Source organism: Campylobacter concisus (genome assembly GCF_003049735.1).
Taxonomy (GTDB): domain Bacteria; phylum Campylobacterota; class Campylobacteria; order Campylobacterales; family Campylobacteraceae; genus Campylobacter_A; species Campylobacter_A concisus_AN.
In genome coordinates this window covers 1-57,671 of sequence record NZ_PIRM01000004.1, presented here as the reverse complement: position 1 = coordinate 57,671, position 57,671 = coordinate 1, and the positions used below count along the sequence as shown (strand labels likewise).

Here is a 57,671-nt window from a genome sequence, read left to right as displayed (position 1 = left end):
CGTTTTCACCAAATAAGCTTAATTTTAATGGATAACTAAAATTTTCTCCAAGCATTTCGACTCTAAGATAAGGCTTGACGCTTTGCATTACGTTTGAGCTTTGCAGAGCTCTAAGATGCATAACGCCCTCTTCGCCAAAATACCTTGTAAGCGCAGCTCCGATGAAGATAATGATAAAAGCAAGATGTATCAAAAATGCGCCAATTTTTTTATACATCTTGGTTTTTACGATACTAATGGCTAAACAAATAGTGCAAGCAAACATAACACACTCGTACCAAAGCGCTTCGTAAACAAGCACTCTGGCCGTTTGTGTGTCATAAAAATTTTCTAAAAAGGTCGCAAGTCCTGCACCAAAAGCAAGGATAAATAATAATATCAAAGACAAGCGGTAGATATTTAAAATTCTCATCGCTCGCCTCTACCTTAAATGCTATAAGTTTGTCCCGCATAAAGTATAAACACCCTAAGCAGTAAAACACCGATAACAGCCGCTAATGAACTGATATAAAAGCTAAATTTTAGACTAGCTACTTTTTTGCCAAATGCAAAATTTAAAACAAAAGGCACAATAAAACCAACTAGCACAACACCAAGCCAAAAGAAATTTGCCCAAACACCGCTATAAAAAGCAACAGCTGCATTTTGCTGATAACTTGAACCAAGTAAAAGCGATACAAAAAGCATTAAAATGAGTAAAATTTCAGCTCCCAAAACGCTAAATTCTACGCTGTGAAGCGAATGAAGGTCGCTTGAATGTGGATCTTCTTTAAATAAAGCTGCTGCGACCAAGCTACTGCCACTTATGCCAGCACTTAGTCCTGAAGCTATAAATAAAGCTGGAAGCACAGCTGTGTTTAAGAGTGGAAATCTAATCAAAACTGAGATCAAAAATCCAGTATAAGCACAAATTATTACAGCAAAAATAAGACAAATACGACTTAAAAATGGATAAAGCGGTATTAAAATTTTCATTATTAATGCAAAAAGAGCGCTAAAGGATTTTAAACTTTTGGCTAAGAAATTTGAAATCTCATCATTAAATGCATAAAGGCACATCAAAAAGCTAAGCGGTATAAATACACAAAGTCCAGCAACACCGATAGACATAACTGATGTGAAATTATAATTAATCAAAATTTTCCAAAATAAAAGCGGCTTTTCAAGATCAGCTATCAAGCAAACCATACCAAGCATGATGCTAACAAATGCTAAAAGCGAAGCAGCCTTGAAAAATGAGCTAAAGCTCTCTTGCTTTTTATAGTGTTTTAAGAGTATGGCAGCGATTAGCGCTCCACCACTCATACCAGCTAGCAAAAGATAAACAGCGATCGGCCAGCCCCACTCTACTCCATGCGAAAATGTTGCAGTAAAATTTAATGCACCATCCATCTTACACCCCCATTTTTACTTTAGGAATATATCTAAGGCTTGGTTTTGTGCCAAGCTCTGCTCTTAGCCTTATGCTATCTTTTACGGCTAGTAGCTTACTGATGTGCGAATTTTCATCGTTAAGATCACCAAAGACGATCGCCTCATATCTACAAGCTTCTACGCAAGCTGGCTCTTTTTCGTCCTTTAAATTTGTATCTATGCAAAAGTTACAGCTTTGAGCTGAGTGCGTAACCTTATCGATATATCTCACATCATATGGACAGGCTACGATGCAGTATTTACAGGCGATACAATCATCTATATTTGTAGTTTGTATGCCAGTTTTTTCGTCTTTATGACAAGCCTTGGTCGGACAAACAGCTACACAAGGCGCATCGACGCACTGCTGACAAGACACTCTTACAAATCTTTTATCTAATAAATTTTTAGGATTAGTCTTATCTTCTATAAAAAGTCTCATCTGTCCTTTCGGGACTAAATTTACCTTTCTGCAAGCTATCTCGCAGTCTGTACAGCCAACACATTTATTTTGGTCAAATATCATACCAAAGTGTGGTTTTTTTACACTTTCTTCACTCTTAAAAGCAAAACCACTACTTGCCGCACCAGCACCAGCAGCCACAACTACCATGCTTTTTAAAAAGGCTCTTCTATTTTTTTGATTTTGCATTTTTAACTCCATTTTTTATCTTAATGAGGCTTTTTGATGCCCTCATTTAGTTCTTTTTCGTGAATTTTCTTTGCAGCCTCGGCTAACTCACCTGGCTTTAAGACCTTAACAAGCTCTATCTCAAAAACGATAGTCTCGCCTCCAGGTATGCCCTCCATGCCGCTATCGCCATACGCAAGTTCTGGCGGGATAACAAATTTAAACTTATCGCCCTCTTTCATGAGCATTAAGCCCTCTTCAAGACCTGGGATCAAATTTAGCATAGAAAGATGAGCTGGAGCCTCTTTTGTCTCATCAAAGACCTTACCATCGATAAAGCTAGCTTTGTAGTTTGCTATGATGATACTCTCTTGTTTTGGAGTCGCTCCCTTTTTGCTTGATTTTAAAATTTCATATTGCAATTTTGATTTTGTCGTTTTTACATTTTTATTTTTTGCATTTTTATCCATAAAAGCCTTGCCCTGCTTTAAATTCTCTTTAAGTACGGCAGCTTCTTTTTCTTTTACTATCTTGTCTAAATTTTCAGCTCTTTTGTTTAGTAGCTTTGCTATCTCATCATCGCTTAGTTTTAGCTCTCCTTTTAGTGCATCACTAAAACCTTTGATAACGGCCTCAGCATCGTAGCTAATGCCTATTTGTTTTTGTTCAATTAACCCTTTTAAAACATATCCACCACTTGTTGCTCCCATGGCATAAGACTCATTTAAATCTACATTTGCAAGCAAACCAGAAGCACTTAAACTAAGAAGTAGTGTAAATTTTAAAACCTTATTTTTCATATCAAACCCTTAAGATTAAAGGGGCTAAAACTAGCCCCTAAATGCTATAAATTTTTATTCAAAATTCTTTGAGCTTCTTTTATATACTCTTTTGATGCATCGAGTTTTTGTTTAGTAAATTTAAATCCGTGCATACCCCACGAACCATCTTTTTCAACCATATCGATGATCTCTTGAGCATTTTGGATAAGCTCATAAACTCTTACTTTATCACTTGCATCAAGTTTTTTAGTCTCAAGTAGTGAGTAAAGTCCTTCAATACCAATCTTAACTTCAGAGAATTCATTCTTAACTGGAGTTTGCCATCCCATGACTTCATCATAAACTTGTTTTTGGTTTTTGAAGTGAAGTGTTGGTTTTAGCTCAGATAGTACTGGGCTGTGGCAGCCTTTGGTATCTTTCATATCTTTATCAGCCCAAGATGTTCTAGCGCATGCCCACATTAAGTCAACGTAGTTGTGACCATTTTTATCTCTCTCAAAGTGCCAATCTTTAGTATCTCTTGGACCTTTAGCAGCATCGCCTGGTACTAGAGATTTCTCTTTTGGATCAACCATGATCTTCCAGATGTGAGATCTTCTTTGAGTATCAAAGCCAGCGTTGTCTTGGAACTGAACAGCGTAGAAATTCTCACAACTCATCATAAATGGCATGTGGCAAGATGCACAAGTGTTGTCTTTGTGAGTATCTGCTTTAGATGCGATATATGCTTGAGTCTCGTGGCAATCTTTACACTCTTTTCTAATTTTTGGTTTAGTATAGAATGAGCTTAGATAACCTTGTTCTGAGTTATAGTTCATACCAGTTACGCTCTTATCGCCTACAACTGGGCCTGTGTTATCGTGTGGATCGTGGCAAGTAACACATCTCATACCTTTATCATAGTGAGCCGTAAAGTATGATTGTGAACCCTCAGATCCGCATCCTGGTCCCATTGATTTAAATTTAGAGCTTAAAGAAAGATCAAGCTTGCCGTTGTTAAGCGGATTAGCTCGCATTAAATCTGGGCTAAAGTTAAATCTTTGGTGGCAGCGTTCGCAGTTTGATGTTCTAAAATTTGTAGCTCCATCAAGGTGACCGCCAGCTCCGTGGCACTCCTCACAGCTTACGCCTTTTGAGATAGTGTGTTTTTGAAGCTCTTTAGCATTACCAAGTGCTGCGTAAAATTCTGCTTTTGATTTGAAATCAAATTTAACTGGGTGACAAACTTCACAATATGATGAGTTTGCTTGGAAGAACATTGACTTTTTGTGTTTTGCAGCGTATGAAGCTAGACCTCTGACATATCCGCCATTGTCGCCGTACTCTTCAAGAGTGCCAGGAAATTCTGGAACAAGCTCTTTGATTTTCTTAACAGTTGCGTCGTCTAAATTTAACGCCCATGTTCTTTGCCATTGGTTACCACCAGCTACGATCTGACCTGTACCATCTCTTAGCAAACCACCCTCAACATAGTAAGTACCACGAAGTAGCCACGCATCAACGTAGCCCATTTTGGTTCTTAAGTGACCAACAGTTGCGTAGATAACATCTGGAGTGATACCTTTTGGAAGGATAGAAGCCGTATCTTTGTCAAATACTGGCTCAGTTAGGTTGTTATTAACCTCTGGGTGTTCGCCAGGGAAACGCATAGTAGTTGCGTGGCGAGATCTGCTCCACACTTCATACTGAGCTGGGTGACACTCACCGCACTTTTCTGGTCCTACAAATTTATTAGGAAACTGAAGCGATGAAGTGGCTGGAATTCTATACATCATAGAGCTATAGCCCTTACCGCCATCTCTTTTACTAAGCTTTGACATATCAAAGCCATGTCCCTCGGCAAGCCACTCTAAGCCACGATCGTGAACGACCATTTTACCGACGGTTTTACCACCATACTTTGTAAAAATAGGGTGGTTTTTAAATAACCAGTTATACATCTCTTGCTCTTCTACAACGTAGTCTTGCAAGGAGATAACACCTCTACTTTGCAGCGTGCCTTTAGGATTTGCGATAACATCACGTGCTTTATCGGACATCTGCATATTATGCTCTTCGCAACAGGCTTGTGAAGCGAAGATGCTAACACCCATGAGCAAACCAGCTAAGGCTTTTTGTAGATTTCTCATGTGCCCTCCTTTAAATTTTTATCCTAAAATCAAAATGATTTCATACTGATAATACTAACACCAAAAAAGGGTAGAAAAGGGGGAATTTTAATAAATTATAAATTTTCGAAACTAATTGTAAATGTAATACTATTTTCATCTACATTTCTAGCAAAGATTAGAGCGTTATTTTTACTAGCGATTAACCGGCTCATATATAAACCAAGCCCGCTGCCAGACTCTTTTGTGCTAAAGTGTGGCTCAAAGATAACTTTTAAAAACGAAGCTTTTATCGCTCCTGCATTATTTTGAACGCATAAATTTTTACGATTATCTTTTATGAAAGTATAAATTTTTATTACTCTTGGCTTTACATAGCTTTGTTTAAATGCATCTTTTGCGTTATTTATAATATTTATTAAAATTTGGATTATTTCATTAAAATTTGCAAAAATCGTAAAATTTTCTCTTATATCGATCTCTATTTCGATTTGATATTTTTTAAGTGAGGCGTTTAGAATTTTTATAGTCTGATTTACTACTTCCTCTACGCTAAACTCTCTTTTTAAAGTATTTGGCTTAAAAAAGTTTTTAAAATCATCAACCGTTTCAGACATAAAATTTATCTGTTTGCTAGTCTCTTCTATAAACTCATAAATTTTTGCTTCATCAAGCTTTTTTCGCTCCTGATAGAGTTCTAAATTTATTAAAGCTGAGCTGATTTGAGCTAAAGGTTGCTTCCACTGATGTGAGATATTGCCTATCATCTCGCCCATTGAGGCTAGGCGGCTTTGATGTATCATTAGCTGTTCGGTCTGTCTTTTGCTCTCTTCGCCACGCCTATGCATCTTATAAACAAGTAGCAAAAATATCCCAAATACAAAGGCTATCGCGCTCATTATAATTACAACTTCTTTTAAATGGTAAGAAAAAATAGCACGTAGTGGGATTTTAAAAGATAGCATTGCTACCATTTCACTTGCCTCAGGAATTTGCCCACTTGGCATTTCGTAACGCTTCAACATCTGTTTTGGAGCATTTTCACTATTGTGGCAAACTAGGCAAGACGCATTTTGATTTTTTATAGGCAGTCCTACAAAAAGCTGCGAGCCATTTTCATCTTTTATAATCCTTGAAAATTCGGTAAATTGATTCTCTTTAAAGCCTCTTAATACCTGCGCTTCAAATTCGTTTGGCTCATGGGCTTTATTTAAAGGTGCTATTGCGACTAGTTTATAGTCAAAGTCAAGATTGTATTTTTTCTTTTGGATATTATAAATTTCACGGCTTATATATGAAGATGAAAGCAATCTCTCGTCAAAAAAATCCTCTTTTATAATGCCATCATGCTTTAGCTGCTCTATTAGCGGACGCTGAACGCCTGCTATATATTCTCTTACAGAATTTATACTCTCAAGGACATAGTACGCCTCTCTTTTAGCATCTTTCATTGCAAGATTATTATAAAAATTTAAAACAAGTGCGGATATTAAGAGATAAACAAAGATAAAAACACTAACGATTAGCTGAAATTTATATTTCACAAAGATAACCTACACCGTATAAATTTTTAATCACATCTTTGCCAAGCTTCCTTCTAAGCTCTTTTACGATCGTCTTTATCGCCTCTTTGCTTGGCTGCTCATACTCCCAAATATAATCAAAAATTTGTTCATAAGTTATAGTTTGATTTTTGTTGTTTAAAAAATACTCTAAAAGTCTACTTTCACTCTTACTTAGATGAGAAATTTCACCATTTATATAAAGTACTTTTTTGCCAAAATCGTATTCTAATTCATCATTTAGCCTAAGAGTCGGCTTGTGTCCAACAAGCTCTAAAGCAACGTCTTCTAGGGCTTTTATAAATGACTTTTTATCATATGGCTTTACAAGATACCTTGTGATCTTTAGCTCAACTGCTCTCCACAAATACTCTTGCTCGACGTGGCTTGATAAGATCACGATAGGAATTTTTTGATTTATGGTTCTTACTTTTTTAGCGATCTCTAGACCATCGATATTTGGCACGCTTATATCAAGCACCAAAACATCATAAGCATCGCTCATCGCTAGCTCAAGTGCATCATAGCCATCTGTTACGCCATTTACTTCGGCAAAAAATAGTTCCAAAGAAGCACAAATATTTTTTAAAATCGCCTCTTCATCTTCAAGGCAAAGGACCTTTTTGTTTGATAAAACGTCTAAAATATCATATTCTTGCATAGCTTCATCTCGCTTTTTGAGCAGATATTATCACTTGGTAGCTTAAAAAATAAGATTATATAAAAAATAATTCATACCAATATAAAAGACAGATTACTTTTAAAAATTAAACTATAAATTTTTGTTGAAGTGATTTGAAGTCTTGATTAAAATTTTTCTATAAGTACTATTTTGGATTTTTCTAAAAATTTTAGCTATCGATCAATTTTAAAAAAGAAAGATAGCTATATTTATAGTATAAATTTTAGTTGCCTCTGCTTCCAGGCTTGATCGCTTTGCTTCCATTTTTACAAAGTGGGCAATGCTCAGGCTCATAAATTTCAAACTCAAAATTTCCTAAAGCAAAAAATGGCTTATCGCTTGGCAGTTTAGCATTTGGCTTAGCTTCATTGTCTAAATTTGTAACCTTACAAAAGCCACGGTTTGCAAGCGCTGCAAAGCCAACTACCTCGCCGCCAAGGCTCTCTATTACGTGCGCTGCTTCAAGTGCCGAGCCGCCAGTCGTGATGATATCTTCACAAACGATAAATTTCTCGCCTTTTTTCACCTCAAAACCGCGCCTAAGACTCATTACCTTTTCAACTCGCTCTGTAAATATAAAACGCTTATTTGCCGCGCGAGCTAGCTCATAGCCAGCTAAAATTCCTCCAAGTGCGGGCGAGCAAACGCTATCAAATTTAATGCCAAATTTCTCTATCACACGGCCAAGCTCATCAGCTAGCTTTCCAGCCAAAGCTGGGTCTTCAAGCACCTTTGCACTTTGAAGATAAAACTGCGAGTGATTGCCACTGCTTAGTAAAAAATGCCCCTCTAAATATGCCCCAGCCTCTTTATAAATTTTCTCTAAATCCATCGTTTTTTCCTTTTAAAATTTACTCAAAATCTTAACACAAGCCCACTTAAGCCACTCTTTTTAAAATTTAATAAGCCACACATTTGTATAATCTCTCAACACTCACAAAAAGGACGCTCATGCTTATATTTAACCCTGTTGTTTTTAGCATTTTGGTAATGACGATACTTTGTCTATTGCGTTTTAACATTTTGCTTTCTATCCTTATCTCTGCTCTTGTTGCGGGAGTAATGTATAAGCATGGATTTAGTGGATTTGAAAGTGGCATTGCAGGTGGGATCGATAGCCTCTTTACAGCCCTAAAAGAGACTACACAAAGCCTCATAAGCGGTATGCAAGGCAATCTTGAGACATCACTTAGTTATATTTTACTTGGTGCTCTAGCAGCTGCCATCGCAAATACAAATTTAACTGCTATCTTGATAAATGCTTTGAGTAAATTCCTTAGCTCAAATAAAGTGATTTTTATACTAACTATTGCATTTATAGCGTGCTTATCTCAAAATTTAATCCCAGTTCACATAGCTTTTATACCTATTTTGATCCCGCCACTTCTTGCTATTATGAACAAAATGGGGATAGATAGACGTGCCGTAGCTTGTGCTTTGACGTTTGGTCTTCAAGCACCTTATGTAAGCCTTAGCGTTGGCTTTGGTCTGCTTTTTCACAATATCTTAAAAAAAGAGCTAGCAAATAACGGCATAACCACATCTATTTCTGATATATCTTCTGTTATGTGGATAGGCGGCGCTTCGATGCTTATTGGACTTATCCTTGCCATACTTTTTTACGGTAAAAAAAGAGTTTATAAAACTTCAAAATTTGAAAAAGAAGAGCTTGATGAGATCGAGCGCGCAAAAAGCCTTGAGATGACTAAAAAAGAGTGGGCGGTTTTAGCTGGTGCAGTTGTGGCTTTTGGTGTGCAAATTTATACTGAGCTGCTACCTCTTGGCGCACTACTTGGACTTTTGGTTATGGTCGTTTTTGGCGGCATCGAATACAAAAAAGTAGATAAGATCATGGATAACGGCCTTGCTATGATGGGATTTATCGCTTTTATCATGCTTGTTGCTGCAGGTTATGGCACTATCTTAAGAGAGAGTGGCGGTATCGATGAGCTTGTAAAATACGCTAGCTTGGTATCTGGCGGCAAGATAGGCGGAGCATTTTTGATGCTTCTTATTGGTTTACTTGTAACAATGGGCATAGGCACTAGCTTTGGTACGATTCCTATCTTAGCTTCTATCTATGTTCCACTATGCGTTAGCCTTGGTTTTGGCGTACCAGCCATCATCTTGTTAGTTGGCATAGCTGCAGCTCTAGGAGATGCTGGAAGCCCAGCAAGCGATAGCACACTTGGACCGACAAGCGGTCTAAATGCTGATAATGAGCACAATCACATATATGATACTTGTGTGCCTACATTTGTATTTTTCAATATCCCACTTATCATCGGTGGCATCGTAGGTGCAATGATACTTGGATAAATTTTGGCGTTAATTACGCCAAAATTCTTTTTATTTCTTCTACTTTTTATCAATATAAATTTTGGAACATCTTTTGCTTTTAAAAAAATATAAAAATTTAAAATGCAAAAAGGATAAGTCAATGATGAGATCACTTTGGTCTGGTGTTTCAGGCCTACAAGCCCACCAGATAGCCATGGACGTAGAAGGCAACAATATCGCAAACGTTAATACTTATGGTTATAAATACAACCGTGCAAATTTTGCTGATATACTAAGCCAAACTCCAAGAGTCGCTACAGCTCCACAAGGTCAGCTAGGCGGTCAAAATGCTATGCAAATAGGTCTAGGAACGACTATAAACTCAACTACGAGAATTTTCTCACAAGGCACACTAACATCTACTGATAAGCAAACAGACCTTGCACTTCAAGGAAATGGTTTCTTCGTCGTATCTCCAGATGGTGGAACTACAAGATACTATACAAGAAATGGTGACTTTGTCCGTGATAAAGCTGGAAATTTTGTAAACAATAGTGGCTATATCGTTCAAGGCTGGACAAGAGATGAAGAGACTGGCACTATCGACTCAACTGGACCGATAAAAAATATTGTGATAAAAGAGGGTCTTACCACTCCAGCAAGAGCGACAACAGAAGTAAAGATAAAAGGCAACCTTGACTCAGGCAACACCATAGGACAAAGAAGTACGCCTATTTATTCACTAGACTCTGTTGCTGGTGGACGTGACTATAACAATGACGGAATTTTAGATCCAAACGAAGTCCATAACGAAAATGATGTAAATAATGATCAGTTTTATACAAACTCAAGAAAAGAGCAAAGCTTAACAGAGCGTGGCGTCGATCTTGGCGTTACATTTGACGAGCTTGGAAATGGCCTTGCTTTAAGAGATGGACAAGGTATCTGGGTGAGCTATGCAAATGCTAAAACCGAAAAATTTACAGTAGGAAGTGGATTGCCACAAAGTATCGGACAGATAAACCCAGCAGCAACACTTGATATCACGATCAATGGCACAAACATCAAATCTCAAGCTAACACAATAACAAGCATCAGTGATGTTGCAGCTGCTATTAACGCTCAATACAATAAAACTGGCGTTAGAGCTGAAATTTCAGAAGGTAATAAACTAACGCTTATAAATAGAAATAACTCAGGCACTACTGAAGAAACAAAAAATATCCATCTAAAAGTAAATGGTGGAAATACGGTTACTGGTTTAGCTGATAAAGATATCATCACAGCTTATCAATATGTCTATACAAGCTCACAAACAACAGCTGTTCACCCAAATAACGATAAAATCGCAAGACAAATAACAACAACAGAAGATCTTCGCGCTGCTATGCAAGAAGATGCTAGAAACCACGTTGACTATAACGGCGACGGCCAAATAAACGCAAACTCAGATGCACTAGATGCTGCAAAACTAGCAACCGCAGCACATAGAATAGCACCTGGAACTGGTGGAGCAGCCATAACTAACACTGCATATCAAACAGCTTATAATACAGCATATGCCGCTGCAGCTGGTACTCCAGATCAAAAACACGCAGCTGGTATCACAGCACTTCAAGCACTTGCAGGCGATGATACAAACGATGGTGTAAAGATCACTGTAAATAAACTAGGTCAATTTCAACTAGAAAATCCATCAAATGAAGTAGCTGATCATGCACTTTACATGACAACAACTGGTCTTACAAAGCCAGCTCAAGGTACAAATAATTCAGCTATAAATGAAAACGTTAGGCTTACAACTATTATGAAAGCACTTGATGGTGCACTAAGCCCTGGCCAAGCTTTAAGAGCAAGTGGAAAGATGATGATGTCAAGCCACGGCTCAACGGCAGAAATTTTTGACTCACTTGGCTCAAAACACACAGTTAGTATCAAATGGACAAAGACAGGTACTACAACAGATGGCGGAACTGAGTGGAGCATGGTTATACAAGTGCCAGAGCCAGCTAAGATAAACTATACAGGTGAAGGCCCAGATAACGTTATAACTGGAACAGCTAGATTTAACGCAAATGGCTCACTTGCAAGTTTCCACCCAGCAACGATAACATTTTCAGCTAACAACGGCTCACAAAGTGGCCAAAACATTAGTCTAAATTTTGGTCTTGGAACTGACTTTAACGGCTTAACAAGCTTTGATAAAGACTCATCAACCGAGTCAATCTCACAAGATGGCTACACAGGTGGCACATTAAACGGCATAAAAATAGATGAGACTGGAACGATAATAGGCTCATTTTCAAATGGTCAAAGCTTTGGCCTAGCTAAAGTAGCACTTGCTACCTTTACAAATAACGAAGGTCTTCAAAGCGAGGGCGGAAATGTCTTTTCACAAACCGCAAACTCAGGTGAAGCAGTCATCGGTGCAGCTGGTACAGGCGATAAGGGAACGATCGCAGCTTCAAAACTTGAAGCTAGTAACGTCGATCTAAGCCGTGCGCTAACAGATCTTATCGTTATTCAAAGAGGTTTCCAAGCAAACTCAAAAACGATTACAACAAGTGATGAGATGTTAAATACACTTCTTCAATTAAAACAATAATAACTAAGACTTTTACAAAAGGGAGCGTTTGTCTCCCTTTGAAATTTATGCTTTAAATTTACAAATAAAATCAGCCTTCTTTTTGTAAAATGTTAAAAAATTTTACAAAAGAGAAAAAATGCAAGTAACACTACTAAATCACACTCCACTAAATATCTGCTCTCACGCGATCCGCACATGCTGGCAAAGCTTTGATAAAGGCGATAACGGTGGCGAAAAAGATGTTGAGCTAATAGATAGAGTAGGCAATAAATTTAAACACGCTTCAACGCTAGAGCACCTATACTATAACTTCTACATCCAAGGTATCTCTCGTGCGCTACTTCAAGAGCTAGCTCGTCACCGCTTGGCAAGTCTAAGCGTCAAATCAACTCGCTACACACTAAAAGAGCTAAAAAAAGAGGAGAAATTTGAAGTAGGGCAGTTTGAGCGTGCGGCAAAATTTATCGTACTAACAAATGACGAACTAGTCGATAACGCAAGTATAAAAGCACTTGAAAATTTGCGTGAAATTTTAGCCTCAACTACAAAAAGCCTTGATATAGTTAAATACTGCTTACCAGAGTGCTATAAAACTGAGCTTACATGGAGCATAAATGCTAGAAGCTTACAAAATTTCATCTCACTTCGTAGCTCAAAATCAGCCCTTTGGGAGATAAGAAATTTAGTAAATGCTATCTACGACGCCCTGCCCAAAGAGCATAAATTTATCTTTGAGAAGTGCCTGCCTGAGAATGAGGCTTAAAGCCTTAAATTTACTTTTGTAAAACGTAGAGAAGCTCGTCTACATGGATGTTTCTAGCTTTTAAATTTCTGCTGCCACGGTAGGCATTGTATTTTTGACGAAGCAGATGAACCTTGCCCATCTGCTTTAAATTTTTATCAAATTCATCTTGATTGATAAAGCCCTCTGAGTTAAACGAAATGAGTACAAATTTTGCCTTTAAATTTTCTATCAACTCGAAAAATGTCTCGCTTGCTGATGATTTTTTATTAAAAACTGATCTGTTCCAGTCCTTTGCGATGCCTGAAACTTTTGAAATTTTACTTGGTTCCTCGTAGCTTGCGATGAGATTTAGCATGAAGTAGTTTGAGCCGTATGGGTGCTGGTTATAGGGCGGATCAAGATAGACTAGATCAAGACTACTAAGCTCTTTTGCCAGCAAATTTGCATCCTTTTGATAGACCTCAAATGGCACACTAAAATTTGAAAAAATTGGCTTAGTCAAATTTATATCAGAAGTGATCCTTGAGATGGCATTTTGCCCCCTGCCACCAAACTGACCGATACCATCTTTATTTTTATGAAAACCTTTAAAAATTCCACTTGTATTTGCATGTACACTTGCATTATAAAGAAGTGGGGCTATGAAAAATTTTCTCATCTCAGCCGGCATTAGCTCATCTATGAGCCTTCTTGCAGTGTCGATGAAGATAGCATTTTTTCTTGTGTAAAAGACCCGCTCACCAAAAGCGATATTTTCATCATCTTTTGGAGCGTAAAGTTTTGTTATAAAGCCTTCAGAAAGATTATCTTCTATCTCTTTTTCAAGTCTTTTTTGCCAGAAATTTATCTCATTTTTTAGTTCATTTGTGGCGTTTTGCAGGTAGCATGAGTTTGTGATGAAGCTGTAAAGCTCTAAGTCGTTTGCGACTAGAAATTCACTATTTTGCTTTAAAAACCTAGCCACCACACCACTTCCACTAAAGAGGTCGCAGCAGCTAAGCTTTTCTTTTTTAAGCTCGTCTTTTGCGTATTTTACGCCTAGATCTATAAAGCCTAAAAGAGAGCGTTTATTGCCAAGATAGGTTAAAATTTGCTCTTTTAGATAGGCTTGATTTTCTTGTTTAGCTGGCTTCAAATCAGTGCTTTTTTAGTCCCATAGCATCAACATCAAGCTTGATCTCATCGTTATTTATGATGACTAAGCCAAGATCAAGAATTTTCTTTGCTATGGCGTGTGCTTCATCAAGTGAGTGCATCTTGTAAGTACCGCATTGAAATTTATTTAGCTCTGGGATTTTATCTTGATCTTTGACTTCTAAGATATCTTTCATAGAGGCAAGCCATGCCTTTTTTACAGCTTCTTCGCTAGGTGTGCCGATCACACTCATATAAAAGCCAGTTCTACAGCCCATCGGCGAGATGTCGATGATCTCTACGCCGTTGCCGTTTAGATGGTTTCTCATAAAGCCAGCAAATAAATGTTCTAAAGTGTGAGTACCTTTCTCTGGTAAAATTTCTTCATTTGGCTTGCAAAATCTCAAGTCAAAAACGCTGATATCATCGCCTTTTGGGGTCTTCATACTTTTTGCTAGTCTTACTCCTGGGGCTTTCATCTTCACATGATCTACACAAAAACTATCAAGTAATGGCATATCTTCTCCTTTAAATTTTTGGTAATTCTAGCGTAAAAAATGTTTAAAATTTAAAGGCTCATGCAAAATTTCACATAAGCCTTGTAATATCTGAATGTTTGTGGGTATTAAAATAATAAAAATTTTACTTACTATTATAAATTTCTCATATATTCTGTGCTATAAATACCTTGAATACGTCTTTCCATGTCACTATACCAACTTTTTGGAAGAGTAGTAAGAGAGTTAAATTTCTCTAGTAAATTTAAATTTTTATTTGGAGCGTAAAAAAGTCTATTTACTTCTAAAATGCTCATATGAACTGGATCTTTTTCTATAACTTCTATCACGTCGCCCACTTTGCACGATCCTGGTGTTATGACGCGGTAATACCAGCCAGTAAGGCCAGTTTCAAAGATGTGAGTAGCCATATTTTCATTGCCCCATCTTTTTGAGAGCTTAAAGCATGGCTTTCTAGGCTGCGATACTTGAAGCACAAGCGAGCTAATCTTATGGATATCGCCCACATAAACGCAGCTCTCATCAAGCCCATCAACACATAAATTCTCTCCCATCGCACCATAAGCCATATTTTTCAATCCTAAAAAACTCTCCCAATCGGCGTAATTTGCAAATGAATTTGCAAAAACTGCCTTTTCAAGGCCGCCATGGTGCTTTGTATCAGCGACACTATCACCCACAAAGCCAAGTTCATTTGCGAAAATTTCGCCATTTTGAGCTACTTTAAATATAGCTGAACTCCATGGTAAATTTAGCTTATCAGTAGCACTTTGTGAGCCATAATTTTTTACCTCACCAATTAGTAAAGCTTTTAATGTTGCCATCTTTTTCCTATCAAAATTTAGCTTATTCTTAAATTATTTGCGTGAGTTAGCGCGATTGCGATTGCATCGGTGATATCAAGCGGTTTTATCTCTTTATTTATACCTAAAATTTTCTTCACCATAAATGCCACTTGCTCTTTGTCAGCTTTAGCCTTGCCAGTGACAGTTTTTTTCACCTGAAGTGGTGTGTATTCAGCAAAATCACCATGAAGCTGTAAAATTTTAAGGCTAAGTGCTCCGCGAAACTGAGCGAGTTTTAAAACCGTTTTTGGGTTGTAAGCGAAAAATATATCTTCAATCGCGACCTCGTCAAATTTATGGTTTTTAAAGATGAGATCAAGCCCCTCGCAAAGCTCGGTAATCTGATATTGAAGTGTGTTTGGTTTTATTTTTATGAGTCCTGCTTCAAGAAGAATAGTTTTCAATTTATTTTTTTCAAGTATTGCATAACCACAATTCTTCGTACCTGGGTCGATTCCTAAAATTTTCATCACTATCTTTTCAATACTTTTTCACGACTTTTTCACGATGTGAAAAAGTTTGTCGGAGTTTAACAAAGGTTTTATTAAAATTAAGATAGTATCACTATAAAAATTCTCGAAATTTAAGGCATAAAAATTTGATAGCAGACGAAATTTTAGAAAATCTTTCAACACAAATTTCACCTGAAGAATACCAAAGTTATATCAAGCAATTAAAATTTAACGAAAAGGCTTCAGACGATCATATTATCGTATTTACTGCACCAAATGAGTTGATGGCTAAATTTATAAATACAAGATATGCTGATAAAATCGCTCATCTATATGAAGTTAGAACAGGCATAAAACCAAATATAGAAATTTCATCTACTAAAAGTAGCAAGATATCAAAACAAAATCAAATAAATGTTAAGCAGATAAAAACACAAAGTAGCATTTTAAATCCAAGCTACACATTTGAAAATTTTGTCTGTGGTGCTTCAAATCAATACGCATTTTTAAGTGCAAAAGCAGCCGCTGAAAAACCTGGCGTACTTTATAATCCACTTTTTATATATGGCACGACGGGACTTGGCAAGACTCACTTACTCCAGTCAGTCGGAAATCACTGCCTAAATAAAGGAAAAACCGTTATTTGTGTAACTAGCGAACAATTTATGATAGATTTTACCAGTCACATAAATAACCACTCAATGCCAAAATTTCGTGAAAAATATAGAAACTGCGATGTTTTACTAATAGACGATGTGCAGTTTCTTGGTAAAACTGATAAAATCCAAGAGGAATTTTTCAACACATATAATGAGCTTTTAGCAAAAAATGGTCAAATAGTTATGACTTCAGATCGACCTCCAAAGACACTAAAAGGCTTTGAGGATAGGATGATTTCAAGATTTGATAAGGCTTTTATGGCTGATATTACGCCACCTGAACTTGATACAAAGATAGCCATCATCATCAAAAAATGCGAGTTTGATAAAATCGATCTAAATAAAGAGGTTATAAACTACATAGCTACAAACATGGGGGATAATATCCGTGAGATCGAGGGAGCTATCATAAATTTAAACGTATTTAAAACTCTTATGAAAGAAGAGATCACACTCGATCTTGCAAAAAGTATATTAAAAGATCTGATCAAAGAAAAACGTGAAAATATAAATTTCGATACTATCGTTGAAATAGTTAGTAAAGAGCTAAACATCAAACAAAGTGATATAAAAAGCAAATCAAGAGTTACAAATATCGTAGAAGCAAGACGAATCATCATATATCTTGCAAAGATGCTTACAACAAACTCAATGCCACAAATTGCAAACTATTTTGGTATGAAAGATCACAGTGCTGTTAGTCATAATATTAAAAAGATAAATGAGCTAATACAAACTAATGAAATTTTTAGTCTAAAAGTTACTGAATTAAAAAACAAAATTTTGACAAAAGGATAAAATACAATATGAAATTTGTGAATAAATGTGAAAAAGAAAATATAATTTTTCACATTTCAAATAGCTGTATTTCGGTGTTTAAAAGCACTTTTCACTTTTTAACATCACCTACTAAAACAAAAAAATTAAATTTAAAAATAGAAGGAAGTTTTTAATGAAGGTTTTAATAAACAAAAATATGCTTGAAAGCATAGTAACAAATACAAATCCATATCTTGAAAAAAGAGATCTTAGTGCTATAACTTCTCACATTTATATCTCAGCAAAAGATGGTGTTTTAAATATAAAAGCAACTGATCATGAAATAGGTCTAGCATATAAACTAAGTAATGTAAAAATCGTTGATGAAGGTTATGCAACTGCAAATGGTAAAAAACTACTTGACATTATAAAAAGTCTAAAAGACGAAGAAGTGATGTTAGAAACTGTAAATAACTATCTTTATATAAAACAAAAAAACTCAAAATATAAACTTCCAATGTATAAATTTGAAGATTTTCCAGAATTTCCAACAATTGAGGGTAAATCAAAATTTGATGTCGATGCTGTTATGTTAGGAAGAAGTTTAAAGAAAATTTTACCAAGTATTGATAGTAATAACCCAAAATTTGAACTAAATGGTGCTTTCCTTGATATTAAACAAGACTTTATAAACATCGTTGGTACTGATACTAGAAGACTTAGTGTATTTAAATTTCAAACACCAACTGAAAAAGAATTTTCACTTATAATCCCTAAAAAAGCTATCAATGAAATACAAAAACTATTTTTTGACAAGATAGAAATTTACTATGATGAAAATATATTAATCGCTCAAAGCCAAAATTTTGAGTTTTTCACAAAACTTATAAATGGTAAATTTCCAGACTATGAGCGTGTCATACCAAAAGAGGTCAGAAAAAGACTTCAGCTAAGTAGAGATAAGATGATAGAGGGTATAAAAACTATCTCAATGCTAAGTGATACAATGAAAATAACTTTTTCAAAAGACAATATAACATTTGAAAGTGTTATAGAAGATAACTCTGAAGCAAAAACTATGATTGATTATCAAACTGGCTTAGAGCTTGGAGATGAATTTTTCATAGGTATAAAAAATAGATATCTACTTGACTTTTTAAGTAGCATAGAGGATGAAAATTTTGAGCTTGGATTTAATGAAAGCTCACTAGCATTTGTTGTAAATTCAAAAGAATTAACAACAGTAATAATGCCGATAAATTTATAAGATAAGGCAAGATTATGGAAAATAATTATGGCGCAGAAAATATTAAAGTACTAAAAGGTCTTGAGGCGGTTAGAAAGCGCCCAGGCATGTATATAGGCGATACTAACATAAGCGGTCTTCACCATATGATCTACGAAGTCGTTGATAACTCTATCGACGAGGCGATGGCAGGATACTGTGATACGATAGATGTTGAGCTTACACGTGAGGGCTCAGCGATCATCAGCGATAATGGCCGTGGTATCCCAGTGGATATGCACCCAACTGAGAAAATTTCAGCTGCGACTGTTGTTCTAACTGTACTTCACGCTGGTGGTAAATTTGACAAGGATACTTATAAGGTCTCAGGCGGTCTTCACGGTGTTGGTGTATCTGTTGTAAATGCTCTTTCTAAAAAGCTGGTCGTAAATATCAAACGTGATGGTAAGCTTCACAGACAAGAATTTGCAAAAGGCATCCCACAAAGCGATCTTGAAGTGATAAAAACTACAAACCGCACAGGCACACAAGTCGAGTTTTGGCCAGATGATAGCATATTTGAAGTGACTGAATTTGACGATGAAATTTTAGTAAAGAGATTTCGCGAGCTAGCTTATCTAAACCCAAAGATAACTATAAATTTCAAAGATCAAAGAAATGGCAGAAGCGAGAGCTTTCATTTTGAGGGTGGGTTAGAGAGCTTTGTAACTGATATGAACAAGGCAAATGCTGTCAGTAAAGCAGTATCATTTAGTGGCGGCGAAGATGACGTGCTTGTTGATTTTGCACTACTTTACAACGACACTTATAGTGAAAATTTACTAAGCTTTGTAAATAACATCAAAACTCCAGATGGTGGTACGCATGAGGCTGGATTTAGAGCAGGCCTTACAAGAGTTATCACAAACTACGTTCAAGCAAATGCTGCTGCACGTGAAAAAGATACAAAGATAACTGGCGAAGATATCCGCGAGGGACTTATCGCAGTTGTTAGTGTAAAAGTGCCAGAGCCGCAGTTTGAGGGACAAACAAAGGGTAAACTAGGATCAAGCTACGTAAAACCGATCGTTCAAAAGATGGTTTTTGACGTGCTTACAAAGTATTTTGAAGAAAATCCTATCGAAGCAAGAGCGATAATGGAAAAAGCCCTAATGGCAGCTCGTGGTCGCGAAGCTGCTAAAAAAGCAAGGGATCTAACTCGTAAAAAAGAGAGCATGAGCGTAGGCACACTCCCTGGTAAGCTAGCTGATTGTCAGAGTAAAGACCCAGTAATTAGCGAGCTATACCTAGTGGAGGGCGACTCTGCGGGCGGTTCTGCAAAGCAAGGACGTGATAGAGTTTTTCAAGCGATATTGCCGCTTAAGGGTAAAATTCTAAACGTTGAAAAGGCAAGACTAGATAAAATTTTAAAGTCTGATGAGATAAAAAATATGATAACAGCGCTAGGCTGCGGTATCGGAGATGAATTCGACGCTGAGAAGCTTAGATATCATAAGATCATCATCATGACCGACGCCGACGTCGATGGTAGTCACATCCAGACGCTACTTTTAACATTTTTCTTTAGATTTTTAAATAAAGTTGTTGAAAATGGCCACATCTATCTAGCTCAGCCGCCACTTTACCGCTATAAAAAAGGTAAGAAAGAAATTTATCTAAAAGATGAAAAGGCATTAAACGAATTTCTTATCGAAACTGGCATCGAGGGCGTTGATATAGAGGGCATTGGCAGTGCGGATTTGATTGATTTTTTAAAGATCGTTGCAGCTTATAGAAGCGTCTTAAAAGAGCTTGAAAAACGCTTTAACGTCCTTTCAGCGATCCGCTATATGATAGAAAATCCAGACATCGTCTCAAAAAGCTACAATGAAATTTTTGAAATTTTAAGAGACTTCTTAAAAGCTGAGGGTCACAACATCTTAAACCACTACGTTAGCGATGATGAGGTTAGAATTTATGTCCAAACTGAAAGTGGCCTAGAAGAGCTTGTGGTAAATGAAAATTTATTCACAAATCCACTCTATGAAGAGGCGCTTTACATCAGCCAAAAGATAAAAGAGCGCGGCCTAGACTTACATAGTGACGTTATAGACGTGCTTGATGAAGTAGAGAAAAATGCGAAAAAAGGTGCATATATTCAGCGCTACAAAGGTCTTGGTGAGATGAACCCTGAGCAACTTTGGGAAACTACGATGAACCCTGAGAACAGAAGACTTTTAAAGATAGATATAAACGACGCTATAAGCGCTTCTGATACGTTTAATCTCTTTATGGGCGATGAGGTCGAGCCAAGAAGAAACTACATCCAAGACCACGCAAAAGACGTTAAACACTTGGATATTTAAAAGAAAAAGGATAAAAGATGAGCGAAGAGCTAGATATGAAATATGGCGAAAAAATTTTGAAAGAATTTGACGTAGAGAGTGACCTTGAGGTCTGGGAAAATAAGCAAACAAGGGACTATGTCATAAAGATCACACTGCCTGAGTTTTGCTGCCTTTGCCCTCGCTCTGGTTATCCTGATTTTGCTACGATATATCTTGAGTACATACCAAACAAGCTTGTAGTCGAGCTAAAAGCGATAAAGCTTTATATAAATAGCTTTATGAACCGCAACATCAGCCACGAAGATAGTATAAATGAAATTTACTCTGTTTTAGAAAAAAAACTTGAGCCTAAATTTATGAAGATAGTTGGTGACTTTAACCCACGTGGAAATGTCCATACGGTTATCGAGATCAGCTCTGATCTAGTCGTAAAAAAGCCAGCTGAAGAGAAAGAATTTACTCCAAGAAGTAGAGAAAGAAGCTTTAGCGACAAGCCACGCGAGAGACGAAGTACAAGCGATCGTGGCAGCAGCAGGGGCAGCAGAGATGATAAATTTAAAAAAGATGACAAACCAAGAAGAAGCTCAAACAAAGAGGGCTTTAGAAAGATAAGCTATGCCGATGATAAGAAGCCAAAAGTAGTCAAAAAGGATAAATAATGATAAGTGCTAAGCTTATAGAACATATCTTTAAAGCAGCATCTATATCACGTTGGAACGACTATCCAAAGATGACAAATTTAGTCGAGCTTGATAAGCAGGCTCATAAATTTATCATCGCTTATTTCATAGCAAAACAAGAGCAAGACGCCGATATGAACTATATCATTGAGGCTGGAATTTTTGAGTTTTTAAGTAGGGTCGTGGTCACTGACATACGTCCAGACGTCTTTCACCATATCCAAAAGACAAAAAAAGAGCAGATAAATAGCTGGGTTTTAAGTAATCTTGATAGCCTTATTTCAGATATTGAAGATGGCGAGTTTTTAGAGAGATTTAAAAGTTATTTTAAAAGTGATAAAAAGCATGAAAAAGAACGCCTTATCCTAAAAGCAGCTAGCTATCTTGCCACTAGGTGGGAATTTTCTATCGTCTATCAAACGAGCCAGTTTTTAAGCGATATAGAAGAGCTTAAAGCCAAGGTCGAGGAGGAGATGGAGGATTATTACGAGTTAATTGGCGTTAGAAAGATCGCTATGAATCAAAAATTAGCCCGCCTTGTAGATCTAAGTGGCAGGCTAAGGTTTCAAAAGCGCTGGGCACAAACGCCTCGCATCCCTGAAACTGCGGTCTTAGGGCATATGCTAGTTGTTGCGATACTTAGCTATTTTTACTCGCTAAAAGCAAAAGCTTGCAAAAAACGGCTAGAAAATAACTTCTTTTGTGCGCTATTTCACGACCTACCAGAGAGTCTTACAAGGGACATCATAAGCCCTGTAAAATACGGTGTAAAAGGGCTAAATGAGATAATCAGTGAGTATGAAATGAGGCTTATTGATGAGAGGATTTTGCCATTTGTGCCTGAAAAGATCAAAGATGAGTTTAGCTACATCCTTGGCATCAGAAAAGATGGTGAAAAATTTATAAAAGATGAGTTTGAAAATAGAACTTACGAGCGTAAAATCATATGCCACGAAGGGACTATGGAAAACGTAAATGAGGATAAATTTAACCCAATCGATGGCAAAGCACTAAAATACTGCGACAAGCTCTCAGCCTACATTGAAGCTGGAATTTCTATAAGCTACGGCGTCAAATCAAAAGAGTTAACTGACGGCTTTAATAATATGTATAAATTTTTTAGCGAAAAACCTAAGATCGATGGAGTGGATTTTTTAGAAATTTGTGATGATTTTAATGAGCATTTTGGTTTAGAAAGACCCCCTCTCAGATAACTGCGGCACACACTTAATACAAGTGCTCTGCTGTGTTCCCACCCTGAAGCGGTGCTCATAAAAAGCATTGCACAGGTCTAAGAAGGAGCTTCGCAATCATACAAAAACTATACTTAAATTTTGTTTTATAGTTACATTTTTAAAAATTTAGCTTTAAAAGTATATAATCAGCCCAAATTTCATAAAAAGTAGAGTAATGTCTGGAAAGTTTAAACTTCGTTTTTTATCAGCTTTTAGAGATTTTTTTATCTATCATCACAAATCTTTAGAGTTTCGTGCAAAAATTTTTGCCGCTATGATCTCTGCTAAATTTGACCCAGACGAAGATGATTTTTTTGTTTTAAATGACATTACAAATGAAATTTATGAAAATGACCAAACCAGAAAAGACTTTTTGATCCAAACTGTTAAAGAGTATGTAGCAAGAGTTAAAAGAAACGATAGGATAACGCTTGATGCACTACTTTTAAGCATTGATAAAGACCTGAAAGATCACAAAAGATACGCCAAAAAGATAGATTTTTCTCACCTTCGTCGCTTGATGAGTGGCTGTGAGGAAGAAATTTTAGTCCAGCAAAGAGTTTATGAGTTTTTAATAAACGAAGTTAAACTCTATTCTTAAAATTATCATTCATTTTAAATTTTTAATCATCAACTAGCATAAAAATTATTTCTTCATCTGAATAGCAGTCTGGATCATCTCATCACTTGTTGTGATACTTTTTGCACTAGCCTCATAAGCCTTTTGCGTGACTATAACCTCACTTAGCGCTTGACCAAGATCGACGTTACTCATTTCAAGTTTATTTGCAAGAATTTGTGAGCCATAAATGGTCTCACCAGCTTTATTTTTATAAAAAAATGCTTCACCTGAATTTGGAGTTGCCTCATAGAGATTATCACCCACTTTTGATACGCCCTGTTCATTTTGGAAGTGATATAGAGCTATTTTTGCAACTATAAATGAGCGAGAATTGTCAAAATTTGCCATGATATTACCACGGTCATCTACGCTATATTTTGTGAGATTTCCCTCGGCATAGCCATCTGCTTTTATGACAAAGTCTTTTTTTGAATTGGCCGAGCTTGTTATGCCATTATAGACATTCGCATCTCCATCGCCAAGAAAATTTAAAGCTACGTTTCCAACGCTTGTTAATGTATTTGTAACAAGTCTACCGCTACCATCAAAAGTAAGTGTTCCCATAGCTGTATTTTGTACAACACCATTAGCATCAGTTATCGTAGCTGTAGCATTCCAGGTAGTTTGATTGCCACCTTGAGGGATTTGCTTTGTAAAATTTATAGTTACTAAGCTCTTCGTACCATCGCTGTTATATATCTCTGAACTTAGTTTTTCTTTATTAGCTACTTCAACTAGTGATGTAACTTCGGCTTTTACATCTAAGCTAGCAAAATTCATAAATTTTAGGCTTTTATTATTTATATGCCAGCTACCATCGCTCTCTAGTGTGGTTGAAAACTCACTAATTTTACCATCACCGTCTTTTACTTTTACCACTACGCTATCACCTGCTTTTGCGCCAAATCTTGTCTGACTTAGCGGAATTTGCCCATTTAGTGAGATAGTTTTGTTTGTATTATCAAGTGTATAATTAAAATTTGCCGCATCAATGGCTGTTGTTCGCTTATCTGTTATAAGGCTTGAGTCTAGGTTGCCTTTTAAATTTATATTTTTTGTTTGCTTGGCTGGCATATATAAAAAATGAGGTAAATTTATACTTTTTTGTGAGCCAGTATCGCCTAGTTTTAGATCCTCTTCTTTTGCTGTAAATGCCTGCGTGGTACCTTTTGTTTGACCATATTTTCTAAGAGCATTAGCACTTGGAGTGACTGGAGTAAAACTTGTTAACGTACCAAGAAGCAAGTTGCCTTTATTATCTACTAAATTTCCAGCCCCATCTATATCAAAGCTACCTGTTCTTGTGTAGTAGTTTTTACCATTTTTATCAACGACACCAAAAAATCCTTTACCGCCTATGGCTAGGTCGAAGTTATTATCAGTATTTTGAAAACTACCATTTGTCATCTTTAAAGCTGTCGTTTGTTTTGTAGCTCCAAGACCTACTTGATTGTTAGTTGGACCACTTCCAGCGGAAGCCATATGTTGATTGATTAAATTTTTAAACTCAGGGATTGAAGCTTTAAAACCTACGTTGTTGATATTTGAGATATTATTTGCCCAAACATCCATGCCAAAGCTTTGTGTTTTAATGCCACTAATTCCGTTGTAAAAACCTCTCATCATGGCTTTTATCCTTCGTAAAATTCAGATATTTTATCCATTGGGACATATTCGCCTGCGATTTTTATCATGGCTTTGCCATCTACAAATTTTACTGCCTCAACTGGATAGCTACCTACTTGAGTCTTGTATGAATTACCATCTTTTCCAGTGTAATTAACAGATACTGTATATGCGCCGTTTGGTAATTGTTTTCCAGAATCATCTTTGCCATCCCAAGATATTCTGCGAACTCCTGACTTTAGATCTTTTATATCGATTGAACGAACGACCTCTCCATTTGCATTTTTAATTTCGAGCTTACCATTTGCAAGATCTGATTTAAAATAAAGTGCAAAATTTACAGTTTTTTGCTCATCTGTTAGTAAAACTGAGTTTGAACCAGTTGAGACCATTTTGCCAAGAGCTGATATGGCGTAGGCATTTGCATTTGATTTTAATTGATTTACAAGCTCTTTCATAGCTGAGTTTGTATTTTGTTGCATCTCTAGTGATGCCAGTTGGCTAGTTTGCGTAAGCATCTTTTCAGTATCCATAGGACTTGTTGGGTCTTGATACTGAAGCTCTGTTAAAAGTAGCTTCATAAATGCATCTTTATCTAGCTGCGCATTTGGGTTAGTTCCTGTGCCAGCTGCTGCATCTTGCTTTGCTTTTGCCTTTTTCTCGGCATTTTTTTGTTGTGTTGTTTGTGTAGTTATATCTGAAACTGAAGCCATGATCTCTCCTAAATATATCTTGGTATTACTAGCTCAAGCAAGCTTTGTTCCGCTTGAGTGTTTTCGCTCTCATCGCTTTGATTTGAGCTGTATTTATTCTTTGCTTGTTCTTTTTTATCTTGTCTTTGGTTTTGGTCTGAGAAATTCATCTCAAGCTCGGTAAATCCCATATTTACAAGGCTGTTTTTAAACTCAGCCTGGTTTTGTAAAAAGAGATTCATCGTAGCCGTGGTTGAGTTAAAATTTACATGTAAGTTATTGCCGCGATTTACCATCGTGATCTCAACTTCGCCTAAATTTAGTGGATTAAGCGTGATGTTAAAACGAGTGATTGGAGCTTTGTAGTTTTGAACCTGCTCTTTTAGTGTAGAAGAGAAGTTACTAAGCGTCTCTTTTATCTCAGCCTTTGTTTGAAGCTGGTGTTTGGCGCTACTAGCGATATCTTTTACCATTTGATTTAGTTCTGATTTATTATCGCTGTTAAATGTCTCTTTGCTCTCTAAATTCTCATTTTTCTGTTGTTCTCTTTCAGGGAAGAGTAGCGACTCGAGAGTTGGAGCTTTTTGCGCCTTTTGCTCGTGTAAATTTACCTTTACTTTAGGCTGCTCGTCTGGCTCAACATCCACTATCTCATCATCAAGCTTTACCTCGCTATCTAGCTTTTTAGGCTCTTCTTTTACTAAATTTTTAGTTTCATTAGTTGGATTTGCTACTACCTCTTTTAACAAAGTATCAAGCTTTAAGACCTCTTTTGGTTCGTTTTTGATGATGGTTTGCTCGACCTCGTTTTTTAGCTCTTTTAGGTAAAAAGGCTTCTCTTCGGTCTTTATCGGTGTGAAAAATTCTTTCTTGCCTAAATTTTTAAACATCTCATTTAGTTTTGGCACGTCTTCATTTGAAATTTCTATATTTTCAAGGCCAAGGTCAAATTTCTTAGCAAGGTCGATAAGATCGCTAACGCTTTTAACGTTGCTAAGCTCTTCGACGTTTTCAGGCACACTTAAGAAATTTGCTATTTTGTCGCTGAAATTTGGAAATTTACTTACTTTTTCATTGCCATTTAGTATTTCTAAAACTTGCAAAAGCTGCATGAAATTTGCATTTTCATAAAGCTCATTTTTTGTATTTTCGTCTAAATTTTCTTCAAGTGCAGTTGAAATTTTTGCCACGCTTTCGCTTTGTGCTTTTTGCAGTGTCTCTTTTTGAGTGGTAACCGTTTTTACTATCTCTTTGACATCTTTTTCAGTGATTTTTTGGCCGCTATTTGCCTTGCTCGCAGCTGCATCTAAAACCATCGACAAAAATTCGCCGTTGTTTTGAGATTTTTTAGAAACAGAGGGCTTTTTACCTCCAGTAGGAGCTAGCAAATCTACGTTATTTTTCGCTGTATAAGCTTGCATTTAAACCTTTCAAATTTTTAAACTTAATGCCAAGCATGCAAAATCTATTCCAAAAATTAATTTCTTGATATCAGCTTAAAATTTATAAAAATTTGGCTATAATCTGCCCCTATTTTAAAACTGACAAACGAAAAATAGCAAACTAATAAACGGAGAAAAATTTGGAAAAGATACGAAATATAGCCGTTATCGCACACGTCGACCACGGTAAAACAACAATGGTTGATGAGCTTTTGAAACAGTCAGGAACATTTAACGAGCATCAAAACCTTGGCGAGCGTGTAATGGATAGCAACGACATCGAAAGAGAGCGTGGCATCACGATTCTTTCTAAAAATACTGCCATTCGCTACAAAGATACAAAGATCAACATCATCGACACCCCAGGCCACGCCGACTTTGGTGGAGAGGTTGAGCGTGTTCTTAAGATGGTTGATGGCGTTTTGCTACTTGTCGATGCGCAAGAAGGCGTTATGCCACAGACTAAATTTGTCGTCAAAAAGGCGCTCTCACTAGGACTTCGTCCAATCGTCGTCGTAAATAAGATAGACAAACCTGCAGGCGATCCAGACCGCGTTATAAATGAAATTTTTGACCTTTTTGTTGCACTTGATGCAAATGACGAGCAGTTAGAATTTCCAGTCGTTTATGCTGCTGCTAAAAATGGCTATGCAAAGCTAAAACTAAGCGATGAAAATGTAAATATGCAGCCACTTTTTGAGACTATCTTGGCTCACGTACCAGCTCCAAGTGGTAGCGATGAAAACCCGCTTCAGCTTCAAGTGTTTACTCTTGATTATGATAACTACGTCGGCAAGATCGGCATCGCGAGAATTTTTAACGGCAAGATATCTAAAAACCAAAATGTTATGCTTGCAAAGGCTGATGGTACAAAGACAACTGGTAGAATTTCAAAGTTAATTGGTTTTATGGGTCTTGAAAGAACCGATATTAACGAAGCTGGTACTGGCGACATCGTAGCGATCGCTGGTTTTGATGCGCTTGACGTTGGCGATAGCGTCGTTGATCCAAACAACCCTCATCCGCTTGATCCACTCCATATCGAAGAGCCAACACTTAGCGTTGTATTTTCTGTAAATGATGGCCCATTAGCAGGTACTGAGGGCAAACACGTCACATCAAATAAGATCGATGAGCGCCTTGCAAACGAGATGAAGACAAATATCGCGATGAAATACGAAAACATCGGCGAGGGCAAATTTAAAGTAAGTGGCCGTGGTGAGCTTCAGATTACTATTTTGGCTGAAAATATGCGCCGCGAGGGGTATGAGTTTTTACTTGGCAGACCTGAGGTCATCGTAAAAGAGATAAACGGCGTAAAATGCGAGCCATACGAGCTTTTAGTTATCGATGCACCTGATGATACGACAGGCACAGTCATAGAAAAACTAGGTAAAAGAAAAGCGGAAATGGTCTCTATGAACCCAACAGGCGATGGCCAAACAAGGATCGAGTTTGAGATCCCAGCGCGTGGGCTTATCGGCTTTAGAAGCCAGTTTTTGACTGATACAAAAGGCGAGGGTGTTATGAACCACAGCTTTTTGGAGTTTAGACCACTTAGTGGAACCGTCGAGCACAGAACAAATGGCGCACTAGTTTCTATGGAAAACGGCGTAACGCTTGCCTATTCGCTATTTAACTTACAAGATCGTGGCGTGCTTTTCCTTGATCCACAAGCAAAAGTCTATGTGGGTATGATCATCGGTGAGCACAGCCGTCCAAACGATCTTGATGTAAATCCTATCAAGGGTAAAAACCTAACAAACGTGCGTGCTAGCGGTAGTGACGATGCAATCAAGCTTGTGCCACCTAGAAAGCTAAGCCTTGAACGCGCACTAGAGTGGATAGAAGATGACGAGCTAGTCGAGGTTACACCTATAAATATCCGCGTTCGCAAGCGCTATTTAGACCCAACAGAGCGCAAAAGAAAAGCGAAACTTTAATCAAATTTTATCATTTTAGCCCCTTTGTAAAGGGGCTAATAATTGAACTCTAAAAACAGCAAATAAATTTCTATAAATTTCTCATATTTTTTTGCATTATTTATTTAAGTTGGCTTTGTTCAAGACGAAATAGAGCCATTCTCTCTCATCTAAAATTTATCAACCTTAAAACTATTTATGCTTTAAAATACCATACTTACTTTTCTATTTTTGCTTTTAATGTAATCAATACAAAAATGCTTAGTTTATGCTAGAATCGGCGAAAATTTAAAGGGAACCGATGAAAAAACTAAAATTTATCTTTGCTCTCGCCGCCGCGTTTATTTTTGGCGGCTGCTACGAGACGACGCTACTTACGCGCGTGCCGATCTCCGCGCTTATTTCGGATAAAAGCTCGGACGTGAAATCCACGATCGTGCTAACGGATATAACGCCGCAGACGTACGTTACGAAAACGGTAACGGACAACGTGCGGGTTTTCGTCCCGGACGCTAAATTTAAGGACTTCCCGACTGGAGAAACCGCCTATGAGATGAGCGTTAGCGCCGGCAAGGGCGAAAAGGGCGGCAAAAACTCGGATAAGCGCGCCGTGCGGATATATCTAAGCCAAGACGGCGACGTCTACGGCAAGCTTAGTAAAAACATACTCGAGCAGTACGCGGGTGCGGCGAAGCAGAAAATGGACCCGACGCTAAAAGCGGCGATCAAATTTGAAAACGACACAAAGGATGTCTATGAGCTGGTCGTGGGCAACGAGTTTAAGGCGAGCGACGAGGCGCAGACGGGCGGCGTTTATACCTTGGCGCCGGGACAGGTTACGGGGGCTATCTGGGCGGATAGCATGGCGATAAATGCGGCGATCGCGGGCAAAGCGGTCAAAATTGGCACTCTAAAAAAAGCGGCGAAATGAAAAGCGTAAAAATCGGTTTCATCGGCGGCGGAAATATGGGCGGCGCGATGATAGAGGTGCTTTGGCGCACTCAGTGCAGTGAGGCTAACTCGGGACGAAGCTCGGCTGAGGACGAGCGAAAATCCAGCGGCGGCAGCGAGGTGCGCGGGGCGGAAAATCTGTCACAAACGAGCGATACGGCGAGCCCGCGCGAATGTGAAAAAAAGACGAAATTTGAAATCATAGCCTGCGCCAGAAGCAAAAACGAAGCTTTGTGGCAAAGATTCGGCATAAAAATAACCGCGAGCGAAACGGATCTAGTGCGCGAAGCGGACGCGGTCGTGCTGGCTACCAAGCCCGCTAGCTACGAGGTTATCTTGCGCCTGATCGCACCCGAGCTTGCGGGCAAAATTTTGCTTCTTTTGGCGCCGAGTTTTGACATAAAGCGCGCTAGGCAAATCGTAGGCGAGGGCGTTTATATCGCTCGCGCGATGCCAAATATAGCAGCTAGCATCGGAGCGTCAGCCACGGCTCTTTGCTTTGACGCTGGGTTTAGCGAGGCTAAGAAAGAGACCGTGCGCGAGATAATCTCTAAAATCGGTAAAATTTACGAGATAGACGAGGCCGGGTTTGCCGCATTTACGGGTATCGCGGGAAGCCTGCCCGCGTATGCGTGCGCCTTTATAGAGGCTGCGGCCGATGCGGGCGTGCGGGGCGGACTGCCTAGGCGGCTTTGCTACGACTCCGTCTGCGCAGCCGTGGAAGGTACGGCGCGTCTGATCCAAAGCGGCAAGCACCCGGCCGCGCTAAAAGACGAGGTCTGCTCGCCGGCGGGAATCACGATCGAAGGACTTACCGCGCTTGAAAAAGGCGGATTTCGCGGCGCCTTGATGCAGGCTATCGCCGCTTGCATCGCCAAAGCGAGGGATTAGGTAAATTTAAAGGATAAAAATGAAAGTCTTATTATTTGCGCTACTTGCGGCGATAAATTTATTCGCTAGCGAGCCAGGCCTTTCGCCATTGCTAGCCGCAGATACGCTAGAAAAGCTCAAAAAATGCAAAAATCCAGACCTAAACGCCACCAAAGAGTGCGTGCAAGCGGGCATGGTAGCTGTTAACTTAAAGCAAGACTACGGCGCGGCGGAGGGGCTATTTAGCCTAGCCTGCGCCAAAGGAGACGGCGAGGGCTGCTTTTATCTGGGCGAACTTTATAAAAACAACCTAGTAAAAGCCGCGGATAAGAGCGAGCGCGAGACTAAGATTAGCGCGTATTACAAGGCTAGCTGCGTCCTTTACGAGTATTTGCCGGTTGCTTGGCGCTAGCCAATTTCATACAAGAAGAGCTGGGCGACGAGGTGCAGTCGTTTGCGATAAACAATACCCTATGCAACAAAAAATACGCTCCCGGATGCTACAACGTGGGTTGGATGATAGAGCGAACGGGAGGCGATATTGGCGAGATGATGGAGTATTACGAGCGCTCGTGTAAGCTAGGCTACGTAGGCGGCTGCGCGAGAGCGGCGTGGCTGTATGAGGGAAATTTCAACGAAAACAGATACGAGCAAGTAAAAAAAGACGCGAAAAAGGCAAAGCAAATGCGAAAAAAGGCGTGCGAGCTAGGCGATAAGCAAAGCTGTTAAATTGACAATAAGGCGTTTTGACAAAAATTTTAAAACGATAAAACTCTAGAAAGTCTTAGCATAGCCAGCAATGTAGAGTAGTAACTTTTAGTATATTTATAAATACTGTAAGAGTTTTACTAATTTATGTTTTTAAGTTTATAAAAACTTTGCCATACTTTTTATAGTAGCTAGTGAAGTAAAGTTAAATTTTTACTTCACTAGATCCATAATTAAAATTTTTACAGAGCTTGTAAGCTAGAAAAATTTTACTTATACCTTCAGCAATTAAGCCATCCAATAAAACTCATTGATAAATTTTCTGCCAAATCTTATTTTTAATAAAAATGAATATTAACTTTCTTAAATAAAGCTAAATACAACAATGTAATTTTAAGCCATTAGGTTATAAGATTTTTTTAAATTTTATTTTTAAGGATTGCAACATGAAAATGCTATTTTTAGCCCCTGTCTTAGCATGTAGTCTTGCTTTTAGTGCCGATGTCATCGCAAAAGATGCCAATATAACGCTAGATGGCAAGATGATAGGAAAGATCGAGGTTTTAACGCCAGTTGAAGTCGTCGAAAAAGGTGATAAAACGAGTAAGATCAAGGTTAATGGCGTAGTTTCGGCAAACTATTTAGCCCAACTTCAAAGAAGTATAGAAGATCCTGAAGTTTTTGTAGCTTTTAATGACGAGAGCGAGGCAAATTTCAAAAAAGTAAAAGACCTTGAAGACGACTACGGCGAGGTTTGGTATCAAGTTGATGGCGTTTATGAAGTGCCAAATGACGCACTTGGTGGCAACCAAAAAGAGCTTTACGCAAAGGCAAAGAAAATTTACGAAGAGACCTGCTCGGCATGTCACAGGCTACATGAACCAAACAGCTTTACAGCGGCTCAGTGGCCAGCAAATTTAGCTGGAATGGTCGATGCAAAATTTGTAGCACTAGACGAAACTGACCTAAATTTAGTGCTCAAATACTTACAACACAATGCCAAAAAAGTAAAATAAATTTTCATAAGGGAGAAAATATGAAAAGACGAGATTTCATAAAATTTTCTGCGCTTGCAGCCACTGCGGCACAAGCAAGTAGGATTGAAGGCGTGACAAAAACCATTTTTGACCAAAACAAAACCTTTGGCGCAAATAGATTTGGGCTATTTTGGGCAAATACCAACTCAAATCAAATCGTCTCTGTTGATCCATTTGAGGGCGATAAATTCCCAAATACCATGAATAATAGCTTGCCAGACCTCATCCAAAACGAAAGCCGCGTGCTCTATCCATACGTAAGAAAGAGCTACTTAAAGGCAAAAGGCGCAGCAAAAAGTGAGCTTCGTGGCAAGGAAGAATTTGTGCGTGTTAGCTGGGATACAGCACTTGATTTAGCTGCAAAAGCCTTAAAAGAAAATTTTGACAAATATGGCCCTGAAAGCATCTACGGCGAATGCTACTGGTGGGGTGGCAGCGGTAAGATCAGCTGGGGCAGAACCGTTGGTCACAGGATGCTAAAAGTGCTTGGCGGATACGTAGAAGAGAGCGGCGACTACTCAACGGGTGCTGGCCTTGTCATCATGCCTCACGTTTTAGGCAACAGCGCCGTTTATGATGCTCCGACAAAGTGGGAGGCTATCGCTAAAAACGCTAAAAATGTTGTATTTTGGGGTACTGACCCGCTTGTGACTGGTCAAATTTCATGGCAGCCACCAACACATGATGGCTATCTTGGCATCAAAAAGATAAAAGAGGCAGGCATAAAAACTTATAGTGTTTGCGTCTTTAAAAACGACACCACAAGATACCTTGACTCTGAAGCTATCATCGTTCGTCCAAATACTGACGTAGCAATGATGCTTGGTATGTGCCACTATCTTTATGAAAACAATCTTTATGACGAAGAATTTATAAAAAAATACACAGTTGGTTTCAATAAATTTAAAGACTACTTGCTTGGCACAACCGACAAAGTGGTAAAAGATATAAACTGGGCTAGTAAAATTTGTGGCGTAAAAGCTGAAGAGATTGCAAAATTTGCTACTGTACTCGCAAAAGAGCCAAGCATTATCATCGCTGGTAGATCACTTCAAAGACAAGACCATGGCGAAATGGGCTTTTGGGGTATCGTAACACTTAGTGCGATGCTTGGCCACATCGGCAAAGAGGGTCTTGGATTTGAGTTTAACCTCTACTACGGAAACGGCAGTACTGATAAGATAGCACCTGCTCTAAAAGGTATCAGTACTAGGATAAGCGAGAAATATGAAAATGTAGATGGTGCTCCATGGAAGAAATTTAAAAACGTAACCATCCCATCTTCAAGATCAATCGAAGCTTTGCAAAATCCTGGCAAAGAGTTAGATTATGATGGCTCTAAGATCAAACTTCCACATATGAGAGTAGCTTATATGGCCTCTGGTTCGATGTTTACAAGGCATCAGGACGTAAATAACGCCGTTAAAGCGTGGCGTAAATTTGATACTGTTATCACAGCTGAGCCATACTGGACAAGCACAGCTAAACTAAGCGATATCGTCTTACCAGTGGCACTTGAAGTCGAGAGAAATGACATCAACCAAAGCGTCCCATCAAGCGAATACATCGTGGCATACAAACCAGTAGTTGAGCCAATGGGCGAAAGTAGAAGCGACTACTGGATATGCTCACAAATTTGCAAACGCTGGGGCAGAGAAGAGGTCTTTACTGAGGGTAAAGATGAGCTTGGCTGGGCAAAAGAATTTTACGCAGACGCAGTAGAGCAAGCTAAGGCACTAGATCTTAAAATGCCAAGCTTTGATGAGTTTTGGAAAGAGGGCTATGTCAAATTTGACAAAGACAATGAAGAGACAAAATACTACACAAGACTTAGTGCATTTAGAGAAAATCCGCACAAAAATCGCCTTGGCACGCCATCAGGCAAGATAGAGATATACTCTCCAACTATCGCTAAATTTGGTTACAAAGACTTTGCTCCACACTTTGCTTGGATCGAGCCGTTTGAGTGGCTTGGTAGTGAAAAAGCTAAGAAATATCCATTTAGCATCACAACCCCACACTCAAGATACCGCTTGCACTCTCAGCTAAATAACTCAATAATTAGAAACTACGCTGAAGTAAGCGCAAGAGAGCCGATGTTAATAAACACAAACGACGCTAAGAAAAAAGGCATCGCGACTGGCGACGTGGTGAGAGTATTTAACGACAGGGGCGAAATTCTGGTCGGTGCGCTTGTCACTGACATCATCCCAGAGCACGTCATCGCTATTTGCGAAGGTGCGTGGTACGACCCTGAAGTGTTAGGCGAGAAGAGCCTTTGCAAGCATGGCTGCATCAATGTCCTAACACGCGACAAAGGCACATCTAGTATCGCTCAAAGCAACTGCGGACATACGATACTAGCTGATCTTGAAAAATATAAAGGCGAGATCAAACCAATAACTGCCTTTTCTAAACCAAAAATTTTACAATCTTTGTAGATTTTATATAAATTTAGCCCTCGTTTGGGGGCTAAATTATTTTTAGGTCATTTATATCTTCAAATTTGATCCTAGTTTTTACAACCATAAGAGTTTTATTTTTGAAATTTACATCGGAGATTAGCCCTCTAATACTTGCATAGGTATAACCGTCATGGTAGCTTACGTATACTTCATCAGCTGCTCTTAGCCTGCTTATCTTTTTTAAAATTTCATCGACTTTGCTCTCATCAAGCTCTAGTTTTTCGCATTTCTCACGCTCTTTTTGTCGTAAGGCTCGCTCTAAGGTTGATAGCGGATTAAACGAGCTAAAAATTTTTGCTCTATCTTTACTCGCCACTTTTGTGCCCTCCGATCTTTTTATTTCGGTCTTGCCCAGTGGCTTCTGGTAGTAGATCGATCGCTCTTAAAACCGAGTTTTTACCAAATTTTTCTTTTATGAGATTTAGGGATTTTAAAACTGCCTTTTCTTTAGTATCATCCTCAAAAAGACTAGAGTGAGCTAGGCTCTCTTTTACTACGTCATTTGCACTAATGCTAATTTGCCTAATGAGCCCAACATTTTTTATCTTATTTAAGAGCAACTCTTCGGCTGAACTCATCAGCATGCTTGAAACATTTGTTGGTGTTTTAAACCGAACGCTTGCACGTTGTAGTGGCTCAAGCTTGTCGGCAAATTTTATATTTATCGTTATTCCACTTGCCATTACTTCTTTGTTGATCATCCTAAGCGCTAGCCTATCAGCCATCTCTTTTAGTACGACTACCGCCTCACAACGCTCGTAGTCTCTTGGTAAAATTTCAGAGCTAAAGTAGGATTTTGTGCTTGGTTTATATGCTTTTATGTCAGCTATTGTCGTTGGCTCTATGCCATTTGCGTGGTCTATTGTTATATATGCATCAACTCCAAAAAATTTCTCAAGCAAGCTTCTCGGAGCATTTGCTATATCTTTCATACAAAAAATTCCATGTTTTTCCAGCTTTAGCCTAGTTTGCTTACCGATACGCCAAAAGTCATCTAACGGTTGATGTGTCCAAAGACGTTCTTTATAAAGCTGCTCGTCTAAAAATGCAATCCCATCATCACTGTGCTTAGCCAGGATATCAAGGGCGATTTTTGCAAGGTATAAATTTGTGCCCATGCCACAGGTGGCCGTCACGCCAGTAGTTTTTAAAATTTCATCCATTATCTTTTTGGCTATGGATTTTGCGTCGGTATTATAAAATTTAACATAAGAAGTAAGATCGATAAAGGCCTCATCGATAGAATAGACGTAGATATCATCTTTTGAAACATACTTTAGGTATATCTCATAAATTTTAGCCGCATAGTCGATGTAAAACTGCATTCTAGGCGGTGCGATGATAAATTTTATAGCCTTTGGTATTTCAAAAAGCCTGCATCTATTTTTCACACCTTTGGCTCTAAGAGCTGGACTAACGGCTAGGCAAACACTTCCGTTGCCACGACTATCGTCAGCCACGACCAGATCGGCTTTAAACGGGTCAAGTCCTCGCTCCACGCACTCAACTGAGGCGTAAAATGACTTTAGATCAATGACGGCATAAAATTTTTGCACTTCGTTTTTCATGGAGTGATTATAGATGAAAATTAGTAAAAGTTTGTTTTTGAAAAATCGATCTTAAGGCTAAAATTTCTAATAAAAATTTTTTAGAAATAAAATAATTAAAATGGATAAATTTTACTAGTGGAGCCAGAGCAAATGCAACGCACAACGAAGTTAATATAATTGGTTCTACTATCGAAAAAAGTAGACAATCAGGTGTTTATATTGATTTAACAGATAGAAGTGATGTGAATTCTAGCAAAGTAAAAATAAAAATGGCGAGTCTATGCTTGGGGCTTTTGCTATGCCAACATTTGATAACAGCAACGAAGATGCCAAAATAGATGGCAGAGTTAGAAACTATGGACTTGGTATTTTTTCAAGGCTAAATTTACCGCGTGATTTTTATATCGATCTCATGGCAAAAGCTGGTAGAAGCCAAACTAAGGTTGATGCAAAAGATGTGGATTATAAAATCTCAATGCCATATTACAATGCTAGCTTTGGCGTCGGCAAAAAGATAAAATTTGATAGTTTTATGCTTGATAGTGGGCTAAACTACGCACTCTCTTATGTCGGTAGCGATGAGGCAGATATCGGACAAAGCACATTAAAATTTAGCAGCGTTACATCAAGTAGAGCTAAAATTTACTCAAAAATAGCCTATGATGCTGGCAAATTTAATCCTTATGGAAAAATTAGTGCTGAGTATAAATTTAATACAAAATCAAAAATAGCAGTGATCCAAGAAGACGAGGAGATCAGCCTAACTCAAAAAGGCACGAGCTCAGAGGTTGAGGTCGGTCTAAGATATACGCTAACTTATGCGACACTCATAAATTTTGGCATAGCACAATCTTTTGGCAAAAAAGATCAAAGCAGCGTAAAAACTTCAGTTTGCTTATAGATTCTAAAAATTTAGTGGCTTTTTGGCCACTAAATTTACTTATTTTTATAGATTTAGCCGTAAATTTTCTTTAAATTTTCAAGCTTTGTACTAGCATTTAGTAGTAACATATCGGCGATAACTAGCCTTATCATCGCGGTTGTAACGACGCTTCCTCGTATGCCTATACAAGGATCGTGCCTGCCTCTTAGCTCAAAATCTACCACTTCGCCAGCTAAATTTAGCGTCTTTTGCTCTTTAAATATCGAAGGCGTAGGCTTAAAATGGCTCTTTAACACGATCTCAGCGCCGCTACTTATGCCGCCAAGTATGCCACCAGCGTTATTGCTTAAAAAACCAAGCTCGTCCATCTCGTCATTGTTTGCTGAGCCAAGCATGGAGCTTACATTTACGCCAGCACCTATCTCAACGGCCTTTACGCCGTTTATGCCCATCAAAGCAGCTGCTAGAGCGCTATCAAGCTTATCATAAAGTGGCTCACCAAGACCAGCTGGCACTCCTCTAGCCACGCTTAAAACCACAGCTCCTACACTATCGTGCTCGCTTCTAGCTTTATTTATCACTTCTTTCATCGCTTCTTCGTTGCCAAGGGCGTAAATTTGAGAATTTTTAGCAAAGTTAAAGTCTATTTTGTCGCTAAAAACTTTGCCTATACCAAGTACTCCACTTAAAATTTCTATATTAAACTCATTTAAAAGCAGCTGCGCAAAAGCCCCACCAGCTACTCTAACAGCCGTTTCTCTTGCGCTTGAGCGTCCGCCGCCTCTGTGATCTCTAAAGCCATATTTTTTGAAATATGTAAAATCAGCATGGCCTGGACGGAAAATTTCACGTAAATTTTCATAGTCGTTTGACTTTTGGTTGTTGTTAAAAATGGCAAAACCTATCGGCGCTCCAGTGCTTATGCCATCAAAGACACCGCTAAAAATTTCTATCTTATCGGCTTCATCTCTTGCGGTTGTAAAGTTGCTTTGTCCGGGACGGCGTCTATCTAGCTCGCTTTGGATGAAATCTGTATCGATCTTTAGCCCAGCTGGAAGTCCGTCTATCACGCCACCGATCGCCACCCCGTGGCTCTCGCCAAAGGTTGTTAAGGTTAGTTTTTTGCCAAATGTATTCAAAATTTTTCCTATTTTTTGATTTTTTCTAGTGCGATTTTTGCTGCGAGCTGTTGGGCTTGCTTTTTAGAGCTGCCAACGGCGCGTGAAATTTCTTTGCCATTTAGTAGCAAGGCTATCTCAAATTCTTTCTTGTGATCAGGACCTGACGTGCCGATGAGTTCGTATGTCGGGATGACACCAAGACTGGCCTGAGTGATCTCTTGAAGAGCAGTTTTGTAGTCCTTTTCGAGGTGTGCAAAGTCGATCTGTGGATAGCAAAGTTCAAGCAAAGCGATCGAAATTTCTCGCACTTTATCAAGTCCAGCCTCAAGGTAGATAGCGCCCATCACAGCCTCAAATGCGTCGCTTAAAATGCTATCTTTCTCACGTCCGCCATTGTTTTCTTCAGCTGTGCTTAGCCTTAAAAATTTACCCATTTTTAGATGCCTTGCCATATTTGCAAAGCTTTTTTCATTTACAAGCGCGGCTCTTAGCTTACTCATGTCGCCCTCTGCGATCTTGCTAAATTTCTTAAAAAGATACTCAGCCACAAGCAGATCCATCACCGCATCACCCAAAAACTCTAGCCTCTCGTTATTTAGAGCCTGCTTTGTGCTCTTGTGCGTTAGGGCCTCTTCTAAAAGCTCAGTTTTTTTAAATTTATATCCAAGATTCTTTTCAAATTCTTCTAAATTTTTCATATTTTATTCTCATCTTTTATTTTTAATGCCTCGTCTCTTGCCATCTGGTCGCACTCCTCGTTTTCAGGGTGTCCAGCGTGCCCTTTAACCCAGCTAGCCACGACTTTATGTGGCTTTGAAATCTCTAAATACTCCTGCCAAAGCTCGACATTTTTTACATTTTTAAAATTTCTCTTTTGCCAGTTTGCAAGCCACTCATTTATGCTATTTACCACGTATGAGCTATCGGTAAAAAGCCTTACTTCGCAGGGCTCTTTTAACGCTTTTAGCCCCATTATCGTAGCTTTTAACTCCATTTGATTATTTGTAGTAAATGCCTCTCCGCCGCTTGCTTTTTTCTGCGCTTCGTTAAATCTCAATATATACGCCCAGCCGCCAGCTCCAGGGTTTCCAAGGCACGAGCCGTCGCTAAAAAGTGTTACTATCTTCACTTGCTTTTTCTGTGATGTGGGATAAAATTTTGACACTTCCTAGCTCGTGGCAGACTGGACAGCGGTAAAAGTGCATGGGAAATGAGTTTTTGCAGCTTTTGCAAACGTAGTTAAAGCTTAGCCCAGCCGCGTCAAATTTAGCGTCTTTTAGTTTTTTGATGACGTTTAGCTCAAAGCCATAAATTTCACATGGCTCATCTATATCGCCCTTTGCGTAAAAGAGTGATTTGTACTTTGGATCGCTTAAATTTATAGGCGTTTTTAGATTATAAAGCAGATCGATCACATCTTCAAAACGAGCAAAATCTTTTAAATTTTCTAAATTTTCATTGTGCCTTATGAAAAGTGCTAAGATCATGCGTTTTAAAAGCTCAAAATTTTGGCTAAGGTGGGAGAGAATTTCTACCTTTTCACTAAAGCTTAAATTTCTATCATCAAGCGTGCTGATCGCCTTTATATAGGCTTTTTGATCTTTTACATTTACACCAAGTTCTTCAAGAGAATTTAACGCATAAAGAGCTTCTTTGTAGTTTTTAAGTTTTTCATCTATCATCGTTAAAAAGCGAAGTGCAAGCACATTTCTTGGGCTTAGTTCAAGCACTTTTTCAAAGACTTCGCTAGCTTTTTTTAAAAATCCGGCCTTAAAATAGACCTCTCCAAGCTCGTTTAGGATAAATTCTTTTTCATTTTTATCTCTAACTTTGCCAAGTGCTATGAGATAAACACTAATTGATTTTTCAAAATCACCATTTTTAGCAAAAGTTTGCCCTAGCATGCAAAGGCTTTGAGCGTCTATCTCTGGGCTTTGTAGCATCTGCTTATGCTCGCTACTTATGCCGTCTTTGCTATCAAATTTTCTTATAAATTTTTCAATGCGTTTTTTCTCATCTTTGCTTGAAAAGATACCCCAAGCATAGCTTAATGCAGCTATCATCAAAATAATGCTAAATAAAATAATAAGGCTAAATATCGGATCTCTGTGCCCAATGAAAAAAATATCCACGCTCATACTTTGTAATAAAATTTTACTTTAATTATAACAAAGCGGTTGTATAATTTTGCTTATGATAGATCCAAAATCCATAGAAAAACTCAAAAATCAAATCGATATCGTTGACATTATAGAGCACTATTTGCCAGTTAAAAAAATGGGTGCAAACTACAAATGCGTCTGCCCATTTCACGATGATAGAAATCCTAGCATGAGCATAAGTCAAAGCAAACAAATTTTTCACTGTTTTGCTTGCAAGGCCGGTGGAGATGCGATCAAATTTGTAATGGATTATGAGAAATTAACCTATCCAGAAGCTATCGAAAGAATAGCTAGCCTTGTAAATTTTAGCCTCGAATACACAAGCGACAAAGCCCCAACACAAAAAGAAAATAAACATATTTTAGAAAAGGCAAATGCCTTTTATAGGAGCGAATTTTTCAAGCATGAATCCGCTGTGAGATATATCTATTCTCGTGGCATAAATGATGCAATGATCGAGAAATTTGAGCTTGGCTGGGCTGGGGATAGTGCTAGTACTATCAGGCTTTTACAAAATGAAAATATCGAGCCAAAAGAGGCACTTGAGGTCGGTATCGTAAAGCAAAACGAGAAGGGAATTTATGCTAGTTTTATCGAGCGTATCACATTTCCAATATATGCGCACACGGCAAAATTAGTTGGCTTTGGCGGTAGAACGATCTCAGATCATCCTGCAAAATATGTAAATTCTCCACAAAGCATAGTTTTTGACAAGTCAAAGCTACTTTACGGCTATCATTTAGCTAGACAAAGCATTTTTGAAAAAAAGCAGATTATCATCACAGAGGGATATTTAGATGTTATCATGCTGCACTTTGCTGGCTTTACAAACGCCGTTGCCGTGCTTGGGACTGCGCTTACGACTAATCACTTGCCACTTTTAAAAAGAGGAGAGATAAGCGTAGTACTTTGTTTTGATGGTGACTCGGCTGGTATAAATGCCGCTATAAAATCATCTCGTCTTTTAGTGCAAAACGAAATAGATGGAAGCGTTGTAATCATAAAAGATGGTGCAGACCCTGCGGATATGGTCTTTGCAGGTAGAAGCGACGAGCTAAAAGAGATGTTTGGCTCTGGGACTGAGCTTGGCGAGTTTTATATCGAGCAAATTGTAAAAAAATATGATATTACGCGCCCAGTGCAAAAGCAAAAATGTTTAGAAGAGATAATGGAATTTACAAATTCTCTAAAGCCAATAATTGCAAAAAGCTACGAATCGCTGGTCTCAAATTTACTCAAAATAGAGCTAAATACTTTTAGTCTTCACGGACAAAGATATATAAATAGACAAGATCAAAATTTTACAAATGCTGCAACAAATAAACAAGTGGCTCAAAAAAAAGATAAAACCGATATTTTGGAATTTAGCGTTTTAAAGAGCATGCTTGCAAATAAAAATTACGAAACTATCGTTTTAAACGAGCTTGAGGAGAAATTTTTCTTGCATCATAAAGATTATTTTCAAGCTGTTTTATTGCCAAATATTGAAGATAACGCGGTGCTTGTTAGAGAAATTTATGTTGATGAAAGCTCAAACGTAGCTTCTAGTGAAGATAGCCTTAAAGAGGCCATTTTAAAGCTAAAGCTAAAATACTATGAGAAGTTTCGCGAAGATACTAGAAAATCACAAAAACCAAATAAAATCGAAATAATGCAAAAAATTTCAGAGATTATTAAAGGCTTACACAACAAGCTACAAAAAAATTAGATTTCAAAATTTAACACTTATTCAGCTTTAAATCATAAAACTAAATGTAAAATGTTCAAAGTAATAAATGTTTTTAAGATTAGTTTTATTTTTAAGGATTTATTATGATAAATTTTAAAAGATTTGAGGCGAATTTTAATGCTATAAGCAGATTTGGAGCATTAAAAGGTGGAGGGCTAACAAGGCTTGCATTTAGCAAAGAAGACTTGGAAGCTAGAAATTTTCTTATAAATTTAATAGAAGAAAATGGCTTTAAGCTTAAAATTGACAATGTCGGTAACATATATGCCATATATGATGATGGCTGTGAGCCAGGTGAAAAGCCGGTTTGCGTAGGCTCTCATATCGACAGTGTGCCAAATGGTGGCTTTTATGATGGCACGCTTGGCGTTATGGCTGGACTTGAAGCATTAACCTCGATAAAAGAAGCTGGCATTAAACTAAAGCGTCCGCTTTGGCTGATAAATTTTTGCTGTGAAGAGTCGAGTCGTTTCAAGACAGCGACCATTGGTAGCAAGATAATAAGCGGCAAACTTGGCCTACAAAGGCTTCATGAGCTAAAAGACGAAGATGGCATTTCGCTCTTTGAAGCGATGAGTAAATTTGGACTTGAACCACAAAATTTAAACGATTCTATTTTAAAAGAACACTCACTTCATTCATATTTAGAACTTCACATTGAACAAGGTCCAGTGCTTGAGCGAAGTGGTATAAGCGTTGGTGTAGTAAGCGGTATCGCCGCTCCTATAAGATTTGAAATTATTATTCATGGTAAGGCAGATCACAGCGGTGCAACTCCGATGAATATGCGTAGTGACGCGCTGCTGGCTGCTTCACACATCATAATCGCAGCCAATAAATTTGCTAAAAACAAAAAAACAGCTGTGGCTACTGTTGGTTACGCACATGCAAAGCCAGGCGTTTTAAATGTCGTGCCAGGCGAGGCAAGGCTTGGAGTTGATCTAAGAGATATTGATAAGACAAGCTTAGAAGAGCTAAATTTAGAGCTTAGAAATTTTATAAAAGAGCTAAGTGGTGAGCTAAATTTTAGTTATGAGATAAGAGAACTAAGCAGTGACGAGCCAGTAAAACTAAGCGAGCATGCTATAAATTTACTAAGCGAAGAGGCTGCTAAACTTGGCATAAAAACGCTTACTTTACCAAGCGGAGCTGGACACGATGCGATGAACCTAACAAAACTTGCAAGTAGCGTTGGCATGCTTTTTATACCTTGCGTTGGTGGCATCAGTCACAATATAGCAGAAGCTATAAATTTTGATGATGCTTTCAAAGCTACACAAATTTTAACAAATGCACTAATTAAACTATCAAATGAATAAGGAGAAACCTATGGACAAGATAGCAAATTTGGCTCTTTCTTTAAAAGATGAGCTGATCAAGGATCGCAGGTATTTTCACTCGCATCCAGAGACTGGTTGGTTTACATTTTTTACAACAGCCGTACTAGCAAAGAGGCTTAGTGATCTTGGTTATGAAATAAGCCTTGGTGACAAGGTGGTTAAAGCCGATGCAAGGCTTGGCCTTGGCTCAAAAGAGCAATGCGAAAAAGCAATAGAAAGAGCCAAAAAACTCCTAAGTCCTGAAGAAGCAAAATATCTTCCTTATATGAAAGATGGCTTAACAGGCCTAACTGCCTTTATAGATACAAAAAGACCTGGTAAATTTACAGCATTTAGATTTGACATTGATAGTGTTGATGTGACAGAGAGCGACGAGCCTACTCACAGACCTTATAAAGAGGGTTTTGGCGCAGATATCGCTGGTATCACGCATGCTTGTGGGCATGATGGTCATATATCTATAGGCCTTGGTGTGGCAAAACTTATAGCTGAAAATTTAGATGAGTTTAACGGCAAATTTAAATTTATCTTCCAAACAGCAGAAGAGGGCACAAGAGGAGCTGTGGCTATGGAAGCTGCTGGTGTGCTTGATGGTATAGAGTACCTACTTGGCGGTCATATCGGCTTTCAAGCAAAAACCAATAGAGGCATCATCTGCGGAACAAATAAGCTACTTGCAACTTCAAAATTTGACGTACATATCACTGGTCGTTCAGCTCACGCAGCAGGTGCACCACAAGATGGTGCAAATGCCCTTTTAGCTGCATCTCAAATGGCACTAAGCATGCATGGTATTACAAGACATGCAAAAGGCGTGACTAGGATAAACGTAGGCGTTTTAAAAGCAGGTGAAGGCAGAAACGTCATCGCACCAAATGGCTATCTAGCTTGCGAAACAAGGGGTGAAGATACAAATTTAAATGATTTTATGTATGAAAAATGCATGGATATCGTTAAAGGCGTGAGTGAAATTTATGGAGTAGAGAGTAAAGTCGTAAAAACTGGCGGTACAAACGGAGCCAATAGCGACAAAGAAGTAACTGAAATTTTCTATGAAGCAGCAAAGCAAAGTCCATTTATAGATGATGACAAGATCGTAAAAGAGCTTGATTTTGGTGCTTGTGAAGATTTTGCTCATTTTATGAGAGCTTTGCAAGATAGGGGCGCAAAGAGTGGCTATATGATGATAGGAACAAATTTAAAAGCAGGCCATCACAACTGTAAATTTGACTTTGATGAGGAGTGTTTGGTGGCTGGGGTTGATGTCTATCTAAGATCTGCTTACAAACTAAATGGAGTAAAAAAATGAAAAATGCTTTACTAATCAGTGCTTCAAGCTATCAAGATACTGGCTATTTAAGGCACTGCAAAAACTGGGTTAAGGACTTTTTGGGTGAGAGCGGTAAGGAGGAAATTTTATTTATCCCTTACGCTGGAGTTAGGCGAACAAATGACGAGTATGAGCAAAAAGTAATTGATAGATTAAAAAATAGCAATATAAAATCAATCCACCACTACGAGGATAAAATTTCAGCTATCAAAAATGCTAGCAGTATCGCAGTTGGCGGAGGAAATACCTTTATGCTTCTTTACACGCTTTATAAGCTAAATTTGATTGAGCCTATAAAAGAAGCTGTGGCAAATGGCGCAAAATACTTTGGCTGGTCAGCTGGTGCAAACATCGCTGGTAAGACGATGATGACGACAAATGATATGCCTATCATCATGCCAAAGTCCTTTGATAGTCTAAATATCTTCCCTTATCAAATAAACCCGCACTTCATAAGTGGCAAGCTAGCAGGCCATAACGGCGAGAGCAGGGAGGAGAGGTTGGAGGAATTTTTAATAGCTAATCCAAAAGAGACCATTTACGCACTGCCTGAAGGCACGGCTCTGCTTATAGCGGACAACGAGGCTGAGGTCATAGGACACAGTGAAATTTTAAAATTTGAGTATCAAAAAGAGATAGAAAAAATAGAAGTTGGAACTAAATTTAAAATCTAAGCAAGGAGAGAGGTATGGAAACATTTAAGCTAATTGCTGCCATTCTTGGCATCGCAGCTGTTGTAGCACTTCTAATCTTAAAAAAAGAGACAAGAACGGTGCTAATAGGTGTTGGTTTGGTGCTTTGTATAATTGCGCTAAAACCGATGGGGGCACTAAGTGCTTTTACTGACTATATGACTAAAGCAGGGCTTATAAAGGCGATTTGTGCTAGTATGGGTTTTGCTTTTGTTATGAAATATACAATGTGCGATAAACACCTTGTTGCGCTTCTTACAAAGCCACTTAAAAATGTGGGTTTTATACTAATCCCTGCAACAACCGTGCTAACTTATTTTATAAATATCGCTATCCCTTCAGCTGCAGGATGTTCCGCTGCTGTTGGTGCGACACTTATACCGCTTCTAATGGCTTCAGGTATCCGCCCAGCTATGGCTGGTGCTGCTGTTTTTGCAGGGACATTTGGTGGAGTCTTAAGCCCAGGATCGGCTCACAACGTCTATGTGGCTGATCTTGTTAAAAAGACAGTTGAGGGCTACACAGTTCAAGATGTCATAAAAGTGCAAATTCCAAGTGCATTTACTGCTCTTGTTATCGTAGTGATCGCATTAGTTATTGTTGCAATACTGCTTAAAGACTATCAAAAAAATACAAATTTCACTCTTGAAAGTAGTGCTGCTAGCGAAGAGAAGCCGCTATTTAAAGTAAATTTTATCTACGCCATTATGCCTCTAGTTCCACTTGTTATCTTGGTTATTGGCGGAACAAGCCTTGCAAAAGATTATAGCTTTCTTGCATGGACAAAGATGGGCGTTGCTGAGGCGATGATACTAGGTGCCATCATAGCTATCTTTGCTACGCTTACAAATCCGCAGAAGATCACAAAAGAATTTTTTAACGGAATGGGCCACGCTTATGCTGATGTTATGGGTATCATCATCGCAGCTGGTGTCTTTGTCGCTGGTTTAAAGGCATGTGGAGCCGTTGATGTGGTCATCGCATGGCTAAAAACAGATCAAAGTTACGTTAAATTTGGCGGAACATTTGTGCCATTTATCATGGGTATAGTTACAGGTTCAGGCGACGCCGCTACATTTGCATTTAACGAAGCTGTCACAACAAATGCCGCTGCACTTGGCTTTGAACAAGATAAGCTTGGTATGGCTGCAGCTATTGCTGGTGCTTTAGGTAGATCGGCTTCCCCGATTGCCGGTGCTGCTATCGTTTGTGCAGGCATTGCGATGGTTAGTCCAGTTGAAATCGCTAAAAGAACATTTTTAGGTATGTTTATCTCTGTTGTAGCGATTGCATTTTTTGTCATCTAAAAGGATGAAAAATGGATATCGTAGAGAGATTTTTAAACTACACAAAATTTAACACCACAACAAATAAAGAAAATGGGTTAAAAGGTGTCATGCCTTCTAATCCAACCGAGTACGAGCTGGCTAAGTTTTTAAAAGAAGAGCTTAGCTCGCTAGGCATAAAAGATATCATCTTGCAAGACAATGCTATCTTGATAGCAAAAATTCCTGCAAACTGCGAAAATGCTCCAAGTATCGCCTTCTTTGGGCACTTAGATACAAGTAGTGAGCAAAAAAATGATACCAAAGCTAAAATCGTAAAATACACAGGCGGCGACATCTGCCTAAACGAAGAGCAGGGAATTTATCTAAAATTTAGCGACAATCCAGAGCTTAAAAAATACGTTGGTGACGACATAGTCGTGACTGATGGCACTAGTCTGCTTGGGGCTGATGATAAGGCTGCGATCGCAAGCATCGTAAATATGGCTAGCTATTTCATGCAAAATCCTGATGTAAAGCACGGCAAGATCGTGATCTGCTTCGTGCCTGATGAAGAGCAGGGCTTGCTTGGTGCAAAAGCACTTGATGTAAATTTGCTGGGAGCTGATTTTGGCTACTGCCTAGACTGCTGCGAGATAGGCGAGCTAATATATGAAAACTGGAACGCGGCTGACTGCACAATGGTCTTTAAAGGCGTTTCGGCTCATCCGATGAATGCAAAGGGCAAGCTTGTAAATTCGCTACTTCTTGCGCATAAATTTATCTCACTTTTGCCAGGTGGAGAAGTGCCAGAGTGCACCGAGGGCAAAGAGGGCTATTTCTGGGTAAAAGAGCTTAATGGAAACAGCGCAAAAACAACTCTTAAGATCGACATAAGAGAATTTGATGAGGTGAAATTTAAAAAAAGGCTTGAGCTTTTAAGTGATATGGCAAATTCTTTTAATAAAATTTATGGTGAGTGCTGTGAGATTACGCTAAAAACACGCTATGAAAACGTCTTTAAATTTTTAAAAGACGAAAATTCACTTCCGATAAAACTAGCAAAAGATGCCTTTAGCGAGCTAAATATCACGCCAAATATAAAGCCGATGCGTGGTGGATATGACGGCGCTGTGATATCCGCAAAAGGTGTGCCAACGCTAAATTTATTCACAGGGGCAAATAACTTTCACTCTATCTACGAGTATTTGCCAGTTAGCAGCCTAAAAGCCGCAAGCGAAGTGATTAAAAAAATCGTAATTAACGCTGCTAAATAAACTTCATAAAAGCCTAGATTTAGTAAATTTAGGCTTTAAATTTTACTTTCAGGATAAAAATGAAGGCTTTAGCTTTGTTTAGCGGAGGGCTTGATAGCATGCTCTCAATTAAATTAATAAGCGATCAAAACATCGAAGTGGTCGCACTTTATATGGATACTGGATTTGGTGTAGATGAAGAAAAACATGAAATTTTAAGACGCCGTGCAGCTTTGGCTGGGGCTAGCTTAAAAGTGGTTGATATGAGAAATGAGTATCTTCGTGATGTGCTTTTTAACCCAAAATACGGCTACGGCAAGCAGTTTAACCCATGTATCGACTGCCACGGATACATGTTTAAAACAGCTCTAAATATGCTAAAAAGTGAAAATGCAAATTTTATCATCACAGGCGAAGTTTTGGGTCAAAGGCCGATGAGTCAGCGAAGAGATGCACTCTTTCAAGTTAAGCGCCTAGCTGATGATGAGGATGATCTAGTGCTTCGTCCGATGTGCGCTAAACTCTTGCCGCCAACTAAGCCAGAGCGTGAGGGTTGGATCGATAGAGAGAAGCTGCTTGATATAAGCGGGCGCGATAGAAAGCCGCAGCTTGCTTTGGCAAAGGAATTTGGCTTTGAGGACTTTGCAACGCCTGGAGGTGGGTGTTTGCTAACGATCGAGAGCTTTGCTGTGAAGATAAAGGATTATCTAAATTTTGATAAAGAGATGCGAGATATCGATGTGATGTGGCTAAAGCTTGGTAGGCATCTACGCTTGCCAGATGGTGCAAAAATGATAATAGGACGTGACGAGAGTGATAATAACGCACTTTTAGCACATCCAAACGATAAATTTGATCAAGTAAAATTTAAAGAGAGTGATGACATAGTAGGAGCTGTTAGTTTTATAAGTAAAAATGCTAGTAAAGCTGACAAAGAGCTGGCCGCAAGGCTTGCGCTTGCTTATACAAAAGCTAATAAAGAAAATAAATTTGAAGTTAGTATCGCTGGAGAGAAATTTAGTATCACACCTGAGGATAAATCTCTAGCTCAAAATTATTTCGTAAAATAGACGTTTTATTAATTCTTGGTGCTTTTACTTTGTGTTTGTAGATAAAGATAGTTTTTATCTACAAATAAGTTTAAAAATTATATAATCCGAAACTTATTTTAAAGTGTCACGGTAGCTCAGCTGGTTAGAGCGCTGGTCTCATAAGCCGGAGGTCGGGAGTTCAAGTCTCCCCCGTGACACCATAAATACCTAAACTACGATGTTTCTACAATATTATATTGCAGTCACCTTTCATGAAATATAGCTTAATGTTTGTAGCAAAATAAAATTTTATGTAGCAAATTCTTAAGCTTGCAGTAATTTTAACACGTTTTTTGTAAAATTTTACCAAGACACCAAAAGTCATGCGAGCTTGTGTGGAAATTATAAAAAACCAACTCGTTATATCTATTATTTAAGTAAATATTAAAAATAAATTTTAATATTAAAAAAAATATTTATTTTATTTTAAGTTACTAAGAAACCATTTTTCCTTCTTGACACACTCATAAAATAATATCATCTATCAATATACAAGCATCAAGTAATTTTTTTCATAGTATGTATGATAATACTTACTTAGCAAACTCATTTGAGTTTGCTGTAAGGTCTTGGCAGACGGCCAATATTTTTCTTTGGCCGAGCAAAAGAAAAATATGAAAACTTAGACTAAACTTTATCTACCAAAAAATGATTTTCGTAAATAAAAGGTCTAAGTTTTTTAATAGAAAACTTTTAACGATCATTCGTTAAAAGCTTATAAATGCTTCCGATTTGCAAGCATAGGCGGCGTACAATATACGCTTTGGTAAGCACTGCCAATTTGAGCATATTTTTATATGTGGTCATCACTAGAAATATTATCTTAACAGGCTTTTGAGCGCCGTTCGCGGCAAATTTACGGGCAAATCTCGTAAAAATTAATAATAATATTTTCTATTTTTCATCAAATTTTTTGGTGCCGTGCCGTAATAATCGCAAAAAAGCTTGCTGAAGTGGCTTTGATTTTTAAAGCCCGTCGCAACCGAAATTTCAGCGATATTTAGCTCCGAGCCTTGCAGCATCGCCAGCGCTCGTTTCATTCGCTCTTCGCGCAAAAATTCGTAAGGAGTTTGCCCGAACAAACTTTTAAAGCCGACTTTAAGTTTAAATTCGTTCAGCCGCACCTGTTTTGAGAGCTCTTTTATAGACGGCGGATTTTTGATATCCATGCTTAAAATTTGCCTGGCTTTTTGTAGCGCGTTTTTGTCCGCTTCGTCTAGTATAACATGCTTATTTGGGCATTTTAGGCGGCTGAATTCGTTATAAATAAGCTCTAAAATTTTACTTTCTAAAAGCAGTCTTTCAAGCGGCTCGTCGGCGTTTAACGATAAAATTTGGTTTAATAAAATTTTATTTACGGCGCAGGTGTCGTTTTGCGAGACGAGTTTGTTTGCGCCAAGCTCGATAAGATCACCGAAATTTGAGCTCATAAACGAGTTTTCTAGGAATAAATTTATTCCTGCGTGCGCGCCGCCGTAAATCTCTTGATCCGAGCTTGGTAGATCGACCGAGCTGATCGTTGATAGTCCGCTTTTGTATTCGATTTTACCATTCGCCGAGCTTAGTCTGATGCCTCCTTGTAGGGTGAAATTTATAAAGCAACCCCGCAAAGCGTGAAAATCGCCGACTATTTTGGTGTCGTCTTTGGCGTCCATTTTTATCGCGCCGAAGGCTATTTCATCGCTTAGCGCGATATTTTTGGCGCGGATTTTGACACCAAGACCAGCCAAAACCCCGTCTTCGCTGCTCTTAAATTTATCCATAAAAACGTCTGCGGATACCGTGCGCAAATTTTTCCTTTAAATATAAAAATAAATCCGTCATTTGTAAATTTCTGGTTGATAATAAATCTCAAAACTATTATACTATCCTTAAAGTAAAGAAATTATAAAAGGAGTCTAAAGTGAGAAAAATTTTGTTTTTAAGCGCGGTTGCGGCGCTAGCGATAGCAGCTCCCGACGTGAGGCTGGACGGGGTCATCGTATCGGCTCAAAAAATCGATGAAAACGCTAGCGAACTGGCAGCTACGGTGAGCGTGCTGGACGAAAAAGAGTTGCGGCTTAGAGAAGTAAAAGATCTAAACGGGCTTAGGAGCGCATCGTCAAATTTATCGTTTTTGCAAGGCGGAGGTATTTCGCTTTTTATCATGCGCGGCGTTACGAGCGATTACGCATTTGATAGCCCAAACGTCGGGCTCTATCTTGACGGCGTGAGCTATCTTGGCACTTACGGTAACTACGTATTTTTAGAGGATATCGAGCGCATCGAGATCCTAAAAGGGCCTCAAAGCGCGCTTTACGGCAAAAATGCTTACGCCGGCGTGATAAATGCGGTCTCCAAAGCCCCGACAAACGAACCGCAAGCTAAGATCGGGCTAAAACTGGGCAAAGATAGTCTGCGAGGCATTAGCTTTAGTGCAGGCGGAGCAATAGTAAAGGATAAATTTCTGGCTAGTTTTACAGGTTTTAGCGAAAAGAAAAACGGTTTTATGTATAACGAAAATTTAAACAAAAGCGACGACTACAAAGATGCCCTTTACGGCAAAATTTATTTTAGATTTTTGCCTACGGATGAGCTTACGGTAGATCTTATTCAAAATCATTACAAGATAGCTAACGGTGCGCAAAGATCAAATCTGCCTAACGCGACCGATAGAACGCGTTATGCTAACGGCATAGAAGGCAAGGAAAATGCCAAAAACTACGAAGCATCGCTCAAAGCCGAATATAGATTTAGTGATTACGCGCTCACTTCGCTTACGACTTTTAGGGATTATAAAAACGACAGTAGTTACGACGGTGATCATCGCCCCGCGTCCTTGTTGGATGTGTATTACAAAGAGGATAGAAATGATTTTACGCAGGAGTTTAGATTTAGCGCCGATAACGCGTATGGCAAATTCGTCCTAGGTGCTGCGGCGGGCGCTACGCAAAGAGACGTGCGAAGTAGCGTAAATAGCGTGATGTTCGGCGGTATTCGCTCGCTGCAAAATAACAAAACCAGAAGTAAAAACTACGGCGTTTTTACGCATAATGAAATTTATCTACCGCTTGATTTTTCGGTTATTTTGGGAGCTAGATTCGACAAAGATAGGGTCAAATTTCAAAACCGCATGAGGGGTGAAAATTTAAGCGATTCATATAGCGCGCTATCGCCTAAGATTGGGCTAAAGTATGCTATAAACGACGAGGTTACGGCGTATGTGAGCGTATCTAAGGGTTATAAGCCGGGCGGTTTTTGGGCCGCCTCGCCTACGTCTAAAAAATGGTACGATAAAGAGACTATGACTAGCTACGAAGTCGGCGTAAAAGGGGCTTGGGAGCGGTTTGAACTAGGCGCCGCCGTTTTTCGCGCCGATATCAAAAACAAGCAAGTAGTAAGCGTCATCGTAGCGCCTAATATCACGGTGGCAGAGAACGCCGGCAAGGCTCGCTCTCAGGGCTTTGAGTTTGACGCCGCAACGCTTTTAACGGATGGATTAAAGCTTAGCGCAAATTTGGGATATGCAAAAAGCGTTTTTAAAGACTATAAAGACGCACAGGGCGATTATAGCGGTAAATACGTATATTACGCGCCAAGGCTAACTTATGGCGCAGGGCTTTCGTATGAGGCTCCAAGCGGATTTTACGCGGCGGCATTTTTGCGAGGACAGAGCAAATTTTATACCGACAAGGCCAATGTCGTAGAAAATGCGGGCTACGCGACCGTCGATGCAAAAGTAGGCTTTAATCACAAAAATACCAACGTTTATATTTACGCTAATAATCTTTTCGACAAAGATCACGACGTAAAATACGCCACGATGCACTACCTGTCCGACCCTCGCGAGATCGGCGTAAAATTCGAGTATAAATTTTAAGGAAAAAGATGAAAAATTTTAAATTTAAAAGCGGCGAAAATCTAAGCTACGAGGACTTAGGTAGCGATTTTAAGGATGTTTTGGTTTATCACCATCCGCTGATGATTTTTCCGCAAAATACCTTGATAAATTTCTGCGAGAAAAATCAAATAAGGCTCGTTTTAATATACAGAAGCGGGCATTTTGACAGCTCGCTTTTTAGCGCGGACGATAGTTTTTTAAAATTAGCCTTACGCTCAAAAGAGCTTTTCAAAGCCTTAAATCTAAGCGAATTTAGCGTGCTAGGCGAGTCGGTGGGCGCGGCTTATGCCTACGCTACGGCAGTAGCTTGCGGCGAAGAGGCGAAAAAGGTATTTATACTAAGCGGATTTAACGCCCCGCCCGAGCTTTTGACAAGCTACTCCGACTATGTGCACATAAAGGAAATTTACGATTTCGCTTTGCGTAATACTCCTGAAAATACGGCGCAAATGGCGTGGGAAAAATACGGCTCGCAGGCTAAGGGTGCGCTAAAAGAAGCGATAAAAGCTCAGCTTAACGGCATCGGTTTTGACCTTTGGCTTCAAGCCAGACCGTGGGGATTTGAGCTAAAAGACGTCTCGCAAAGCGTGCTTATGTATCACTCCAGAGCCGACGAGGAAGTGCCTTTTGCCGTCGCTTTGCAAGTGTCGAGGATGCTGCCAAACTGCGAACTAATCGCCGCCCAGGATACGCCTCATCATAGCGCAAAGGCGCTTTTGGATTTTTTAAAGATCATCAAAGAGCGGTTGTAAATTTAGCTTTTGCGTAAATTTTACGAGCCAAATTTGCGCGTTTTTAAGCGTAAATTTAAGCTCGTTTTGCGGTTTTTCTGTTGCGGGTAGGTTTGCTTGATTCGGGATAAATTTACCGCCTTTTTTGCGCTAGAGACTTAAATTCGGCCTTGCGTTCGGGTTAAATTGCATGCGTTTAATCCGCATTGCCGACGCGGGCTAAATCTGCAAAGCGATTTGCAAAACTCCGCGGAATAAAATTTACGCCGTTTTTGTACTGGACGGCGACTTAAATCCCGCAAAATAGCAATCCGCTAGATAAATTTATAAATCTTTATAAAATAAATTAGGCTCAAAACGCAAAACGCCGCCGCGCCCAGCACGACTGCTCCGTAACCCAACGTCCCCGCCAAAAACGTTCCGAGATAAAAAGAAAATATCTGAAATGTCATATTTAGGCTGCTTTGCACGGCGTATTCGCTAGCGGGTCGCCGTCCCGAGGCACGTTGCATCATCATCGTGGAGATTATCGTCGCTTGCGCCATATATACCGCATACGCCGCGCTCGAAGCAAAAAGTACCGACGCGCGGTCCGTCCAGCCGCCGATAGGTAACCAGATGGCCAGGATGCCTAGCGTCTGCATCGCTACGGCGTATAAAAAGGCTCTTTTAGCGCCTAGCTTTTTTACCGCAAAGCCCGCCGCGAGCGCACCCGCGAAGCCAAATATCGTGCCGTATATGTGCAAGACCTCGCCGATATCTTCCAGCTTCCAGCCGATATCTACGAGCATCGGGCTAAGCAGTCCAAACGCCGCGCAGATACCGATAGATTGTACGAAAAGCACGCTAAGCCAAGCCTTTTTGCCCTTAAAAAAGCCAAACATCGCTCTAAAATCCAGCCCCTCGCCAGCGTTTACGCGCTCAGGCTCTTTAAAGAAAGCAAGGCTAAGCAAGGAAACCGCTATCAAAGACGTCAAGAATAAATTCGCCTCACTCCAGCCGAATTTTGCGTAGATTACGAGCGTTAGGCCGTTACCGGATACGTGCCCTATCAGTCCGCCGCTAAGCTTGAGTGCGTTTGTGAAGCTTAAATTCGAACTGTTTGAAATCTTAATAAAAAATGCGTTCGACGTCATCGTCCAGGTGGCCGAGATAAAGGCCAAAAGCACCGCTAAAGCGATTACAGCAGGTAAATCGTCGCGCGGATTTAGAAGCGAAACCGCATATAAAATCGCCAAAGTAAGGCACTGAAAGGCTAGGATAATCTTTTTGTAACCGCCTATTTTTAGTGCTATAGCGTCGATAAACGGCGACCACAAAAAAGCCAAAACCGCGAAAAGTCCAAGCCCTCTAAGCGCGCCGACGCGCTCTAAACTAAAACCGTCTTGACGCAGGATGCTAACGAGCCCCTCGCCGAAAAATCCGATGCAAATAAACTGCGCGATGCAAAGGCTAAGCACAGTTAGCGACCTGTAAAGCAAATTTATCCTTTAATTTTTTAGTTAGATTATATTTAAATGGATAGGTGTTATCAAGAATATTTTGACGTTTAGGGGATAAATTTTTATATTTTAAGAACTTTTGACAAAATTCGGTCGCATCACCAAAGTACAAAAAAGATCTAGACATACGCTCAGATTTGGTGTAACCAGCTCGCACATTATATAACTTGGTATATGTTGGCAAAAAAGAAGCTTATTAAATATGCTGACTAAAAATTTTGGTAACTTTATATTCGAAATCAAAAACCAATCCAACTAAAAGCCTATCCCTATACTATCTTTGCCGGCTATTTTGCTTTTTATTTCATTTTTTACCTCCGTAGGCTCATCATTCAACAGCTTATTAAAATTTGGTATTAAATTGCTTATTTTTGAGATAAAATTAATAACCTTCGTTTTAAAGCTTTCTAATATAGTTAACTTATCCTGTAAATTTTCTATCCTTTCGTCTTTAACTTTTACTTCTTCTTCTAGCTCAGATATTCTTTGAACTTTGCCATTTATAGAAGTTTGTAGTTTAACGATTTGTAGTAGCTTGCTTTCATTGTCTTCCTTTAAGGCATTCTCGTTACTTAACGACGCCTCCAGCTCTTCGTTTCTTTGTTTCAAAGACTGATTTGTTTTTTCTTTGCTTTCTAGATCTGCATTAGCTTTTTTAAGCCTACTTTGCAATATATCGCTTTGATCAGCTTTTTGCTTTAGAATATCTATTTGGGCTTTATCGGCTTTGAAGATGTTTAATTCATCTTGCAAGTTTTTGTTTTCATTTTCTTTTTGATTTAGCTTGGATGAAAGGTTATTTATTTGTAAGGCTTGGTCTCTTATAGCTTCATTTTGATTATTTAGAGTTGCATTAGTCTCTTTTAGTTTTTCATTTTCCTGCATCAGATCTTCATTTAACTGCTCTAACACTCTATTTCTTGCCAATACTTCACCCTTGTCTAGCAGTTGTTCTTTTAGCACTTCAATGTTTTGTTTTAACTCGGCATTAGTAACTATTTTTATCTTTTCTCTTGCTTGTTCTAGGACTAAATTTGTAAGAGCATCTAATAAAGCCTTTTTGTTGTCAACTTTTAACTTAAAATAATCAATTTTGTCACCAAAAAATTTGTTTACTATTTCTGAATGATCTATTATTTCTTTATCTATAAGCTTTCTAATGCTATTTTTTAACTCTTTTTCGCTCTTATACTCTCTTTCTGTTTGGTGCATTTGCTTTAAATTTTTATGTCTAAGCTTACTACCCTTTAGTCCACGATTTGCAATACCATCAAACGCTTCTGCACCCATTTCTTGTAGCCCTCCACCAAAGGCGCTAGTCTCTCGTTTGCCATCAAATCTAATGTTTTTATGTTCCCCAAATAGGTAGTTTGTAAAAATAAGCTGATAGTGCTTAGTTTTCTCATCATTATGCTCAGCTATAAGCAGGCACTTTACATTGTATTTCGCACAGTATAAATTTGCAAACCTTTGTACTCTATTTAGCGAAACTTTAGCATTTATAAAATTTACTTCGGTAGAATTTAGTCCCTCTTTTGGCTCTTTATCACGTTCAGTACCAAAGCTTATGACCACCTCGGAAAAACCGACCATATTATCTCGCCAATGATTTTTAACAACATTGCCATTTTTATATGTTTTTGTTTGGGACTCATAATCATCTTTCATCATCTTATGATATTGCATTATAAGTGACTTTATATACTTCTTGTCGTTAAAGTTTTTATCAGAGCTATTAATCTCCCGCATATTTCCATTGTTATTATATTCGCTTAGGACTATATACCTATTGCGTGTACTCTTGCCTCTAAGATATCCTATCTTGCTAGCATGTTTGGCCTCTCTTGTATTATGTTCATATCTTATAATGGCCTTTTTGGCTGTTAAGAATTCACTTCTAACACAAAGGTTTAGATTAGGCTCATCAACTTTAGGAGTACTCACCCTTCCCCTCCTTGATAAAAATTTACCTCTTCAACTAGATCCTTTAGAATTTTTGGAGTTACTGGCTCTCCATAAGTATTCATAGTGATCTTGTATTGTTGTTCATGCCCTACAAGGGCAGCTATATGTTCAACCCTCTGGCCACTTTGGATGAGCTTGTTTATAAAAGTGTGCCTAAATGAGTGAAATGTCCTTGTCTTATCATCATCTTTTAT

The 57,671-nt window shown here is 38.7% G+C and carries 49 protein-coding genes, 1 tRNA gene, 1 other RNA gene and 2 pseudogenes (1 of these 53 running past the window's edge); 27 read left to right on the top strand and 26 right to left on the bottom strand.

Features of this window, described 5'->3' with window-relative positions; all coding sequences use genetic code 11:
* The 8 genes from ccsA to pyrE all read right to left on the bottom strand — a co-directional run.
* A protein-coding gene (gene ccsA, locus CVS97_RS07270) for a cytochrome c biogenesis protein (protein WP_107785618.1) crosses the window boundary here: on the bottom strand, positions 1-412 show its start. The gene continues 2,204 nt to the left of window position 1, outside the view; only the first 412 of its 2,616 coding nucleotides appear in the window; the start codon lies at positions 410-412; its stop codon lies off the left edge, out of view.
* Positions 413-426: 14 nt separating this feature from the next.
* On the bottom strand, positions 427-1,392 hold the full coding sequence (gene nrfD / locus CVS97_RS07265) for an NrfD/PsrC family molybdoenzyme membrane anchor subunit (protein ID WP_084041975.1): 966 nt from the start codon (positions 1,390-1,392) through the stop codon (positions 427-429).
* 1 nt (position 1,393) lies between these two features.
* Positions 1,394-2,065 (bottom strand): 4Fe-4S dicluster domain-containing protein, encoded by a 672-nt coding sequence (locus CVS97_RS07260; protein ID WP_107785617.1) that lies wholly within the window; start codon positions 2,063-2,065, stop codon positions 1,394-1,396.
* Between the two features lie 20 nt (positions 2,066-2,085).
* The gene (locus CVS97_RS07255) at positions 2,086-2,844 is read right to left on the bottom strand and encodes an FKBP-type peptidyl-prolyl cis-trans isomerase (protein WP_107785616.1); all 759 of its coding nucleotides are present in this window, start codon (positions 2,842-2,844) and stop codon (positions 2,086-2,088) included.
* 44 nt (positions 2,845-2,888) lie between these two features.
* Positions 2,889-4,955: a multiheme c-type cytochrome gene (locus CVS97_RS07250; protein ID WP_107785615.1), complete on the bottom strand. Its 2,067-nt coding sequence runs from the start codon at positions 4,953-4,955 to the stop codon at positions 2,889-2,891.
* Positions 4,956-5,050: 95 nt separating this feature from the next.
* Positions 5,051-6,478, bottom strand: coding sequence for a DUF3365 domain-containing protein (locus CVS97_RS07245; RefSeq protein ID WP_107785614.1), 1,428 nt, complete (start codon positions 6,476-6,478; stop codon positions 5,051-5,053).
* Positions 6,468-7,157 carry a response regulator transcription factor gene (locus CVS97_RS07240; RefSeq protein WP_107785613.1) on the bottom strand — a complete coding sequence of 230 codons (690 nt, stop codon included), beginning with the start codon at positions 7,155-7,157 and terminating at the stop codon, positions 6,468-6,470. Before CVS97_RS07240 ends, CVS97_RS07245 begins: the two co-directional genes overlap by 11 nt.
* 244 nt (positions 7,158-7,401) lie before the next feature.
* Positions 7,402-8,010, bottom strand: a complete 609-nt coding sequence (pyrE, locus tag CVS97_RS07235; protein ID WP_107785612.1) for an orotate phosphoribosyltransferase — start codon at positions 8,008-8,010, stop codon at positions 7,402-7,404.
* A 119-nt stretch (positions 8,011-8,129) separates the two neighbouring features.
* On the opposite strand from pyrE, the gene CVS97_RS07230 reads away from it, so the two are divergent.
* The 3 genes from CVS97_RS07230 to thyX all read left to right on the top strand — a co-directional run bounded on the left by CVS97_RS07230 (position 8,130) and on the right by thyX (position 12,808).
* Positions 8,130-9,497 (top strand): Na+/H+ antiporter NhaC family protein, encoded by a 1,368-nt coding sequence (locus CVS97_RS07230; protein WP_107785611.1) that lies wholly within the window; start codon positions 8,130-8,132, stop codon positions 9,495-9,497.
* Between the two features lie 121 nt (positions 9,498-9,618).
* Positions 9,619-12,063, top strand: coding sequence for a flagellar hook protein FlgE (gene flgE / locus CVS97_RS07225; RefSeq protein ID WP_107785610.1), 2,445 nt, complete (start codon positions 9,619-9,621; stop codon positions 12,061-12,063).
* A 118-nt stretch (positions 12,064-12,181) separates the two neighbouring features.
* Positions 12,182-12,808, top strand: a complete 627-nt coding sequence (gene thyX / locus CVS97_RS07220; RefSeq protein WP_107785609.1) for an FAD-dependent thymidylate synthase — start codon at positions 12,182-12,184, stop codon at positions 12,806-12,808.
* A 10-nt stretch (positions 12,809-12,818) separates the two neighbouring features.
* On the opposite strand, the gene CVS97_RS07215 is transcribed toward thyX, so the two are convergent.
* From CVS97_RS07215 to ruvC, 4 genes are all read right to left on the bottom strand, one after another.
* Positions 12,819-13,925 carry a DNA adenine methylase gene (locus CVS97_RS07215; protein WP_107785608.1) on the bottom strand — a complete coding sequence of 369 codons (1,107 nt, stop codon included), beginning with the start codon at positions 13,923-13,925 and terminating at the stop codon, positions 12,819-12,821.
* Position 13,926: 1 nt separating this feature from the next.
* Positions 13,927-14,442 carry an S-ribosylhomocysteine lyase gene (gene luxS / locus CVS97_RS07210; RefSeq protein WP_107775668.1) on the bottom strand — a complete coding sequence of 172 codons (516 nt, stop codon included), beginning with the start codon at positions 14,440-14,442 and terminating at the stop codon, positions 13,927-13,929.
* Between the two features lie 134 nt (positions 14,443-14,576).
* On the bottom strand, positions 14,577-15,266 hold the full coding sequence (locus CVS97_RS07205; protein ID WP_107785607.1) for an MOSC domain-containing protein: 690 nt from the start codon (positions 15,264-15,266) through the stop codon (positions 14,577-14,579).
* Positions 15,267-15,283: 17 nt separating this feature from the next.
* Entirely contained in the window at positions 15,284-15,763 is a 480-nt protein-coding gene (gene ruvC, locus CVS97_RS07200) for a crossover junction endodeoxyribonuclease RuvC (protein WP_180996827.1), read from the bottom strand.
* 122 nt (positions 15,764-15,885) lie between these two features.
* Here ruvC and dnaA point away from each other — a divergent pair, with 122 nt between their 5' ends.
* From dnaA to CVS97_RS07175, 5 genes are all read left to right on the top strand, one after another.
* A complete protein-coding gene (gene dnaA, locus CVS97_RS07195; protein ID WP_021090297.1) occupies positions 15,886-17,196 on the top strand; it encodes a chromosomal replication initiator protein DnaA in 1,311 nt (436 codons plus the stop codon).
* Between the two features lie 154 nt (positions 17,197-17,350).
* Positions 17,351-18,424 carry a DNA polymerase III subunit beta gene (gene dnaN / locus CVS97_RS07190; protein WP_107785606.1) on the top strand — a complete coding sequence of 358 codons (1,074 nt, stop codon included), beginning with the start codon at positions 17,351-17,353 and terminating at the stop codon, positions 18,422-18,424.
* A 14-nt stretch (positions 18,425-18,438) separates the two neighbouring features.
* Positions 18,439-20,748: a DNA topoisomerase (ATP-hydrolyzing) subunit B gene (gene gyrB / locus CVS97_RS07185; RefSeq protein WP_107775671.1), complete on the top strand. Its 2,310-nt coding sequence runs from the start codon at positions 18,439-18,441 to the stop codon at positions 20,746-20,748.
* 17 nt (positions 20,749-20,765) lie between these two features.
* The gene (gene queF, locus CVS97_RS07180; protein ID WP_234401401.1) at positions 20,766-21,389 is read left to right on the top strand and encodes a preQ(1) synthase; all 624 of its coding nucleotides are present in this window, start codon (positions 20,766-20,768) and stop codon (positions 21,387-21,389) included.
* On the top strand, positions 21,389-22,624 hold the full coding sequence (locus tag CVS97_RS07175; RefSeq protein ID WP_084109965.1) for an HD domain-containing protein: 1,236 nt from the start codon (positions 21,389-21,391) through the stop codon (positions 22,622-22,624). Before queF ends, CVS97_RS07175 begins: the two co-directional genes overlap by 1 nt.
* Here CVS97_RS07175 and ffs read toward each other — a convergent pair.
* An RNA gene (gene ffs / locus CVS97_RS07170) (signal recognition particle sRNA small type) lies at positions 22,611-22,708 on the bottom strand. The two genes, CVS97_RS07175 and ffs, sit on opposite strands and share 14 nt — an antisense overlap.
* A 112-nt stretch (positions 22,709-22,820) precedes the next feature.
* On the opposite strand from ffs, the gene CVS97_RS07165 reads away from it, so the two are divergent.
* Entirely contained in the window at positions 22,821-23,246 is a 426-nt protein-coding gene (locus CVS97_RS07165) for a hypothetical protein (protein WP_072595304.1), read from the top strand.
* A gap of 45 nt (positions 23,247-23,291) precedes the next feature.
* Here the strand turns inward: CVS97_RS07165 and CVS97_RS07160 are convergent, their stop codons facing one another.
* The 3 genes from CVS97_RS07160 to CVS97_RS07150 are packed head-to-tail and all read right to left on the bottom strand — an operon-like array spanning position 23,292 to position 27,006.
* Complete coding sequence (locus CVS97_RS07160; protein ID WP_107785684.1) at positions 23,292-24,890, bottom strand: flagellar hook protein FlgE; 1,599 nt, start codon at positions 24,888-24,890, stop codon at positions 23,292-23,294.
* Between the two features lie 8 nt (positions 24,891-24,898).
* Entirely contained in the window at positions 24,899-25,606 is a 708-nt protein-coding gene (locus tag CVS97_RS07155; RefSeq protein WP_021090228.1) for a flagellar basal body rod modification protein, read from the bottom strand.
* An 8-nt stretch (positions 25,607-25,614) separates the two neighbouring features.
* Complete coding sequence (locus CVS97_RS07150; RefSeq protein ID WP_107785605.1) at positions 25,615-27,006, bottom strand: flagellar hook-length control protein FliK; 1,392 nt, start codon at positions 27,004-27,006, stop codon at positions 25,615-25,617.
* Between the two features lie 161 nt (positions 27,007-27,167).
* Between CVS97_RS07150 and typA the strand changes: the two genes are divergently transcribed.
* From typA to CVS97_RS07115, 7 genes are all read left to right on the top strand, one after another.
* Entirely contained in the window at positions 27,168-28,970 is a 1,803-nt protein-coding gene (gene typA, locus CVS97_RS07145) for a translational GTPase TypA (protein WP_084109967.1), read from the top strand.
* A 532-nt stretch (positions 28,971-29,502) separates the two neighbouring features.
* Positions 29,503-29,880 carry a hypothetical protein gene (locus CVS97_RS09440; protein ID WP_234401900.1) on the top strand — a complete coding sequence of 126 codons (378 nt, stop codon included), beginning with the start codon at positions 29,503-29,505 and terminating at the stop codon, positions 29,878-29,880.
* Positions 29,877-30,791, top strand: coding sequence for a pyrroline-5-carboxylate reductase (proC, locus tag CVS97_RS07135; protein ID WP_107785603.1), 915 nt, complete (start codon positions 29,877-29,879; stop codon positions 30,789-30,791). Before CVS97_RS09440 ends, proC begins: the two co-directional genes overlap by 4 nt.
* Before the next feature lie 19 nt (positions 30,792-30,810).
* Positions 30,811-31,182, top strand: a complete 372-nt coding sequence (locus CVS97_RS07130) for a hypothetical protein (RefSeq protein ID WP_107785602.1) — start codon at positions 30,811-30,813, stop codon at positions 31,180-31,182.
* Positions 31,173-31,499 (top strand): sel1 repeat family protein, encoded by a 327-nt coding sequence (locus tag CVS97_RS07125; RefSeq protein ID WP_107785601.1) that lies wholly within the window; start codon positions 31,173-31,175, stop codon positions 31,497-31,499. The genes CVS97_RS07130 and CVS97_RS07125 overlap by 10 nt, the downstream gene beginning before the upstream one ends.
* Before the next feature lie 425 nt (positions 31,500-31,924).
* Complete coding sequence (locus CVS97_RS07120) at positions 31,925-32,494, top strand: hypothetical protein (protein WP_107785600.1); 570 nt, start codon at positions 31,925-31,927, stop codon at positions 32,492-32,494.
* A 20-nt stretch (positions 32,495-32,514) separates the two neighbouring features.
* On the top strand, positions 32,515-34,956 hold the full coding sequence (locus tag CVS97_RS07115; RefSeq protein WP_107785599.1) for a molybdopterin-dependent oxidoreductase: 2,442 nt from the start codon (positions 32,515-32,517) through the stop codon (positions 34,954-34,956).
* 31 nt (positions 34,957-34,987) lie between these two features.
* Here CVS97_RS07115 and CVS97_RS07110 read toward each other — a convergent pair whose 3' ends face one another.
* Together CVS97_RS07110 and CVS97_RS07105 are read right to left on the bottom strand one after the other, a co-directional pair.
* Complete coding sequence (locus CVS97_RS07110) at positions 34,988-35,296, bottom strand: YolD-like family protein (RefSeq protein WP_107785598.1); 309 nt, start codon at positions 35,294-35,296, stop codon at positions 34,988-34,990.
* On the bottom strand, positions 35,286-36,548 hold the full coding sequence (locus CVS97_RS07105) for a DNA repair protein (protein ID WP_107785597.1): 1,263 nt from the start codon (positions 36,546-36,548) through the stop codon (positions 35,286-35,288). Before CVS97_RS07105 ends, CVS97_RS07110 begins: the two co-directional genes overlap by 11 nt.
* 256 nt (positions 36,549-36,804) lie before the next feature.
* Here CVS97_RS07105 and CVS97_RS07100 point away from each other — a divergent pair.
* Positions 36,805-37,431: pseudogene (locus CVS97_RS07100) on the top strand (autotransporter outer membrane beta-barrel domain-containing protein); the annotation flags it as partial.
* Positions 37,432-37,484: 53 nt separating this feature from the next.
* Here the strand turns inward: CVS97_RS07100 and aroC are convergent.
* From aroC to CVS97_RS07080, 4 genes are read right to left on the bottom strand one after another with little or no spacing between them, the layout of a single operon-like run.
* On the bottom strand, positions 37,485-38,552 hold the full coding sequence (aroC, locus tag CVS97_RS07095; protein ID WP_107785595.1) for a chorismate synthase: 1,068 nt from the start codon (positions 38,550-38,552) through the stop codon (positions 37,485-37,487).
* An 8-nt stretch (positions 38,553-38,560) separates the two neighbouring features.
* Complete coding sequence (rnc, locus tag CVS97_RS07090; RefSeq protein WP_107785594.1) at positions 38,561-39,232, bottom strand: ribonuclease III; 672 nt, start codon at positions 39,230-39,232, stop codon at positions 38,561-38,563.
* Positions 39,229-39,663 (bottom strand): ribonuclease HI, encoded by a 435-nt coding sequence (rnhA, locus tag CVS97_RS07085; RefSeq protein ID WP_107785593.1) that lies wholly within the window; start codon positions 39,661-39,663, stop codon positions 39,229-39,231. Before rnhA ends, rnc begins: the two co-directional genes overlap by 4 nt.
* Positions 39,641-40,672, bottom strand: coding sequence for a tetratricopeptide repeat protein (locus CVS97_RS07080; RefSeq protein ID WP_234401399.1), 1,032 nt, complete (start codon positions 40,670-40,672; stop codon positions 39,641-39,643). Before CVS97_RS07080 ends, rnhA begins: the two co-directional genes overlap by 23 nt.
* Positions 40,673-40,727: 55 nt before the next feature.
* Between CVS97_RS07080 and dnaG the strand changes: the two genes are divergently transcribed.
* The 8 genes from dnaG (at position 40,728) to CVS97_RS07040 (ending at position 49,560) form a co-directional block, all read left to right on the top strand.
* Positions 40,728-42,404 (top strand): DNA primase, encoded by a 1,677-nt coding sequence (gene dnaG / locus CVS97_RS07075; RefSeq protein WP_107785591.1) that lies wholly within the window; start codon positions 40,728-40,730, stop codon positions 42,402-42,404.
* A 104-nt stretch (positions 42,405-42,508) separates the two neighbouring features.
* Positions 42,509-43,744, top strand: coding sequence for a M20 family metallo-hydrolase (locus tag CVS97_RS07070; RefSeq protein ID WP_107785590.1), 1,236 nt, complete (start codon positions 42,509-42,511; stop codon positions 43,742-43,744).
* A gap of 10 nt (positions 43,745-43,754) precedes the next feature.
* Entirely contained in the window at positions 43,755-45,074 is a 1,320-nt protein-coding gene (locus CVS97_RS07065; RefSeq protein ID WP_107785589.1) for an amidohydrolase, read from the top strand.
* Positions 45,071-45,769, top strand: coding sequence for a dipeptidase PepE (gene pepE / locus CVS97_RS07060; protein ID WP_107785588.1), 699 nt, complete (start codon positions 45,071-45,073; stop codon positions 45,767-45,769). The genes CVS97_RS07065 and pepE overlap by 4 nt, the downstream gene beginning before the upstream one ends.
* Before the next feature lie 14 nt (positions 45,770-45,783).
* The gene (gene dcuC / locus CVS97_RS07055; RefSeq protein WP_103577250.1) at positions 45,784-47,094 is read left to right on the top strand and encodes a C4-dicarboxylate transporter DcuC; all 1,311 of its coding nucleotides are present in this window, start codon (positions 45,784-45,786) and stop codon (positions 47,092-47,094) included.
* 11 nt (positions 47,095-47,105) lie between these two features.
* Positions 47,106-48,329 (top strand): peptidase T, encoded by a 1,224-nt coding sequence (gene pepT, locus CVS97_RS07050; protein ID WP_107785587.1) that lies wholly within the window; start codon positions 47,106-47,108, stop codon positions 48,327-48,329.
* 59 nt (positions 48,330-48,388) lie between these two features.
* Complete coding sequence (locus CVS97_RS07045; RefSeq protein ID WP_107785586.1) at positions 48,389-49,378, top strand: argininosuccinate synthase domain-containing protein; 990 nt, start codon at positions 48,389-48,391, stop codon at positions 49,376-49,378.
* Between the two features lie 105 nt (positions 49,379-49,483).
* Positions 49,484-49,560 (top strand) — tRNA-Met (locus CVS97_RS07040).
* A 717-nt stretch (positions 49,561-50,277) separates the two neighbouring features.
* Here CVS97_RS07040 and CVS97_RS07035 read toward each other — a convergent pair.
* Positions 50,278-51,189, bottom strand: coding sequence for a helix-turn-helix domain-containing protein (locus tag CVS97_RS07035; RefSeq protein ID WP_159070897.1), 912 nt, complete (start codon positions 51,187-51,189; stop codon positions 50,278-50,280).
* 113 nt (positions 51,190-51,302) lie between these two features.
* On the opposite strand from CVS97_RS07035, the gene CVS97_RS07030 reads away from it, so the two are divergent.
* Together CVS97_RS07030 and CVS97_RS07025 are read left to right on the top strand one after the other, a co-directional pair.
* Positions 51,303-53,258, top strand: coding sequence for a TonB-dependent receptor (locus CVS97_RS07030; RefSeq protein ID WP_107785584.1), 1,956 nt, complete (start codon positions 51,303-51,305; stop codon positions 53,256-53,258).
* Positions 53,259-53,266: 8 nt separating this feature from the next.
* Positions 53,267-54,031 (top strand): alpha/beta fold hydrolase, encoded by a 765-nt coding sequence (locus CVS97_RS07025; protein ID WP_107785583.1) that lies wholly within the window; start codon positions 53,267-53,269, stop codon positions 54,029-54,031.
* Positions 54,032-54,324: 293 nt separating this feature from the next.
* Here CVS97_RS07025 and CVS97_RS07020 read toward each other — a convergent pair whose 3' ends face one another.
* The 3 genes and pseudogenes from CVS97_RS07020 to CVS97_RS07010 form a co-directional block, all read right to left on the bottom strand.
* Positions 54,325-55,491, bottom strand: a complete 1,167-nt coding sequence (locus tag CVS97_RS07020) for an MFS transporter (protein WP_159070896.1) — start codon at positions 55,489-55,491, stop codon at positions 54,325-54,327.
* 276 nt (positions 55,492-55,767) lie between these two features.
* Positions 55,768-57,456, bottom strand: coding sequence for a hypothetical protein (locus CVS97_RS07015; RefSeq protein ID WP_107785581.1), 1,689 nt, complete (start codon positions 57,454-57,456; stop codon positions 55,768-55,770).
* Positions 57,453-57,671 (bottom strand): annotated as a pseudogene (locus tag CVS97_RS07010) (integrase); the annotation flags it as partial. The gene CVS97_RS07015 and the pseudogene CVS97_RS07010, both read right to left, overlap by 4 nt.

Excerpts from the sequence above, each read along its gene's own strand:
- nrfD (WP_084041975.1), bottom strand. The coding sequence starts at position 1,392 with ATGGATGGTGCATTAAATTTTACTGCAACATTTTCGCATGGAGTAGAG.
- CVS97_RS07260 (WP_107785617.1), bottom strand. The coding sequence starts at position 2,065 with ATGCAAAATCAAAAAAATAGAAGAGCCTTTTTAAAAAGCATGGTAGTT.
- CVS97_RS07255 (WP_107785616.1), bottom strand. The coding sequence starts at position 2,844 with ATGAAAAATAAGGTTTTAAAATTTACACTACTTCTTAGTTTAAGTGCT.
- CVS97_RS07250 (WP_107785615.1), bottom strand. The coding sequence starts at position 4,955 with ATGAGAAATCTACAAAAAGCCTTAGCTGGTTTGCTCATGGGTGTTAGC.
- CVS97_RS07240 (WP_107785613.1), bottom strand. The coding sequence starts at position 7,157 with ATGCAAGAATATGATATTTTAGACGTTTTATCAAACAAAAAGGTCCTT.
- pyrE (WP_107785612.1), bottom strand. The coding sequence starts at position 8,010 with ATGGATTTAGAGAAAATTTATAAAGAGGCTGGGGCATATTTAGAGGGG.
- CVS97_RS07230 (WP_107785611.1), top strand. The coding sequence starts at position 8,130 with ATGCTTATATTTAACCCTGTTGTTTTTAGCATTTTGGTAATGACGATA.
- flgE (WP_107785610.1), top strand. The coding sequence starts at position 9,619 with ATGATGAGATCACTTTGGTCTGGTGTTTCAGGCCTACAAGCCCACCAG.
- thyX (WP_107785609.1), top strand. The coding sequence starts at position 12,182 with ATGCAAGTAACACTACTAAATCACACTCCACTAAATATCTGCTCTCAC.
- luxS (WP_107775668.1), bottom strand. The coding sequence starts at position 14,442 with ATGCCATTACTTGATAGTTTTTGTGTAGATCATGTGAAGATGAAAGCC.
- CVS97_RS07205 (WP_107785607.1), bottom strand. The coding sequence starts at position 15,266 with ATGGCAACATTAAAAGCTTTACTAATTGGTGAGGTAAAAAATTATGGC.
- dnaN (WP_107785606.1), top strand. The coding sequence starts at position 17,351 with ATGAAGGTTTTAATAAACAAAAATATGCTTGAAAGCATAGTAACAAAT.
- gyrB (WP_107775671.1), top strand. The coding sequence starts at position 18,439 with ATGGAAAATAATTATGGCGCAGAAAATATTAAAGTACTAAAAGGTCTT.
- queF (WP_234401401.1), top strand. The coding sequence starts at position 20,766 with ATGAGCGAAGAGCTAGATATGAAATATGGCGAAAAAATTTTGAAAGAA.
- CVS97_RS07175 (WP_084109965.1), top strand. The coding sequence starts at position 21,389 with ATGATAAGTGCTAAGCTTATAGAACATATCTTTAAAGCAGCATCTATA.
- CVS97_RS07165 (WP_072595304.1), top strand. The coding sequence starts at position 22,821 with ATGTCTGGAAAGTTTAAACTTCGTTTTTTATCAGCTTTTAGAGATTTT.
- CVS97_RS07160 (WP_107785684.1), bottom strand. The coding sequence starts at position 24,890 with ATGAGAGGTTTTTACAACGGAATTAGTGGCATTAAAACACAAAGCTTT.
- CVS97_RS07155 (WP_021090228.1), bottom strand. The coding sequence starts at position 25,606 with ATGGCTTCAGTTTCAGATATAACTACACAAACAACACAACAAAAAAAT.
- CVS97_RS07150 (WP_107785605.1), bottom strand. The coding sequence starts at position 27,006 with ATGCAAGCTTATACAGCGAAAAATAACGTAGATTTGCTAGCTCCTACT.
- CVS97_RS09440 (WP_234401900.1), top strand. The coding sequence starts at position 29,503 with ATGAGCGTTAGCGCCGGCAAGGGCGAAAAGGGCGGCAAAAACTCGGAT.
- proC (WP_107785603.1), top strand. The coding sequence starts at position 29,877 with ATGAAAAGCGTAAAAATCGGTTTCATCGGCGGCGGAAATATGGGCGGC.
- CVS97_RS07130 (WP_107785602.1), top strand. The coding sequence starts at position 30,811 with ATGAAAGTCTTATTATTTGCGCTACTTGCGGCGATAAATTTATTCGCT.
- CVS97_RS07120 (WP_107785600.1), top strand. The coding sequence starts at position 31,925 with ATGAAAATGCTATTTTTAGCCCCTGTCTTAGCATGTAGTCTTGCTTTT.
- CVS97_RS07115 (WP_107785599.1), top strand. The coding sequence starts at position 32,515 with ATGAAAAGACGAGATTTCATAAAATTTTCTGCGCTTGCAGCCACTGCG.
- CVS97_RS07105 (WP_107785597.1), bottom strand. The coding sequence starts at position 36,548 with ATGAAAAACGAAGTGCAAAAATTTTATGCCGTCATTGATCTAAAGTCA.
- rnc (WP_107785594.1), bottom strand. The coding sequence starts at position 39,232 with ATGAAAAATTTAGAAGAATTTGAAAAGAATCTTGGATATAAATTTAAA.
- CVS97_RS07080 (WP_234401399.1), bottom strand. The coding sequence starts at position 40,672 with ATGAGCGTGGATATTTTTTTCATTGGGCACAGAGATCCGATATTTAGC.
- dnaG (WP_107785591.1), top strand. The coding sequence starts at position 40,728 with ATGATAGATCCAAAATCCATAGAAAAACTCAAAAATCAAATCGATATC.
- CVS97_RS07070 (WP_107785590.1), top strand. The coding sequence starts at position 42,509 with ATGATAAATTTTAAAAGATTTGAGGCGAATTTTAATGCTATAAGCAGA.
- CVS97_RS07065 (WP_107785589.1), top strand. The coding sequence starts at position 43,755 with ATGGACAAGATAGCAAATTTGGCTCTTTCTTTAAAAGATGAGCTGATC.
- pepE (WP_107785588.1), top strand. The coding sequence starts at position 45,071 with ATGAAAAATGCTTTACTAATCAGTGCTTCAAGCTATCAAGATACTGGC.
- dcuC (WP_103577250.1), top strand. The coding sequence starts at position 45,784 with ATGGAAACATTTAAGCTAATTGCTGCCATTCTTGGCATCGCAGCTGTT.
- pepT (WP_107785587.1), top strand. The coding sequence starts at position 47,106 with ATGGATATCGTAGAGAGATTTTTAAACTACACAAAATTTAACACCACA.
- CVS97_RS07045 (WP_107785586.1), top strand. The coding sequence starts at position 48,389 with ATGAAGGCTTTAGCTTTGTTTAGCGGAGGGCTTGATAGCATGCTCTCA.
- CVS97_RS07025 (WP_107785583.1), top strand. The coding sequence starts at position 53,267 with ATGAAAAATTTTAAATTTAAAAGCGGCGAAAATCTAAGCTACGAGGAC.